The sequence below is a fragment of the Sphingomonas glacialis genome, from assembly GCF_006439055.1.
GTDB classification, from domain to species: domain Bacteria; phylum Pseudomonadota; class Alphaproteobacteria; order Sphingomonadales; family Sphingomonadaceae; genus Sphingomonas; species Sphingomonas glacialis_A.
The window spans coordinates 1-57,671 of record NZ_RCZC01000005.1; the positions used below are offsets into that span (position 1 = coordinate 1).

General features: G+C 66.2%; 40 protein-coding genes, 1 rRNA gene and 1 pseudogene (1 of these 42 running past the window's edge). 18 read left to right on the forward strand and 24 right to left on the reverse strand.

All coding sequences use genetic code 11. From position 1 onward, the window contains the following. The 3 genes from EAH76_RS16305 to EAH76_RS16315 all read right to left on the reverse strand — a co-directional run. A 16S ribosomal RNA gene (locus EAH76_RS16305) occupies positions 1 to 376 on the reverse strand; the annotation flags it as partial. 512 nt (positions 377 to 888) lie between these two features. Beyond that, positions 889 to 2,181 carry a sigma-54-dependent transcriptional regulator gene (locus tag EAH76_RS16310; protein WP_140851349.1) on the reverse strand — a complete coding sequence of 431 codons (1,293 nt, stop codon included), beginning with the start codon at positions 2,179 to 2,181 and terminating at the stop codon, positions 889 to 891. Continuing rightward, positions 2,178 to 3,917, reverse strand: coding sequence for a sensor histidine kinase (locus EAH76_RS16315; protein WP_140851350.1), 1,740 nt, complete (start codon positions 3,915 to 3,917; stop codon positions 2,178 to 2,180). Before EAH76_RS16315 ends, EAH76_RS16310 begins: the two co-directional genes overlap by 4 nt. A gap of 363 nt (positions 3,918 to 4,280) precedes the next feature. On the opposite strand from EAH76_RS16315, the gene EAH76_RS16320 reads away from it, so the two are divergent. From EAH76_RS16320 to mqo, 3 genes are read left to right on the forward strand one after another with little or no spacing between them, the layout of a single operon-like run. Then, complete coding sequence (locus EAH76_RS16320; protein WP_140851521.1) at positions 4,281 to 5,621, forward strand: dicarboxylate/amino acid:cation symporter; 1,341 nt, start codon at positions 4,281 to 4,283, stop codon at positions 5,619 to 5,621. A 1-nt stretch (position 5,622) separates the two neighbouring features. Then, entirely contained in the window at positions 5,623 to 7,101 is a 1,479-nt protein-coding gene (locus EAH76_RS16325) for an alginate export family protein (RefSeq protein ID WP_140851351.1), read from the forward strand. A gap of 40 nt (positions 7,102 to 7,141) precedes the next feature. After that, positions 7,142 to 8,848 carry a malate dehydrogenase (quinone) gene (gene mqo, locus EAH76_RS16330; RefSeq protein WP_140851352.1) on the forward strand — a complete coding sequence of 569 codons (1,707 nt, stop codon included), beginning with the start codon at positions 7,142 to 7,144 and terminating at the stop codon, positions 8,846 to 8,848. 12 nt (positions 8,849 to 8,860) lie between these two features. Here mqo and EAH76_RS16335 read toward each other — a convergent pair whose 3' ends face one another. The 3 genes from EAH76_RS16335 to EAH76_RS16345 are packed head-to-tail and all read right to left on the reverse strand — an operon-like array spanning position 8,861 to position 12,509. Continuing rightward, the gene (locus EAH76_RS16335; protein WP_140851353.1) at positions 8,861 to 10,111 is read right to left on the reverse strand and encodes an arsenic transporter; all 1,251 of its coding nucleotides are present in this window, start codon (positions 10,109 to 10,111) and stop codon (positions 8,861 to 8,863) included. After that, on the reverse strand, positions 10,108 to 11,229 hold the full coding sequence (locus EAH76_RS16340) for a metallophosphoesterase family protein (RefSeq protein ID WP_140851354.1): 1,122 nt from the start codon (positions 11,227 to 11,229) through the stop codon (positions 10,108 to 10,110). The genes EAH76_RS16335 and EAH76_RS16340 overlap by 4 nt, the downstream gene beginning before the upstream one ends. Beyond that, a complete protein-coding gene (locus tag EAH76_RS16345) occupies positions 11,226 to 12,509 on the reverse strand; it encodes an MFS transporter (protein WP_140851355.1) in 1,284 nt (427 codons plus the stop codon). Before EAH76_RS16345 ends, EAH76_RS16340 begins: the two co-directional genes overlap by 4 nt. Before the next feature lie 297 nt (positions 12,510 to 12,806). On the opposite strand from EAH76_RS16345, the gene EAH76_RS16350 reads away from it, so the two are divergent. From EAH76_RS16350 to EAH76_RS16370, 5 genes are all read left to right on the forward strand, one after another. Beyond that, the gene (locus EAH76_RS16350) at positions 12,807 to 14,459 is read left to right on the forward strand and encodes a carboxylesterase/lipase family protein (protein WP_140851356.1); all 1,653 of its coding nucleotides are present in this window, start codon (positions 12,807 to 12,809) and stop codon (positions 14,457 to 14,459) included. A 30-nt stretch (positions 14,460 to 14,489) separates the two neighbouring features. After that, a complete protein-coding gene (locus EAH76_RS16355) occupies positions 14,490 to 15,440 on the forward strand; it encodes an alpha/beta hydrolase (protein WP_140851357.1) in 951 nt (316 codons plus the stop codon). After that, complete coding sequence (locus tag EAH76_RS16360; RefSeq protein WP_140851358.1) at positions 15,437 to 16,132, forward strand: acetylxylan esterase; 696 nt, start codon at positions 15,437 to 15,439, stop codon at positions 16,130 to 16,132. The genes EAH76_RS16355 and EAH76_RS16360 overlap by 4 nt, the downstream gene beginning before the upstream one ends. A gap of 23 nt (positions 16,133 to 16,155) precedes the next feature. Then, positions 16,156 to 17,589 carry a family 43 glycosylhydrolase gene (locus tag EAH76_RS16365; RefSeq protein WP_140851359.1) on the forward strand — a complete coding sequence of 478 codons (1,434 nt, stop codon included), beginning with the start codon at positions 16,156 to 16,158 and terminating at the stop codon, positions 17,587 to 17,589. A gap of 97 nt (positions 17,590 to 17,686) precedes the next feature. After that, positions 17,687 to 18,454: a FadR/GntR family transcriptional regulator gene (locus tag EAH76_RS16370; protein WP_140851522.1), complete on the forward strand. Its 768-nt coding sequence runs from the start codon at positions 17,687 to 17,689 to the stop codon at positions 18,452 to 18,454. A gap of 53 nt (positions 18,455 to 18,507) precedes the next feature. Here the strand turns inward: EAH76_RS16370 and EAH76_RS16375 are convergent, their stop codons facing one another. From EAH76_RS16375 to EAH76_RS16390, 4 genes are all read right to left on the reverse strand, one after another. After that, a complete protein-coding gene (locus tag EAH76_RS16375) occupies positions 18,508 to 20,406 on the reverse strand; it encodes an NPCBM/NEW2 domain-containing protein (RefSeq protein ID WP_140851360.1) in 1,899 nt (632 codons plus the stop codon). Then, positions 20,406 to 21,464, reverse strand: coding sequence for an alpha/beta hydrolase (locus tag EAH76_RS16380; RefSeq protein WP_140851361.1), 1,059 nt, complete (start codon positions 21,462 to 21,464; stop codon positions 20,406 to 20,408). Before EAH76_RS16380 ends, EAH76_RS16375 begins: the two co-directional genes overlap by 1 nt. 150 nt (positions 21,465 to 21,614) lie before the next feature. Beyond that, complete coding sequence (locus EAH76_RS16385; protein ID WP_140851362.1) at positions 21,615 to 22,637, reverse strand: cupin-like domain-containing protein; 1,023 nt, start codon at positions 22,635 to 22,637, stop codon at positions 21,615 to 21,617. Further along, positions 22,637 to 23,317, reverse strand: coding sequence for a SapC family protein (locus EAH76_RS16390; protein ID WP_194151024.1), 681 nt, complete (start codon positions 23,315 to 23,317; stop codon positions 22,637 to 22,639). The genes EAH76_RS16385 and EAH76_RS16390 overlap by 1 nt, the downstream gene beginning before the upstream one ends. 257 nt (positions 23,318 to 23,574) lie before the next feature. Between EAH76_RS16390 and EAH76_RS16395 the strand changes: the two genes are divergently transcribed. The 3 genes from EAH76_RS16395 to EAH76_RS16405 are packed head-to-tail and all read left to right on the forward strand — an operon-like array spanning position 23,575 to position 30,884. Next, positions 23,575 to 26,559: a TonB-dependent receptor gene (locus EAH76_RS16395; protein WP_194151030.1), complete on the forward strand. Its 2,985-nt coding sequence runs from the start codon at positions 23,575 to 23,577 to the stop codon at positions 26,557 to 26,559. Between the two features lie 58 nt (positions 26,560 to 26,617). Further along, positions 26,618 to 28,159, forward strand: a complete 1,542-nt coding sequence (locus EAH76_RS16400; protein WP_140851364.1) for a tryptophan halogenase family protein — start codon at positions 26,618 to 26,620, stop codon at positions 28,157 to 28,159. 43 nt (positions 28,160 to 28,202) lie between these two features. Further along, positions 28,203 to 30,884, forward strand: coding sequence for a glycoside hydrolase family 3 C-terminal domain-containing protein (locus tag EAH76_RS16405; RefSeq protein ID WP_140851365.1), 2,682 nt, complete (start codon positions 28,203 to 28,205; stop codon positions 30,882 to 30,884). Between the two features lie 121 nt (positions 30,885 to 31,005). Here EAH76_RS16405 and EAH76_RS16410 read toward each other — a convergent pair whose 3' ends face one another. Together EAH76_RS16410 and EAH76_RS16415 are read right to left on the reverse strand one after the other, a co-directional pair. Then, entirely contained in the window at positions 31,006 to 32,664 is a 1,659-nt protein-coding gene (locus EAH76_RS16410) for a GH39 family glycosyl hydrolase (RefSeq protein ID WP_170208036.1), read from the reverse strand. Between the two features lie 61 nt (positions 32,665 to 32,725). Then, positions 32,726 to 34,294 (reverse strand): alpha-N-arabinofuranosidase, encoded by a 1,569-nt coding sequence (locus EAH76_RS16415; protein ID WP_140851366.1) that lies wholly within the window; start codon positions 34,292 to 34,294, stop codon positions 32,726 to 32,728. Positions 34,295 to 34,612: 318 nt separating this feature from the next. Between EAH76_RS16415 and EAH76_RS16420 the strand changes: the two genes are divergently transcribed. Beyond that, positions 34,613 to 36,544 carry a sialate O-acetylesterase gene (locus EAH76_RS16420; protein ID WP_140851367.1) on the forward strand — a complete coding sequence of 644 codons (1,932 nt, stop codon included), beginning with the start codon at positions 34,613 to 34,615 and terminating at the stop codon, positions 36,542 to 36,544. A 124-nt stretch (positions 36,545 to 36,668) separates the two neighbouring features. On the opposite strand, the gene EAH76_RS16425 is transcribed toward EAH76_RS16420, so the two are convergent. After that, on the reverse strand, positions 36,669 to 38,213 hold the full coding sequence (locus EAH76_RS16425; RefSeq protein WP_140851368.1) for a glycosyl hydrolase family 8: 1,545 nt from the start codon (positions 38,211 to 38,213) through the stop codon (positions 36,669 to 36,671). Positions 38,214 to 38,436: 223 nt separating this feature from the next. Between EAH76_RS16425 and htpG the strand changes: the two genes are divergently transcribed. Beyond that, a complete protein-coding gene (gene htpG / locus EAH76_RS16430) occupies positions 38,437 to 40,311 on the forward strand; it encodes a molecular chaperone HtpG (protein ID WP_140851369.1) in 1,875 nt (624 codons plus the stop codon). Positions 40,312 to 40,323: 12 nt separating this feature from the next. Here the strand turns inward: htpG and EAH76_RS16435 are convergent, their stop codons facing one another. The 6 genes from EAH76_RS16435 to EAH76_RS16460 are packed head-to-tail and all read right to left on the reverse strand — an operon-like array spanning position 40,324 to position 46,674. Then, entirely contained in the window at positions 40,324 to 41,292 is a 969-nt protein-coding gene (locus EAH76_RS16435) for an NADP-dependent oxidoreductase (RefSeq protein WP_140851370.1), read from the reverse strand. A gap of 53 nt (positions 41,293 to 41,345) precedes the next feature. After that, positions 41,346 to 42,548, reverse strand: a complete 1,203-nt coding sequence (locus EAH76_RS16440) for a glycosyltransferase family 4 protein (protein ID WP_140851371.1) — start codon at positions 42,546 to 42,548, stop codon at positions 41,346 to 41,348. After that, positions 42,545 to 44,203, reverse strand: a complete 1,659-nt coding sequence (locus tag EAH76_RS16445) for a beta-3-deoxy-D-manno-oct-2-ulosonic acid transferase (RefSeq protein ID WP_140851372.1) — start codon at positions 44,201 to 44,203, stop codon at positions 42,545 to 42,547. The genes EAH76_RS16440 and EAH76_RS16445 overlap by 4 nt, the downstream gene beginning before the upstream one ends. 59 nt (positions 44,204 to 44,262) lie before the next feature. Then, positions 44,263 to 44,871, reverse strand: coding sequence for a histidine phosphatase family protein (locus EAH76_RS16450; RefSeq protein WP_140851373.1), 609 nt, complete (start codon positions 44,869 to 44,871; stop codon positions 44,263 to 44,265). Next, a complete protein-coding gene (locus tag EAH76_RS16455) occupies positions 44,862 to 45,671 on the reverse strand; it encodes a 3-deoxy-manno-octulosonate cytidylyltransferase family protein (protein WP_140851374.1) in 810 nt (269 codons plus the stop codon). The genes EAH76_RS16450 and EAH76_RS16455 overlap by 10 nt, the downstream gene beginning before the upstream one ends. Positions 45,672 to 45,678: 7 nt before the next feature. Next, positions 45,679 to 46,674 (reverse strand): KpsF/GutQ family sugar-phosphate isomerase, encoded by a 996-nt coding sequence (locus tag EAH76_RS16460; RefSeq protein WP_140851375.1) that lies wholly within the window; start codon positions 46,672 to 46,674, stop codon positions 45,679 to 45,681. A 149-nt stretch (positions 46,675 to 46,823) separates the two neighbouring features. On the opposite strand from EAH76_RS16460, the gene kdsA reads away from it, so the two are divergent. From kdsA to EAH76_RS16485, 5 genes and pseudogenes are all read left to right on the forward strand, one after another. Then, the gene (kdsA, locus tag EAH76_RS16465; RefSeq protein WP_140851376.1) at positions 46,824 to 47,666 is read left to right on the forward strand and encodes a 3-deoxy-8-phosphooctulonate synthase; all 843 of its coding nucleotides are present in this window, start codon (positions 46,824 to 46,826) and stop codon (positions 47,664 to 47,666) included. A gap of 306 nt (positions 47,667 to 47,972) precedes the next feature. Beyond that, positions 47,973 to 48,344, forward strand: a complete 372-nt coding sequence (gene tnpA / locus EAH76_RS16470) for an IS66-like element accessory protein TnpA (protein WP_140851377.1) — start codon at positions 47,973 to 47,975, stop codon at positions 48,342 to 48,344. Next, positions 48,341 to 48,661: an IS66 family insertion sequence element accessory protein TnpB gene (tnpB, locus tag EAH76_RS16475; protein ID WP_140851378.1), complete on the forward strand. Its 321-nt coding sequence runs from the start codon at positions 48,341 to 48,343 to the stop codon at positions 48,659 to 48,661. The genes tnpA and tnpB overlap by 4 nt, the downstream gene beginning before the upstream one ends. 89 nt (positions 48,662 to 48,750) lie before the next feature. Then, positions 48,751 to 50,377 (forward strand): annotated as a pseudogene (gene tnpC / locus EAH76_RS16480) (IS66 family transposase). Beyond that, a complete protein-coding gene (locus EAH76_RS16485) occupies positions 50,377 to 50,673 on the forward strand; it encodes a hypothetical protein (protein ID WP_140851379.1) in 297 nt (98 codons plus the stop codon). Before tnpC ends, EAH76_RS16485 begins: the two are co-directional and overlap by 1 nt. A 188-nt stretch (positions 50,674 to 50,861) precedes the next feature. Here the strand turns inward: EAH76_RS16485 and EAH76_RS16490 are convergent, their stop codons facing one another. The 5 genes from EAH76_RS16490 to EAH76_RS16510 form a co-directional block, all read right to left on the reverse strand. Continuing rightward, the gene (locus EAH76_RS16490; RefSeq protein WP_140851380.1) at positions 50,862 to 52,427 is read right to left on the reverse strand and encodes a glycosyltransferase family 2 protein; all 1,566 of its coding nucleotides are present in this window, start codon (positions 52,425 to 52,427) and stop codon (positions 50,862 to 50,864) included. 43 nt (positions 52,428 to 52,470) lie between these two features. After that, positions 52,471 to 53,454, reverse strand: coding sequence for a glycosyltransferase (locus EAH76_RS16495; protein WP_161989071.1), 984 nt, complete (start codon positions 53,452 to 53,454; stop codon positions 52,471 to 52,473). A 77-nt stretch (positions 53,455 to 53,531) separates the two neighbouring features. Further along, entirely contained in the window at positions 53,532 to 55,226 is a 1,695-nt protein-coding gene (locus tag EAH76_RS16500) for a glycosyltransferase (protein WP_140851382.1), read from the reverse strand. A 943-nt stretch (positions 55,227 to 56,169) separates the two neighbouring features. Then, positions 56,170 to 56,727: an NUDIX domain-containing protein gene (locus EAH76_RS16505; protein WP_140851383.1), complete on the reverse strand. Its 558-nt coding sequence runs from the start codon at positions 56,725 to 56,727 to the stop codon at positions 56,170 to 56,172. 170 nt (positions 56,728 to 56,897) lie between these two features. Then, positions 56,898 to 57,671: the 3' portion of a GDP-L-fucose synthase family protein gene (locus EAH76_RS16510; protein WP_140851384.1), read on the reverse strand. The gene runs 162 nt beyond the window's last position; 774 of the gene's 936 nt are visible here — the last part of the coding sequence; the start codon falls outside the window, past its right edge; the stop codon is at positions 56,898 to 56,900.

Genomic DNA, 57,671 nt, shown 5'->3' on the forward strand with positions numbered 1-57,671 from the left:
CTCACGCGGCATTGCTGGATCAGGCTTTCGCCCATTGTCCAATATTCCCCACTGCTGCCTCCCGTAGGAGTCTGGGCCGTGTCTCAGTCCCAGTGTGGCTGATCATCCTCTCAGACCAGCTAAGGATCGTCGCCTTGGTGCGCCTTTACCACACCAACTAGCTAATCCTACGCGGGCTCATCCCTAGGCGATAAATCTTTGGACTTACGTCATCATCCGGTATTAGCAGTCGTTTCCAACTGTTATTCCGAACCTAAGGGTAGATTCCCACGCGTTACGCACCCGTGCGCCACTAAGGCCGAAGCCTTCGTTCGACTTGCATGTGTTAGGCATGCCGCCAGCGTTCATTCTGAGCCATGATCAAACTCTCAAGTTTATGTCACAAAACCATCGCAGTGGAATTCCACGATAATCTCGTCCATCTCAAGGAGCCGCTCTGCACAATATCTTTCAGACGCCCCACCCAGCAAAAGCCGAATGAAACGTCCATTACGTATGGATACGTGAAGGACATATGAGAACGACTTAGCTTTAACCGAGCTACCAACGCCTTGAAAACGTTGGACCCGGAGCCGCCGCCCACATGTCCCTTCATCTAAACCGACAATGTCAAAGAGCGCAAAATACCGACGCCTAGACTTGCCCTCTTTTTGGGAGGACACCTTGGCGCCGACAAATTGGTGACTGCAGAAGCGAACCGTCCGGTCCGTCGCTGCGGTGACACCCCTCTAGGCGGGGTCGCAGATTCGGTCAAACCCTTTTTTGCACTTTTCTTTCAATCCCGCGTCAGTCCCGCAGAAATCCTCGGGTTTCGACCTGCTCTCATAGCCTTCCACCGCATGCCGATCGGCGTCCCGCCGATTCGGGATGCCCTGATCCGGCTTCGAATCAGCTGCCGGCTTGCCGCCGCAGCGCACGGAGATCGATACCGAGACGCTTCACCCGGTAGTAGAAGGTCTTGCGGGGCAGCTGCAGACGCTCGATCGCGACCGCGATCTCGCCATCCGCGGCGGTGACGGCGTCGATGATTGCCGCGCGCTCGAAGGCGTCGAGCCGTGCGGGCAAGGGTGCCAGCCCCATGTCGGATACCGCCCCCCCCTCGTCGAGACCGAGGCAGATCCGCTCGGCGGTCTTTTCCAGTTCGAGCACGTTGCCCGCCCAGGACTGTTCGCCGAGGCGATACGCATGATCCGCCATCGGCGGTACGGCGCGGCCATGCTCGCGCGCCGCCCGCGTCAGGAAATGCGCGAAGAGCAGCGGGATGTCGGCGCCGCGCTCGGCCAGCGGCGGCATGCGCAGTGGAACACCAGCGAGCAGATGGAACAGCGCCGGCAGGACCCGCTCGCGCTCACCCTCCTGCACCGCCGCGATGATGCGAATGTCCACCGGATCGGGATCGCGCGCATCGAGCGCGACGGCGCGCGTCTCGGCGAGCCGCACGAGACGGTTCTGGAAATCGTCGCTCGCCCATTCGAGATTGTGCAGGAACAGCGTACCGCGATCAGCGCGCGCGACGACGCCGTTGCGGACGAACAGTTCGCGCTCGATCAGCGCGGGCGTTACCGTCGCACAATCGATCTTGAGGAAGCGATGCCGCGCACGCCGCCCCGCGCGGTGGACGAGCCGTGCGAAATGCTCCTTGCCGGTGCCGAGCTCCCCCTCGATCACGATATCGAGCGCAGCGTCGGCAAGGACAGGGATCAGCCCGCGCAGCCGGACGATAGCAGGGGTCGCTCCGATCAGCGCATCGCCCGACTCGGCATCGGCCGCGGCGCGCAACTGGCGGTTCTCGAGGATCAAGCCGCGCGCCTTCGCCGCCCGCGTCGTCGCCGCGAGCAAGGCTTCGGGGTCGAACGGCTTGGTCAGGAAATCCCAGGCACCCGCCTTGATCGCCTCGACCGCCATCTGGACGTCGCCATGCCCGGTGATCAGCATGACGGGCAATTCGGGATCGCGCGCGTGCAACACGCCGAACAGTTCGATTCCCGACATGCCCGGCATCCGCACGTCGGTGATGACGACGCCGGGATAGTCCGCACCGATGACCGCAAGCGCGCTCGCCGCATCGGCAAAGGCGCGCACGCTGAACCCCTCTAGGCTGAGCAGCTGGGTCGTCGCGGCGCGCAGATCGTCATCGTCGTCGATCAGCGCGACCTCGCGCGGTGGGTGGGTCTCGGTCATGCGCGCCGCATCCCGATCTCGAAGCGTGCCCCGCCCTCGCCCGGGAGCAATCGCAGCGTTCCGCCGAGTTCGACCATGATGTCGTGCGCGATCACCAGCCCGAGCCCCAGCCCTTGCGGTCGCGACGTCACGAACGGGGTGAACAGCCGCGCCGCGATCTCGGGCGAAACCCCCGGCCCGGTATCGGCGACGACGAGCCGGACGTGCGACGCATCGCTCGTCAGGCTGAGGCCGATCCGCCGCGTGTCGGACGCGGCGATCGCCTCCACCGCATTCTGCATCAGGATGACGAGCACCTGCTCGAGCCGCACCTTGCCACCGATCACCGCCAGACGCGGATCGAGCATCGGCAGGTCGAGCGCGACGCCGCGCAGCTGTTGCCTGAGGATGAGCAGCGCGCCGTCGATCACCTCGGCAATGTCGACCGGCCGCACCTCCCCGGTCTGGCGGCGCGCGAAGCCGCGCAGCTGCGCGGTGACCGCGCCGATCCGTTCCGCCAGCCCGCCGATCTTGACGAAATTCTCGCGCGCCTCGGCCAGCGCGCCGCGATCGAGCAAGGTCGCGCCCGAGGCGGCATAGGTGCGGATCGCGGCGACGGGCTGCGCGGTCTCATGCGCGACGCTCGCGGTGATCTGGCCCAGCGCGGCGAGCCGATTGGCCTGGCGCAGCGCCTCGCGCAATTCGGCGGCGCGAGCTTCGCTTTCGGCACGCTCGTCCATTTCGCGCCGCAGATCGGCGGTCTGCCGCGCGACCGCGCGCTCGAGCTCCTCGGTCCGGCGGCGTGACAGCGTGACGCGCTGGCGCCACGCCCAGGCGAGCGCGGCAAGCGCGATCGTCGCGAGCGCGGCACTGACCGAGGCGGCGCGCCGGGCCGAGGTCACCGCCGCGTCGATCGGCTCGAGCAGGAGCAATTGCCAGCCCGGCTGCGCGGTGACTGCGGCGCGCGCGAGGAAGGTCGCGCCGAGGCCGACAAAGCGCTCCTCGCCATCGCGCGGCACGACCGGCAAGGGGGCGAGCGCGGTGGCGCGGACGCGCGCTTCGCCGCGAAACTGCGCCTCATCGCGCGCCGCGAGCGGGCGCGTCGCGGCGAAGCGCCAGTCCGGGCGGCTCGTCACCAGCACGATGCCGAGCGGGTTGCGCACCAGCGTGATCCCGCCGGCGCCGGCCCAGACGCGTTCGATCCGGTCGAAGTCGAGCTTGACGACGATCACGCCGCGGTTGGCGATCCGCCGCGAGAGGTAGAGTCCGGGGTGGCCCGAGACCGTCCCCAGCGCATATTGGCTCGCCTCGCCGTGCGCGAGCGCGTCGCGGAAATAGGCGCGGAAGCGGTAATCGGCGCCGACGAAGCTTTGCGGCGATCGCCAGTTGCTCGCCGACAGCGTGACGCCGTCGGGTCCGATCACATAGATGACGGGGGCGCCGGTGACGCGCGACAGCGCTTCGAGCTTGATGTCGAGCGCGCGCCGCGCCGCCATGTCGCCACCGATCGCGGCGATCACGTCACGATCGTCGGCGAGCGTCAGCGGGAGCAGGCGGAAGCGGGCGAGCTCGCCGTTGAGCAAGGCCGCGCGCAGCCGCGCATCGCTTTCGACCTGGAGGTGCAGCGCCGCGACGACGCGTTGCTCGGCGACGCGCCCGGCGATCCACGCCGCCGCGATCGCGAGGATCGCCACGACGATAACCCAGCGCAGCCCGAGCGACCGCCGCGCCGCGCTCAACGTTTCGCGCGCCGTCATCCGCACGCCCGGCGGCAGACGCGCCAGGCGGGAGGCGGCAGGGCTCGAAACGCGGTGCAGGTCATGGTCGATCGATCTGCCATAGCAACCGGACGATGGGACAAGAGCATCGACACGCCTCGGTTGGGTGCGGGTTCGGCCGCAATGTGCAACTTTCGGCACAACGGCGCCAGCCTCTGTCCCGAATATTGCATATCGATCGGGGACCGACGACCGCGGCTCCATCGGAAAATGCCGTATTCCTAGGCCTTTGCGCGAAAATGGCGATTTGTGCGCGGCCCGCATTCGCCGCTGCGGCACACTCTTTCCCTGTTCAAACGCCCGTCAGAGGCGCTCCACCTGGATGAGGACGAGAAGGCCGTGATCCCGATTTCGCAAAACCCCGCCGCCGAGATACCGGCCGCTCCCCGCCGCCCCTGGTATCGCCACACCTATGCGCAGGTGCTGATCGCGATCGTCGCGGGCGTGCTGCTCGGCCATTTCTATCCGAAGACAGGTGAATCGCTGCAGCCCTTGGCCGATGCCTTCATCAAGCTGGTCAAGATGATCATCGCGCCGGTGATCTTCCTGACGATCGTCACCGGGATCGCCGGGATGCGCGATCTCGGCTCGGTCGGGCGCGTCGTCGGCAAGGCGTTCGCCTATTTCTTCTTCTTCTCGACGCTCGCTTTGATCATCGGGTTGATCGTCGCCAATGTCGTCCGGCCCGGCGCCGGGCTCAACATCGATCCGACCACGCTCGATACGACCAAGGTCGCCGAATATGCCAGCAAGGCGCATGCGACGACCCTGGTCGGCTTCCTCACCGGGATCATTCCCAACACCTTCCTGTCGGCGCTGACCGAGGGCAACATCCTGCAGACGCTGTTCGTCGCGGTGCTGTTCGGCATCGGCCTGGCGATGATCGGCGATCGCGGAACCAAGCTGCTCGGCGCGCTCGAGGATATTTCGGTCGCGGTGTTCAAGGTCGTCGCGATCGTGATGAAGGCCGCGCCGATCGGCGCGTTCGGCGCGATGGCGTTCACCATCGGCAAATATGGCGCGGGGACGCTCGCCAATCTGGCGATGCTCGTCGGCACCTTTTACGCGACCTCTTTGCTGTTCGTCATCGTCGTGCTCGGGCTCGTCGCGCGCTGGGCGGGGTTCTCGATCTTCAAGCTGATCGGCTATCTCAAGGACGAGCTGCTGCTCGTGCTCGGCACGTCGAGTTCGGAAAGCGCGCTGCCGAGCCTGATCGAGAAGATGGAACGCGCCGGCTGCCCCAAATCGGTGGTCGGGCTGGTCGTGCCGACCGGCTATTCGTTCAACCTCGACGGCACGAACATCTATATGACGCTGGCGGCTTTGTTCATCGCGCAAGCGTGCAACGTCGATCTGTCGCTCGGCCAGCAATTGCTGCTGCTCGGCGTGGCGATGCTGTCGTCGAAGGGCGCGGCGGGGGTGACCGGCGCTGGCTTCATCACGCTCGCCGCGACGCTGTCGATCGTGCCGAGCGTGCCGATCGCCGGGATGGCGCTGATCCTCGGGGTCGATCGCTTCATGAGCGAATGCCGCAGCCTCACCAACTTCATCGGCAATGCGGTGGCGACGGTGGTCGTGTCGCGCTGGGAGGGCAAGCTCGACATGGAGCAGTTCCGCAGCGCGATCGCGGGGCGCAGCGTGCGCGTCGATCAAATGGCGGCCGACGCCGTGCCGGCCGAATAACATGGGCAAGCTGAACCCGAAGCGCGCGCGGCGCGCCACCACCCCGCTTGCCCTGCTGCTCGCCACCCCCGCACTGGCGCAGGAGACCGCAGCGCCTGCCGCCAGCCCCGCCGCGACCGAATATCCCGCGGCGGCGGCGGGCGATGGCGCCACCACCAACGGCTACAATCTGTCGCGCTGGGCCGAGGATTGGCGCGTGCTGCGCAACCCCGCCAAGCGCGACGATCCGATCGACCGGCTCAAATTCATCCCGCTCGACAGCGATGGCGACGTTTATCTGACGCTCTCGGGCGAGGCGCGGTTGCGGATGAACCTCACCACCAATCCCAATTTGCGCAACACGCCGCACCAGCGGCAGGACATTCGCCGGCTGACCGCAGGCGCCGATCTGCATGTCGGGCCGCATCTGCGCTTCTATGGCGAGGTCGCGCATGGCGGGATCAGCGGGCGCGAGCTCGGCGCACCCGCGGCGACGCTGCGCAACGCGCTCACGCTGCAGCAATATTTCGCCGAGGCTACCGTGGATGTCGGCTGCGTCGCGCTCGGTGCGCGCTATGGCCGTCAGGAATTCACCGACGGCCCCAATCTGCTCGTCTCACAGCGCGACAACAACACGATCCGCTACACGCTCAACGGCATCCGCGCCTGGGCGCGCACCGGCCGTTTCCGCGTCGACGTGTTCGATCTCAAGCCGACAGCATACGGCGATCTCGGCATCGACGACGATGTCAGCGACCCGGCGCGGCGCTTCTCGGGCGTGACGCTCGGCATGGTCGTCCCGACGCACTGGTTCGGCGGCTCGAAACTCTATGTCGATCCGTTCCTGTGGCGACGCCGCAATTCGGTCGGCACGTGGGGCGGACGGATCGGCCCGGGGCGGCGCTTCTATGGCGGCGCGCACGTCTGGGGCGATGCCGGACCGGTGACGATCGATTGGACGCTCAACCATCAATGGGGCAATTTCATCGATCAGCGGATCGACGCCTGGCACGGTTTCTTCGCGCAGACCTATCGCCTCGGCAAGACCGGCGCCGCACCGCGGATCGGCTTCCATGCCGATTATGCCAGCGGCGGCGGCGGCTATGGCGGGCGGACGCTGCGCAACGCCTACGCGCCGTTCGGCAACAACATCTATTACAGCTACCAATTGTCGCTGACGCCGTCGAACCTCGTCGCGGTCGCGCCGACGGTGGCCTTTACGCCGATCAAGAAGGTCCGCGTCAGCGCCGAATATCAGCTGACCTGGCGCGATGACGCGCGCGACGCGGTGTACCGCGCCAACGGTCAGCCCTTTGCGGGAACGCAGAATGTCGCCGACCGCAAGATCGGCGATGTCACCCGCGTGCAAGCGGTCTGGGCGATCGCGTCGCGGCTGTCCTTCACCGGGCGCTACGAACATCTCGCCGCCGGCCCGTCGCTGACCCAGGCCGGCTATAGCAGCTCGGACTTCATCGCCGGCTGGCTGAGTTTCCGCTTCTGACGCGCCGCTCCCCCGGCGGCGCGCCGACCAACCCGAAGGAATGACCGTGTCGATTGCACCCAAGCCCCCAGAGACTGTCGAAGCCGGCAAGGGCGTCACGCGCCGCGCGGTGCTCGGCTCGGCGATCGCCGGCGGCAGCGTCGCGATGCTGCCGCTGGCGCAGGCCGAGGCAGCACCGCCCGAGCGCTCGGTCGACGTGCTGGTGATCGGCGGCGGGATCATGAGCGCGACGCTCGCGGTGCTGCTGCGCGAGCTCGAGCCGAACTGGACGATCGAAATGGTCGAACGGCTCGACACCGTTGCCGATGAAAGCTCGAACGGCTGGAACAACGCCGGCACCGGCCATTCCGCCTTGTGCGAACTCAACTACACCCCGGTCAACACCGCCGACGGCCGCGTCGAGATCGCCAAGGCGATCGAGATCAACGAGCAGTTCCAGGTGACGCGCCAGTTCCTCAGCGATCAGGTCAAGACCGGCATCCTCTCCAAACCGCGCGCCTTCATCAATTCGACGCCGCACATGAATCTGGTGTGGGGCGATGCCAACGTCGCCTTCCTGCGCAAGCGTCACGCGGCGCTCGCGGCCAGCCCGCTCTTCTCGGGGATGGAATTCAGCACCGATTTCGCCGAGATCTCGCGCTGGGTGCCGCTGATGATGCAGGGCCGCGATCGTACGACCAAGCTCGCCGCGACGCGCTCGCCGCTCGGCACCGATTGCGATTGGGGCGAAGTGACGCGGCAATATATCGGATCGCTCGTCCAGAAACCCGGCTTCGCGCTGCACGCCGGGCAGGAAGTGCGCGAGCTCGAGCGCAATCCCGACGGAACGTGGCGCGTCACCTATCGCGCGATGCAGGGCGGCGCGAAGAGTGTCGTGAACGCACGCTTCGTCTTCGCGGGCGCGGGCGGCGGCGCGCTGCCGATCCTCCAGAAATCGGGAATCCCCGAAGCCGACGACTATGCCGGCTTCCCGGTCGGCGGATCGTTCCTCGTCACCGAGAATCCGGCGATCGCCAAGCGCCACGGCGCCAAGGTCTACGGCAAGGCCGCGGTCGGCTCGCCGCCGATGTCGGTGCCGCATCTCGACACGCGCTATCTCGGCGGCAAGCAGGCGCTGCTGTTCGGCCCGTTCGCGACCTTCTCGACCAAGTTCCTCAAGCAGGGGTCGTATTTCGATCTCCCCGCCGCTGTCACGCTCGACAATTTCCGGCCGATGATCGCGGTCGGCTGGGACGATTTCGCGCTGGTCGAATATCTCGCGGGGCAGCTGATCATGACCGACGCCGATCGCCTGAAGGCGCTGCGCGAATATTTCCCCGACGCGGTCGAGGGCGATTGGAAGCTGTGGCAGGCGGGGCAGCGCGTCCAGATCATCAAGCGCGATCCCAAGAAGGGCGGCGTGCTCAAGCTCGGGACCGAGATCGTCGCGTCGAAGGACGGGTCGATCGCGGCATTGCTCGGCGCGTCGCCCGGCGCATCGACCGCGCCGTCGATCATGCTCGATCTGCTCAAGAAGGTGTTCGGCGCGCGGCTCGCGACGCCCGCCTGGCAGGCCAAGATCCGCGCGATCGTGCCGACCTATGGCATCGCGCTCAACGCCAATCCCGATCTGCTCGCGGCGCATTGGGCAGCGACTGCCGAGACGCTCGAGCTCGCGACGCCGTCACCCGCAGTGCAGGTCGCGACCACTCCGCGCCCCGCGGCAACGCGCGTCAAGGTCGATCGCCACCCAGACCTGGCGCTGTAACGCGCCAGCGGGTCAGCCGATCAGCAGCCGCGCGCCGAGTGCCGCGGCGAGCGCGGGGGTCATCGTCACCGCGCCGACCTTGAGGAAGCGCCAGAAGCCGACATCCTCGCCCTCGCGACGGATCGCCTGGAGCCACAGGATCGTCGCGAGCGACCCGGTGATCGACAGATTGGGGCCGAGATCGACCCCGATCAGCAAGGCATCGACGATCAGGCGCGGCGGGTGGACCTGCGCCACCGCGGTGCTCGCCACCAGCCCGGCGGGGAGGTTGTTCATAAGGTTCGACGCGAACGCGAGGATCGTGCCCGACAGCGCTGCGCCCTGTACCGGGTTCGCCGCCGCGGCCTTGAGCGCTGCGGCAACCTGCGCGATCACGCCGGTGCGATCGAGCGCTTCGACCAGCACGAACAGACCGGCGACGAGCGCGAGCACGCTCCACGACACTTGCCCCGCCAGCGCGAGCGGCGAGCGCTTCGCCAGGGCGCACACGCCGAGTGTCGTCGCGAGCCCGGCAAGGCAGGTCGGCAGGCCGAGCGAAAGGTTGAACGCCGACATGCCGATCAGCACGCCCGCGGTCGCGACGATCCCGGCGAGCGCCGCCTTGCCGCCGGTCGAGAGCGGGGTGCGCTCGACATCCGATTCGCACGATCCTGCTAGGCTCTTGCGCTCGAGCCAGCGGAGCGCCGCGTAGGTCACGACGATCGCCGCGAGCGAGGGCAGCGCGAACGAGCCGAACCACTGGCCGAGCGGCGGCATCTTCCCGCCATAGAGCACGAGGTTGGCGGGGTTGGAGATCGGCAGCACGAAGCTCGCGGCGTTGGCGATCAGCGCGCAGGCGAAGAGCAAAGGCAACGGTTCGGCCTTGGCCTTGCGCGCCGCGGCATAGACCGCGGGGGTGAGGACGACTGCGGTCGCATCGTTCGACAGAAAGGTCGTGGTGACGATCCCGGTCGCATAGACGAGCAGGAACAGCCGCGCCGACGATCCCTTGGCGTTGATCGCCGCGGTCGCCGCGACCCAATCGAACAGACCTTGCTCGCGTGCGGTTTCGCTGAGCAGCATCATGCCGATCAGGAACAGATAGACGTCGAGCCCCTTGCCGATCGCCGCGACCGCCGCCGGAACGGGCATCAGCCCGAACACGACGAGCAGCACCGCGCCGGCCACCGCCCAGATCGCCTCGGGCAAGCGGAACGGCCGCGTGATCACTGCGCCGGTGGCGGCAGCGCAAATGCCCCAGGTCGCGCCGTTCGCGAGGATCACCAATGCCGTCCGTTCTTGTTGGGGCCGAGCTGCGTTCCGGCAAGGCCGTGCTCGGGCCATGCGCCGATGCTGTGGATAGCATGGCCCGGCGCGATGGGCACGCCGCGGCGCGGGACATCATCGCTTGCACGCACGAGGATCTCGATCGTGTCGCGATCCGCGCCGCACGCGACGGTAACGCGGTGGAGCCCGGCGACAAGCGTGACGCTGGCTCGCCAGAGCGCGGGCTCGGGCAGCGCGGTCATCGTCATGTCGGGCTGGCCATCGATCGAGAGGATCACCGGTTCCGCCACGCGGCCGAACAGTTTCGCGACGATCTCGACGTCGCCGGGGCGCGGCACGTGCTGCGGATCGGCGGGGCGCGTCACCATGCGGATGTCGGCGGGGGCGACGATCTGGACGAAGGGCCAGTCGCCACCGCTTTCCTTGAAGCGCCAGCTCGGGACGCGATCGTGCACCGTGACGATCGAGAAGCCGGGCCGGCCCCCGCCCTCCTCGATCTCGCCGGTCGAGCGCGTCGCGCCATAGACGACGCGGCCATCGTTGAGCAGTTCGTTATAATGCGTGTGCCCGGTGTCGACGAAGGCGACACGCGCATCGGCGAAGATCCGCGCGATCGTCTCGCCATCTGCGGCGAGATCGCCGGGATAGGCGTGCATGAAGACCAGCGGCGTCTGCCCCTCGGCCTCGGCCCGCGCGAGTTCCTCGAGCAGGCGATTGTGATGATGCCGCGTCAGCCGAAAGTCGGGCCCGCCGGACCCGGTCGAAATGATGTCGAGGAAGATGCAGCGATGGCCGGCGATCACCTCGACCTCGGGCCGGTTGCCCTCCGGAAACGCCGCCTCGTACGCGTCGAGATCACCGCCCTCGAAATCATGGTCGCCCGGGATCGCGCGCCACGGCAGGTGCAGCCGCTCGAGCGTGTCGGTGATGACGCGGTATTGCTCGGGCGTGGCATGGTTCGCGTTGTCGCCGGGGAGGAAGACGAAGTCCGCCGCGTCGCCGACCGGTCCGTTGATCTCGGCAACGATCGCGGCGAGCCGATCGCGGCTTTGCCAGCCATTGGCCTCGTCCATGTGCAGGTCGCCGATATGGACCCAGCTGATCGTCCCGCTCATTGCGCGTCCGCCTCGTCCTCGTTGCGCGTCCCCGCGCAGGCCGGGCGTAGCGTCCCCGCAAACCCCATCCACAGCGCGAGGCTGATAAAGGCGAAGCTGCCGAGAATGAAGAAGGCGATGTGGTAGCCCAAGGCCTGGGCGAGCCACCCGCCGATCGCCGGGCTGAGCGACGCGCCGACCCCCTGCACCGTCATCACCGCGCCCTGCCCGACATTGACGCGTCCGGTGCCGTTGAGGAGGCACGCGACGAGCCCGGGGACCGCGACGCTTTGCAGCCCCGCGCCGATTCCGTCGAGGGCCTGGACCGGCCACACGCCCCATTGCTCGATAAAGCTGCCCGCCAGCACGCCGCGCAGCGGCAGCGCGGCGAACGAGATCAGTAGCACCAGCCAATAGCCCTTGCCCGACGCCATCCGCATCGCGGCGAGCGACGCGACGATCATCACCGCCTGTGCGACGACGACGGTCTGCGCGACGAACAGCGCGGCGTTACCCTTGCCCGCACCGACGACGGCGAGGCCATAGAGCGGCAACATCGCGCCATTGCCGAGATGGAAGCAGGCAAGCGATGCCGCCAGGATCAGCATCGGCTTGTTCTGCAACAGCGTCTTGAAGCCCTCGGCCTTTCCGCTGTCCTCGTCGTCGCTCGCTTTGCCTTCGAGTCCGCGCGCGGCGCGGTGGTCGATCGCCTTTTCGGGGATCATCAGCACCGAGAGGATCGCGAGCACGCCGAACACCGCCGCGAGATAGAAGATCGCCGGCATGCCGAATTTGTACCCGAGCCAGCCCGACAGCCCCGCACCGATCATGTTGCCGGCATGGTTCCACGCCTGGTTGCGCCCGTTCTGCGCGTTGAAGCCCTTCTGCCGCACGATGCCGAGCGTCATTCCCGCCACGGCGGGACCGATCGCCGCGCCGGCGATCGCGGTTGCGACCTGGCTGACGGTGACGACCCACGCCGATTGCGACAGCAGGATGAGGAACGACGCCAGCACGGTCGAAATACCGGTGACGATGACGACCAGCCGCTTCTTCTCGGTATGATCGATGAACGCACCGGCGGGCGCGGTCATCAACATGCCTGCGACGCCGCCCGCGGTCATCACCGTGCCGATCGGCCCCGACGTCCAGCCGCGCTGCTGCAGGAACACGCCGAGGAACGGGCCGATCCCCGCCTGCATGTCCGCCATGAAGAAATTGAGCGCCTGCAACGCGGTCTTGCCGCGTGCGCGATCTCCCGAGGTCGCTGCCTCGAGGTCCGCCTGTGCCTTCGCCGTCATCGTACGCTCCTAGTTACACGAATCGAACACCGGCTGGCGTCGGACCTGAATTGTCGGAGCGTAGCGCCGCCGCCAATATGGCGCCTAAACGGCCCTATTCATTTTCGGTTCACATAGATTAAGAAAATCGCCGTCAAACGGTCTGAATGGTGAATTCTGTTTGTCAGACTATTGACGCTAAGCCCAACCTGCGCTTACCTTTTCTTCCAGCGAGTCCCCGCCGCGGTGCCCCGCGCCCGGGTGCTCGATTGCACAAGACGAGCCGCCAGGACGAGCGGCCGTGTCAGGAGAGATGAGATGACCGGGCCAGGTGTCGATCGCCGTTCCGCGCTGTTCGCTTCGGTCGCCGCCGGGGCAGGCCTCGCCTTTCCGCTGGCGGCCATGCCCGCCAGGGCCGCCGGGACAGCGGCACGCGGCGCAGGCAGCTGCACCACCCCACCAAGCGCGGTCGCACGAACCCAATATGGGCCGGTGCGCGGCTATGTCGCCGACCATGTCTTCACCTTCAAGGGCGTGCCCTATGGCGACGATACCGGCGGCGAGAATCGCTGGCTGCCCGCCAAGCCGCCTAAGCGCTGGACCGAACCGCGCAACACGCTCGCTTATGGCGCGAACTGCCCGCAGACGCTCCACCCGTTCCGCGCCGCCGAGCATACCTTCCTCCAGCAATGGACCGACGGTTTCCTCGGCGAGGACATGCTCAAGCTCAACATCTGGACGCCGTCGCTAAGCGGCAAGCGGCCGGTGATGGTCTATTTCCACGGCGGCGGGTTCAGCTTCGGCTCGTCCTACGAACTCGCCTCGCACGACGGCGCGCAGATGGCGCGCAACCATGATGTCGTGCAGGTCTCGATCAACCACCGGCTCAACGTGCTCGGCTTCCTCGATCTGGCCGAGCTCGGCGGCGCGCCCTACGCCGAGTCGGTCAATGTCAGCATGACCGATTGCGTCGCGGCGCTGCGCTGGGTGCAGGAGAATATCGCGAATTTCGGCGGGGATCCCGCGACGATCATGATCTACGGCCAGTCGGGCGGCGGGTCGAAGGTGACGACCTTGCTCGGTATGCCCGGCGCCAAGGGCATGATCCAGCGCGCCGCAGTGCAATCGGGCGGCGGCGGCGCGCTCCCGACCGCCGAACAGTCGCGCGACTTCTCGCGGCGGCTGCGGCGCGAACTCGGCGTCACCGACATCGCCGCGTTGCAGAAGGCCGACTGGAACACGCTGTTCACCACCGGCAGCAAGGTGGCGGCAGAGATCAACGGCCCCGGCAGCCCGATGGGCGGTCCGTCGACCACGCCGCGCGTCGGCTGGGGGCCGACGCTCGACGGCAAAGTGATCGACGTGCGCTCCTTTTCCGAGGTGGCGCCCGCCATCTCGCGCGACGTGCCGGTGCTGATCGGCAATGTCAGCGAGGAAGGCATGGGCTTCGGCTCGAATCCGAGCGAGGCCGAATGGCGCGCCGATCTCACCAAGAAGATGGGGGCTGCCAAGGCCGATGCGCTGATCGCGGCGATGAAACAGGCGCATCCCGAAAAGGCGATCCGCACCTTGTCCTATGGCGTGCAGGGGCTGGCCGGGCGCAACCGCGTCCAGCAGATGGTCAAGCTCAAGCACGACCAGGGCGGCGCGCCGGTCTATCAATATCTCTTCCAGTGGCAGTCGCCGCAGCTCGATGGCGTCGCGGGCGCATGGCACACCGCCGACCTCGCTTTCTGCTTCGACAATGCCGCGCGCTGCGACCAGGCGACGGGCAACACGCCCGATGCGCAGCGGCTCGCCAAGACGATGAGCACCGCCTGGGCGAATTTCGCGCGGACCGGCAATCCGAGCCAGCCGGGGCTCGCCTGGACACCGACCGATCCGGTGCGCTGCCAGACGATGGTGTTCGATTCGACCTGCCGCATGGTCGATGATCCCGAGGGCGCGGCGCGGCGGATCCTGCTCGCCTGAGCGCGGCATCGACACACAGGGGGACAGGCGATGACTAAACGGCGATTTTGGGGAAGCGGCTTGGCTGGGCTCGCGCTGGCGCTGGCGATGCCCGCGCTCGCGCAGGACGCGCGGATGGTGCCGACCGCGGCGCCGGCCGAGCCGAATGCGATTGCGCTCGGCACCGGCGGCGTCGCGGGGTCGAGCGCGCCCGAGGCGTGGTTCCGCCAATATGGCGTCGCGATGACGCGCAACGTCAGCGTAGCGACGCTGACGCCGTTCCTGCCAGATCCCGCCAAGGCGACCGGCGCTGCGGTGATCGTCGCGCCGGGTGGCGGTTTCCTGATGCTGTCGATGGAGAATGAGGGTTGGCGCGTCGCGCGCGCGCTCGCCGACCACGGCATCGCGGCGTTCGTCCTCAAATACCGGCTCAAGCCGACGCCTGCCGGCATGCCGCAGTTCGAACAGGCGGTCACGGCGATGTTCGCGGGTGCGGGCCGGGCCGACTCGCGCATGCGCCCCGGCGATGCGGCGGCCGGGCTCGCCGAGCCGATCGCCGACGAACGCGCCGCCTTTGCGCTGATCCGGTCGCGCGCGGGCGAATGGCATGTCGATCCCGCGCGGATCGGCATGATGGGCTTTTCGGCGGGCGCGATGACGACGATGGCGACCGCGCTGAAAGCCCCCGAGCTGCGCCCCGCCTTCCTCGCGCCGATCTATGGGTCGATGGAGGCGGTCCAGGTCGCCGCCGATGCGCCACCGCTGTTCGCGGTGCTCGCGGCAAACGACCCGCTGTTCGCGCGCAAGGGGCTCGGGCTGATCGATTCGTGGCAGCAGGCCGGGCGGCCGGTCGAATTCCATCTCTATGGTGAGGGCGGCCATGGCTTCGGGCTCGGCAAGGCGGGGACGACGAGCACCGGCTGGTTCGACGCCTTTGTCCGCTGGCTCGAGATGACCGGCATCACGCACAGCAAATCCGCAAGTGGAGACGCCGCAAAATGACGATCTCGATACGGCACGCCGCTCTGGCGGCACTCTGCCTGACGCTTCCAGCGTACGCGGGCGCGCAAGGCGCACCGCCCGCCCCGCCCCCGCTGGCGGACTATTTCGTTCCGGCGACAGCGGCGCCCAAGGCGCCCGACGCCGACGGCTTCCTCCAGCGCTGGTTGTTGCTCGAGCCGATCGTCAAGCCGAACCGCAGCAATACCGGCTTCACCGAAGCGTACGTCCGCGCGGCCTTCGCCGCCTCGCTCCCGCAAGGTCCGCCGATGGCGGTGCCGCGCGACGGCGAGGCCGCAAAGATCGCTGCGGCGCCGCGCTGGCACGCGCTCGATGCGACGCGCTTCGACGCCAAGCTGTTCAACCTCGCGCAGAGCCTCGGCAAGCCGGTCTACGGCGTGATTTTCTGGGCGGTGACGGTGGTCGAGGCCCCGCGCGAGATGCGCGGCGTCAGGCTTGCGGTCGGCTCGAACTCGGCATCGATGTGGTGGGTCAACGGCGCGGAGGCAGCGGGACTCTACGGCGATCGCCGGATGGTGATGGACGATGTCCTTTCGCGCCCGCTGACGCTGCGCAAGGGTCGCAACGTCATCCGCGGCGCGGTGATCAACGGCCCGGGCCTCAGCGATTTCTGCGTCCGCCTGCTCGATGCGAATGGGCAACCGATCCGCGACATCGTCACCACCACCAAATAGCGCCGCGGCGCGTCGGAGAACGTATGAAACACACCGTCCTCGCCGCCCTCGGCCTGTGCTTCGCGGCGGCACCTGCTGCCGCGCAGCTCGCAGGCGAGCCCTTCATCCACGATCCCTCGACGATCACGCTGTCCGACGGGAAATATTATACCTTCGGCACGCGTGGCGGCGGGCTCGTCTCCGACGACTGCTGGACCTGGCATTCGGGCGGCGAACGCCCCGGCGGCGGCGTCGCGCCCGACGTGATCCGGATCGGCGACCGCTTCTATGTCGCCTATGCGGTCGGCGGCGGCGGGATGAACGGCGGCCATGCCAGCCTGGTCAAGGTGATGTGGACCAGGACGCTCGATCCCAAATCCCCGGCATTCGGCTATCACGATGTCGGCGTCGTCGCGTCGAGCGACGGGGTCGAGGGGGCCGATGCGATCGACCCGGCGTTTCTGCTGGCCGATGGCCGGCTGTGGCTGAGCTATGGCACCTATTTCGGCGCGATCCGGATGGTCGAGCTCGACCCCAAGACCGGCGGGCGGCTGGCCGGCAACCAGCCGGTCGATGTCGCGATCGACATGGAAGCGACGGCTTTGCTGTTCCGCGACGGATGGTATTATCTGCTCGGCACGCACGGCACATGCTGCGACGGTCCCAATTCCTCGTACAACATCCGCGTCGGCCGATCGCGCACCCCCACCGGGCCGTTCGTCGACCATCTCGGCGTGCCGCTGTTGAAGGGTGGCGGGAAGCTCGTCGTCGCGGGGCACGGGCGGCACTATGGCGCGGGGCATTTCGGGCTGCTCGATCTTGGCGACGGGGTCGAGAAGATGTCGATGCATTATGAGGCCGACATGGACCGCAGCGGGCGCAGCGTGCTTGCGATCGAACCCTTGCTGTGGCGCGACGGCTGGCCGGTCGGCGGGGAGAACCTCGTCGCCGGAACCTACGAGGTCCAGTCCGAACGCGGCGGCGCGTTGCAGCTGGCGGTCGACGACACGCGGATCGCCTTCGACGCGCGGGCAAGCTTCAGGGCCAAGCCCGACGCCCCCGTCGGCCCGATCGCGAACCAGACGCTTGCACAGGACATGGCGAGCTGGCCCAAGGGGCCGACCGCGGTCGATCTCGGCGACTATATGATCCGCCCGCACCAGCAATGGACGATCGCGCCAGCGCCCGGCGGCGGCGGCGCGTTCGGTGCGCCGTATTACAGCATCGTGATCGCGGGCACGTCGCGCGCGCTGGCGGTGGCGGGCGACGATGTCGTCACCGTCCCCGCCTTCACCGGCGCGCCCGAGCAATTGTGGCGGATCGACCAGCTGATCGACGGGACCTATCGCATCGCCCCCAAGGGCGCTGGCGGGGCGAGCCCGGCACGCGCGCTCGTCGCGATCGGCAGGAGCACCGCTGCGCTGGTCCGCTTCGATCCCGCCAGCCCGACCGGGCGCTGGAGCTTCCAGCGCCCGTGACCGCACCGAGACACGCGATGCCTGCTACAATGGTCGCAGTTTCCGAAGCGCTTCGTCGCTGCTAGAGTGAAAGGCTGTGACAATCAAAGACACCAAAATCGCGGCCGACGTTGCCGAAGCCGAAGCCGGAGACGGCTCCGCCCCACCCCCACGCACGCCGCGCGGCAAGGGACGCCGCCTGCGCGGCGCGATCGCGCACAAGCTCGGCGTCGCGATCCTGTCGGGCGAATATGCGCCGGGCGAAACGCTGTCGAGCGAGACGGTCTTTGCCGAGACGCTCGACGTGTCGCGCAGCGCGTATCGCGAGGGGATCCAGGGGCTGATCGCCAAGGGCCTGGTCGAGAGCCGCCCCAAGACCGGCACCCGCGTCCTGCCGCGCGACCGCTGGAATTTGCTCGACCCCGACGTGCTCGCCTGGGCGTTTGCGGGCGAGCCCGATCCGCAACTGGTTCGCAGCCTGTTCGAGCTGCGGCTGATCATCGAGCCCGCCGCCGCGGGGATCGCCGCTGCCAAGCGCGACCGCGACGACATCAAGCGGATGAAGGACGCGCTCACCGCGATGCGCCGCCACTCGCTCGCGACCGAGCCGGGTCGCGCCGCCGACCGCCAGTTTCACGACGCGATCCTGCGCGCGACGCGCAACGATGCGCTGGTGGTGATGAGCGCCTCGATCGGCGCCGCGGTCGCCTGGACGACGCAGTTCAAGCAGCGGATGCGCGCGCTGCCGCGTAACCCGATCCCCGATCACGTGCTCGTCTATGACGCGATCGTCGCCGCCGATGTCGAGGCGGCGACCGCGGCGATGCGGCGGCTGGTCGAGCTGGCGCTCGAGGATACGCAGAGCGTGATGGCGGTCAAAGTATAACGCGCTGCGAGCGCCACCCCCCGAGTTTCGAGTCAGCGTAAACCCTCAGCCGCTCAGCGCAGCAGCGCCGCCTCGGACCAGCTGACCGGATCGGAAAAGCGCATCGGCTGCGGCGTGCGCGCCACCAGTTCGATGATCTTGGCGCCCCGCACATCGACTTTCAGCGGCGCCGGCGCCTCGCCGAAGCGCATCGGCGCCGACTGGCCGAGCAGCTTCCCATCGCCATAAACCATGAACCGCACCGGCTGGCTGCGATCGCGCGCCGAATCATCGACCCCGACCAGCGCCGAGAAGGTCGCGAAACCGGCATTGCGCACCTCGAGCCGCGAATTGGCGAGCGCGCCGATCCCGGTGGTGAAGCGCCGCCCGGCGACCTGCAGCGTCTCGCCATAAGGCGAGCTGTCGGCCTGCGCGCCGCCCCAGCCGCCGTAGCGCGGATGGTCGCCATCGCCGCGCGTGCTCCGCCACGGCAGGATGCCGCGATGGATCAGCGGATCGTGTTCGGGAACGGTCACGCCGTCGACCGCGGGGTTCACCCGGCCCGGTTGCTCGGACAGATACAGGCCGTTCGCGAGCGTGCGCGTGCCGTGCGCGGTGAACACCAGCGTCTGGTGCGGCGCGAGCGTGAGCTTGGTCTCCTTGCGGAAGCGCGTCTGGCCGCCGTCCCACAGATCGTCGAGCGTCACCTCGCCATCGGCGGTGAATTTGAGCTGGTCGGCGGTCAGCACGGCATCGACCGGCGTCGCGTTGCGGTTGAACACCGCAACCGCCTTGTCGCCGCTCGCGAGTGTCTTGACGAGGATCTGCACGTCGTCGGTATCGAACGCCAGCACCGCCTGGTTGCCCGCCGGATCCTGGTCGAGCGCGATGATCCGCGCATTGCCGAGCACGTCCATCATCGTCTTGGGGGCCTTGCGCAGGTCATAGCCGATGAACAGCGGCGCGTTGACCATCGCCCAGAGCGAGAAATGCGAGCGCGCTTCGTTCATATGGTCCGCGTCGAATTCCTTCGTGCCGACGAACAGCATGTCCGGATCGTTCCACGAGCCGGGATGCGCATAGAGCGCGCGCCGCACGGTGGTGTCAAAATTGTGCAGCATCCGCGACCAATTGGGCGAAATGTCCTCGCTCGTGCGCGAGATACCGGCGACATCCTTGCCCCAGGCGCGCACGTCGGCCGCGCCCCACAGGCAGAGCGAGAAGAGATAATCATTGTCGGGATTGGCGCGCTGCAACGCCTGACCGACCGCTTCGTACAGGCGGCGCACCCCGGCGATATCGCTATGACCGACCGCCTCGACATCGACCAGCGGCGGAAAGGCGCGATATTGCCCGGAGATCACGCGCGGCTCGGTGGCCGACAGGCCCCGCACGCCGCAGCCGTCGACCTTGATCAGGTCGAACCCCCATTCGCGGAAATAGAGCGCGATGTCCTGCTCGACATGGCCGTACAGCCCGACTTCGCGCTCGGCGACGGTGCCTTCGGGCAGGTTGAGCGGATCGGTGCTGAACACCTGCCCACAGGTGTTGCGGCCGATGTCGGAATAAATTCCGGCCTTGAAGCCCATCGCGTGCAGCCGATCGGTGAACGGCTTGAAGCTGGTGTCGCCGCCCGGCCCTGCCCCCTTTGCCGACGGAAAGGTCGTGGTGCGGATGATCAGGCGCCCGTCGGGCTGGCGGCGCTTGAGCCACCAGCCATCGTCGACGTCGATATAGCGATAGCCTTTCGCCGCGAGCCCCGAATCCTTGATGATCTGCGCGGAGGCCATCACCTTTTCCTCGCTCACATCCTCATAGAAGGCGTTCCAGCTGCTCCAGCCCATCGGCGGCAGCTTGGCGGCGCCGGCATTGTAGGCGCTCCACTGGCCGGTGGGGGCGAGCGGGTCGGCCGCAGCGAGCGGGGCGTAGAGCGCGGCCGCACCGGCCAACAGGGCAAAAACGATCCGGCGCATCAGCGGGTACCCTTCGTCTCGAGCATCTTGCCGAAGAACGGCATCACGAATTCCTGGAAGCGGACCGCGACATCGCTGGTATGCGTGCCCGGATAGACCGTGAAGTTGTTGGCGATCCCGTAGCGGTCGAGCGCCTCGTGCAGCTTGATGGCGTCGCCCTTCAGCCCGTCCTGATCACCGACATCGATCGCGATCGCGCGATATTGGCGGAGATTGCCGACATATTGATCGACGAACGCCAGCGGCGCGTTGGCCGCCCATTTCGCGACCACGTCGGTCTGCACGACGCCGTCCTTGGTCGGCAGATCGAGATAGAAAGGCGGGTTCTTCGGGTTGGGCGACCAGGCGGCGGCGCTAGCGAACTGCGCGCGCGAGAAGAAGGGCAGCGCTACCACCGCCTCGCGCGTGCGCACCGCCTCGAGCGCGGCGCCGGCCTTGGGATCGAACTGCGACGGATCGCGCGCCGACAGGCAGCACGGGCTCATCATGTAGATCGCGCCGAACATGTCGGGGTGGCGCATGCCGATCCGCGCGGTGCCGTATCCCCCCATCGAATGCCCGGCGAGCCCGCGGCTGCGTCGGTCGGCGATCGTGCGGTAATGCGCATCGACATAGCCGATCAGGTCGCGCGCGATGAAAGTCTCGAAATCGCCGGTGGTGACCGAACTCGAATACATCGAGCCGTTATGCAGCGTCTTCGAATCGGGCAGCACGACGATCATCTCGGGCGTGCCGGTGGCAAAGGCGCCCTCGATCGTCTGCGGAACGTGGATCTCGCCGGTCCATTGCTCGGCGCCGATCGAATAGCCGTGGAGCGCATAGAGCACCGGGTAGCGGCGCTTGGGGGTAGCGGCATAGCTCGGCGGGAGGATGACGAGCACGTCGCGCTCGGCCGATTCGCCTTCGAGATTGCCGACGATGCTCGGCGCGTGGACCTTGATCCGCTCGACGCTCACCGGCCGCGCGCCCGCGACGGGCGGCGGGACGTGGGTCGCGACCTGCGCCAGCGCCGGCGTCGCAGCCGCCGGAAGCGCCAACGCGACCGCGCAGGCCAGCATAGACCGACGGTGGCGCCTCGCCCACTCGCTATACCCTGTCGGCACGTCACTCTCCCCGGATCGCCTGTCGGCATCGTGGCCGATCGCGCTTCTTGTCTGTCTAAAGCGCGATCGGGTCAATTCCCCGCGCAGCCTAATCGCGACAGCGCGTCAACCGCCGCGCAACAGCCTCATCACCAGCGCGCGGATCCGCCCGTAATTGCCCTGGCGGAGCGGTCCGAGGATGCCATGCTGCGTCTCGGGCAGATGCGCGAGCGGGTGCCCGTCGGGCCGGAAGACGTAATGATCGAAGAACGCCCGCCACGCCGCGCGCTCGGCCGGCGGGCGCTCGGCGATCGCGATCATCGCGAGCAGCATCGTCGTATAGGGCGCGTCGGGACCGCTCGCGAAACCGTCCCACCAGTAATTGACGAGCACGTTGAACGGCGCGGTCGCCTCGACCGAATGCCACCATAATTTGGGCAGATACAGCGCGTCGCCCGGTGCCAGATCGACCGTGATCGCCAGGTGGCGGATGGCGTCGAAATCGGGATAGCGCGGGTCGCCCGGCGCGGCGCTGGCGGCAAGGCTCACCGGCTGCCCCGCCAGCGTATGATCGATCGGCCCGACATAGAGATTGGCGATCGCGGATGGCGGATAGAGCGTGAAGCGCCGCTGCCCCGCGACGACGCAGGCGATGTTGTCGAACGTGTCGTAATGGCAACCGATCGCCGACGCCGTGCCCAGCCAGATGCGCGGGAGCACGCCGTCGGGCACGACGCTGAGCTGGTTCTCCGCGGCGAAACCCGGGAGATGGCTGTCGGTCGGCAGCGAGCCCATATAGACCGACGCGCGTCCTGCCGTATCGGCGGCATCCGCAATCCGGCGCAGCGCTTCGCCGAAGCCCAGCGTCTCGCGCGAAAAGGTGAAATCGGCGAGGTTGTCGGCATAATCGTAACGCCCGCCGATCGCGGGGTCGCCGATGAACGCCTCGGCGCTCCGCCCGGCATCGAAGCGCGCGAGATAGGCGAGCAACGCCGCGCGCGACTCGGCCTGCGCCGCGACAACGGGCCAGTCACGGCAGAGCCCGCGCAGCACGACCGGTTCGCACCTGCTGGCGACCTCGGCGACGAAAGGCTCGCGCTCGAGCGTCGCGCCATCGAGCGTCCGCACCGGCGAAGCCGCCTGTGCCATCACCCGGCGACGAGCTGATCGTTGCGCAGATGCGCGAGCCGCGCGACGTGCTGCAACGATCCGATCACGGCGTGCGCGAGCGCGAGATCGCCAGCGCGGAACAGCGCGAGCACCGCGGTATCGTCGAGGTCGGCGAGCGCATCGCGGCTGATCGTATAGAGCCCTTCGAGCACGAGGCGTTCGCCGTCGTCGAAGCTGAACGACAGGTCGATCGGCTCGACCAGCTTCACGGCGAGCATCCGTTCGAGGAACGACGCCGTCCGCGGCACGCCGGCATGGAGTTGCGCCAGCGCGCGCTGGATGCGCTTCAACGCAGGCGCGGGCTCGCCGTCCTCGAACAGCGGCGCTGCGGCAGCGGTTGCGAAGCGGGCGTGTTCACGATCGAGCACGATCACGTCTTCGGTCACGAAAAAGCCCTCGCGGACGAATTCGCTCAGTCGGTCGGCAGCACCGGCGTCGGGCGTACCGTGGACGACATTCTCGCCCGGCTTGAACCCGAGCATCGCGCCGGCATAGAAATCGCCGGTCTCGGCATTCTTGGAAAACAGGATCGGGAAGCGCGAAGCCGCGGCCTCGAACTCGCTCGTGACGAGCGGCACGAAGTGGCGCTGGCCGGCGATCGGCGGGGCTACGCGCAGCGCGGCATGGTCGTGCACATTGAGTATTTCCAGCTTCGCCACCGCCGCCGTCTCCCGAAATCGATCCGCCATATGCCATGGCTTTGTGCTCGGCATAGGCGGTCGAACCGGCTCCGGCCAAGGGCGCGATACGATTTTTTGTTTACACCGACAAATCGGCTTGCACTGCGCATCTGGTAGCGATACCAAAGTGCGTATCCACGGGGAACCGACGAGAGTCGTTCGACCAAGGAAGACCGATCCCTGCGCCAACGATGCGGAGGGTAGAATATTAGAAAACACTTCAGGAGGGGATTATGATGCACCGATCCGAACACGCCGATCGTCGAACCGCAGCCGCCCGGCAGCGCAAGCTGCTTCTCGTTGGCGCTTCCAGCCTGTTCGCCCTTGCGCTCGCCGATCCGGCTGCAGCGCAGGACAGCCAGACCGCCCAAGCCGCCCCGGCCACCGCTCCTGCGATCACGGCGAGCCAGACCACGACGCCGCAGGACGCCGCTGCTTCGAATACGATCGACGACACGTCGCAGGACATCATCGTCACCGGCCTGCGCGGCTCGCTCCAGCGCAACCTCGACATCAAGCGCAACGCGACCGGCGTGGTCGATGCGATCTCGTCCGAGGATATCGGCAAATTCCCTGATTCCAACGTCGCGGCATCGCTGCAGCGCCTCCCCGGCGTCTCGATCCAGCGCTCGGGCGCACGCGGCGAAGCGACCGGCATCACGGTTCGCGGCTTCGGCGGCGATTTCAACACGACGCTGTACGACGGCCGCCGCATCTCGACCGCTACCGGCGGACGCCAGATCGACTTCTCGACCGTCGGCTCGGATTTCATCGGTCGGCTGAGCGTGCTCAAGACCCCCGACGTCGCGCTCACCGCGAGCTCGATCGGTGCGACGGTCAATGTCGAATTCCCGAAACCCTTCGATCATCCCGGCTTCCGTCTGGCGACGAGCATCGCGGGTTCGATCCAGGATCGCTCGGGCAAGGTCGTCCCGACCGGCGGCGTGCTGCTCAGCGACACCTTCGCCAACGGCACGCTCGGCGTGCTCGCCGACTTCATTTACACGCGCCGCGACACCGACAGCAACCGCGTCGGCGTCAATGGCTGGTCGGGCGGCTATTATGCGCCGTGCCAGCTGAAGGGCAGCACCGCCACGACCTGCGCGCCGACCTCGACTGCGGGTGCGCCGGCGTCGCAACGCCAGACCGTCGTCGGCTGGTTCCCGCAGCAGTTCGTCTACGAGCAGGATCGCACCAAGGACGAGCGCTATGACGGGCGCATCGCGCTGCAATGGCACCCGTCGGAAGACGTGATGGTCACGATCGACGACAATTTCTCGCGGCAGAAGGTCGTCACCGACATTTACGGCTTCGGCGTGTGGTTCAATCAGGGCTCGCTGCGCAATGTCGAGCTCGACAAGAACGGCCAGGCGACCAACTTCACGCAGACCGGCTCGCCGACCGATTTCACCTCGGCGATCAACACCGAAGTGCTGCAGACCAACGCGCTCGGCGGCAATATCAAATGGGATGCGAACGAGCATCTGACGCTCGAGGGCGATCTCAACTACGCGCAGAGCTGGCGTAACCCCGACGGCAATATCGGCAGCCAGAATGGCGATATCGGCTATGGCGGCGCGCTCGGCACGACGACCGGACTGCAGATCCTCGGCAACAGCAGCAATGCCATTCCGGTGCTCACCGCTTACGGTCCCAATGGAAGTGCTGCGAACTTCACCAACCCGGCGCTGATCGGCTCGCACGTCACGGTCAACCAGACCCAGCGCAACACCGATACGCTCAAGCAGGCGCGCTTCAACGCGACCTGGCATCAGGACAATCTGACGATCAAGGCCGGCGGCCAATATATCGAAGACCGCTTCCAGTTGAGCAACCAGAGCACCTTCACCAACAATTACTGGCAGGCCTATGCCGGCTACGGCACCCCATCGGCGCAGGGTGGTGGCATCGCGCCGCTGCCGAGCAGCCTGTATCAGGGCTCGATCTCGACCAACAACTTCATCCCCGGCTTCAAGGGATCGTTGCCGCCGTCGCTCGTCATGTTCAGCCCGATCGCGTATCAGAACTATCTGACCAGCCTCGGCAACCCGCAGACCAAGAACATCCCGGGCTATAACTATTCGGGCGTGACTGGCTTCACCGGCGCCTTCGACGAGCAGGTCGATCCCGGCAGCATCCAGGACGTTCGCGAGAAGACCTGGTCGCTCTATATGAGCGTCAACTTCACTGCCAATATCGGCAGCATGCCGTTCCACTTCAACGCGGGCGTGCGCAACGAGAACACCCATCTGACCTCGGTCGGCCAGGGGCGTCAGCCGTTGGTGCTCAGCACGAGCAGCGCCGATCCGACGCTGCTGACGGTGTCGAGCTACACCCCGGTCCAGGCGGTGACGAGCAAGAGCAACTATTCCTATCTGCTCCCGACGCTCGATGCGCGGCTTGAAGTCACCGATCGGCTGCAGCTGCGCTTCGACGCGTCGCGCACGCTGACGCGCCCGGCGCTGAACCTGCTGTCGCCGGTGCTCAACGTCGGCAGCGGCCAGCGCGTCAACGCGCTGACGGCGAGCGGCGGCAACCCCAACCTCAAGCCGTATCTGTCGGACAATTTCGACATCGCAGCCGAATGGTATTACAAGCGCAACTCGTATCTGTCGGTCGACTTCTTCGTGAAGAACGTCAGCAACTTCATCGTCGGCGGCGTGACGCGCCAGGCGATCAACGGCGTGGTCGATCCGACCACGGGGCAGCTCGCCAGCTTTGCGGTGACGCAGCAGGTCAACGGACCCGATGCGACGGTACGCGGCGTCGAAGTGGCGTGGCAGCAGGTGTTCGGCGAAAGCGGCTTCGGCTTCACCGCCAACGCCACCTTCGTCGATACCAACAAGCCGTACGATCCGACCAACATCTCGCAGACCGGCTTTGCGGTAACGGGTCTGGCGAATTCGGCGAACTTCGTTGGTTTCTATGACAAGCACGGGTTCCAGTTCCGCGCCGCGCTGAACTGGCGCGACAAGTATCTGCTCCAGTTCGGGCAGAACCAGAACACCGGCCAGTTCGGTGCCGAGCCGACCTTCGTCAATTCGAGCCTCCAGCTCGATCTGTCCTCGAGCTATGACATCAACAAGCATTTCAGCGTGTTTGGCGAAGTCCAGAACGTCAACAACAACCAGCAAAGCACGCACGGCCGCTTCGACAACCAGCTGCTCGACGTGTTCGACTATGGCCGGCGCTATCTCGCCGGTGCCCGCTACCGCTTCTGACCCCCTCCCCCTCGGGGGCGCCATATCGGCGCCCCCGTTTTTTTGGTAATCGGGCGCGATGCAGAGCATCCAGAATATCGTGATCGTCGGTGGCGGCACCGCCGGCTGGCTGACCGCCGGAATCATCGCCGCGCGCCATCAGGGCCGGATGCCGGCCGGCTTCACCGTCACCTTGGTCGAATCCCCCAACACGCCGATCATCGGCGTCGGCGAGGGCACCTGGCCAACGCTGCGCGCAACGCTGTCCAAGATCGGCGTCTCCGAGAGCGATTTCTTCCGCGAATGCAACGCGTCGTTCAAGCAGGGTGCACGCTTCGCACGCTGGACGACGGGTGAGCCCGATGAGGGCTATTATCACCCCTTGATGCTGCCGCAGGGCTTTGCCCGCGTGAACCTCGCCGAACATTGGCTCGCCGGCGGCGACGGCCAGAGCTTTTGCGACACCGTTTCCCCGCAAGGGCGGCTGTGCGACGACGGGCTCGCCCCGAAGACGATCGCGACCCCCGAGTTCGAGGCGGTCGCCAATTACGCCTATCACCTCGATGCGGGCAAATTCGCCGGCTTCCTGCAGCGGCATTGCTGCGAGAAGCTCGGCGTCCACCACGTCCTCGCCGACGTCCAGCATGCGACGCAGGCCGAGAATGGCGATATCCTGAGCGTCGTCACCGAACAGGCGGGCGAAATCCCCGGCGACCTGTTCGTCGACTGCACCGGCTTTGCCGCGCTACTGATCGGCAAGACGCTCGGCGTGCCGTTCAAGAGCTGCAGCGACACGCTGTTCTGCGACACTGCACTCGCGGTGCAGATTCCCTATGCCGACCCCGAAGACCCGATCGCGTCGCACACCATCTCGACCGCACAATCGTCGGGCTGGATCTGGGACATCGGTTTGCCGACGCGGCGCGGCGTGGGCCACGTCTTTTCGAGCAGCCATATCTCCGACGACGCGGCCGAGCAGGAATTGCGCGCCTATCTCGGCCCAGCGGGGCGCGACCTGCCGGTGCGCAAGCTGGCGATCCGCGCCGGGCACCGCGAAACCTTCTGGAAGAACAATTGCGTCGCGGTCGGTCTCGCCGCGGGCTTTCTCGAACCGCTCGAGGCGTCGGCGATCGTGCTGATCGAGCTGTCGGCCAAGCTGATCGCCGAGCAGATGCCGGTATGCCGCGAAGTGATGGACATCCTCGCCGCGCGCTTCAACGCGACGACGCACTATCGCTGGGGGCGGATCATCGATTTCCTCAAGCTGCACTACGTGCTGACCAAGCGCACCGACAGCGACTTCTGGCGCGACAATGTGCGGGCGGAAAGCATCCCCGACCGGCTGCGCGATCTGCTGACGCTGTGGAAATACCAACCGCCGTGGTTCCACGACGAGTTCGACCGGGTGGAAGAGGTCTTCCCCGCGGCGAGCTATCAATACGTGCTCTACGGCATGGGCTTCCAGACCGAGGTCGCGCGCGACGCGATCGCCGGCGATACCCGGCTTGCCGAGCAGGCGCGGCGCGAGGCGGCGAGCCAGACCGAACGCCTGCGCGCTGGCCTGCCGCGCCACCGCGATCTCATCCGCAAGATCGTCGAACGCGGCCTCCCCGCGATTTGATCTGTCCCCGCGCGCGCTCCTTTCCTTCGACCCGAGGTATGCCATGACATCGCCCTTCTCCTTTGCCGCACGGACCTTGCTCGTCGGCGTGAGCCTCGCCGCGGTGGCGGCCCAGGCGCAGGTTGCGCCCGCCCCGCCGAGCGCGGTGCGCGCGGAGGCCGATCGTCTGGCGAGCGCGATCGTCGCGCGGATGACCACCGCGGAGAAGCTGCCGCAATTGCTCAACGTCGCGCCGGCGATCCCGCGGCTCAACATCCCGGCTTACAATTGGTGGACCGAGTCGCTCCACGGCGCGATCGGCGCGGTGCCGACGACCAACTTCCCCGAGCCGATCGGCCTTGCCGCAAGCTTCGACGCGCCGCTGGTGCATCAGGTCGCCGGCGCGATCAGCAGCGAGGTACGCGCGCTCCATACGATCGGGCGGCAGACGGGCAAGCTCGGCCGGATCGGCACCGGGCTCGATACCTGGTCGCCCAACATCAACATCTTCCGCGATCCGCGCTGGGGCCGCGGGCAGGAAACCTATGGCGAGGATCCCTATCTGAGCGCGCGCACCGGGGTCGCTTTCGTGACGGGCATGCAGGGGCCGAACCCCGATCTGCCCGAGGTGATCTCCACGCCGAAGCATTTCGCGGTTCACAGCGGCCCCGAATCGACGCGGCATGAAGCCAACGTCTATGTCTCGCCGCACGATCTCGAGGACACCTACCTCCCCGCCTTCCGCGCCGCGATCGTCGAGGGCCGCGCAGGCTCGATCATGTGCGCCTACAACCGGATCGGCGGCCAGCCGGCCTGCGCCAACGACCTGCTGCTCAAGGATCATTTGCGCGGGGCGTGGGGCTTCACCGGCTATGTCGTGTCGGATTGCGACGCGGTGAAGGACATTGCCGACAACCACAAATACGCCCCCGACCAGGCGACCGCAGTCGCCGCGGCGATGAAGGCGGGGGTCGACAATGAATGCCACACGCAGACGATCGGCGATATCGGCGGCCTGCCCGATCGCTTCGGCGAGGCGCTCAAGCGCAATCTGATCTCGCAGGGCGATATCGACCGCACGCTGGTACGGCTGTTCTCGGCGCGGATCCGCAATGGCGATCTGCCCGGCGCGGCGGGTGCGCCCGCGGTCGTACCCGCGCGCGCGATCCTGACGCCCGACCATATGGCGCTCGCGCTGCAGGCGGCCGAGAAGAGCCTGGTGCTGCTCAAGAATGACGGCGTGCTGCCGCTGCGCGCCGGCGCCAAGATCGCCGTGATCGGGCCGCTCGGCGATGCGACGCGCGTGCTGCGCGGCAATTATTCCTCGACCCAGTCGGCGCCACCGGTCTCGGTGGTCGAGGGGCTGCGCCTTGCAGCGGGCGCGGGCGCGGTAACGCTGGTGCCGTTCGGCGAGTCGATCACCGATGGCGACCGCGTGCCGGGCAGCGCCTTGCTCACGCCCGATGGCAAGCCGGGTCTGCTCGCGCGCTATTTCAACCCGGTCACGCCGCCGAAGCTGCCCTTCGCGCCGGGCACCGACCGCGCGATCCAGGCTGCGCTGACCTATCAGGCGCGGCCCGTCGTGACGCGGACCGAGATCGACGTCGCGTCGCGCGCGTTCGATCTGCCGAACGTCAACGACTATCACCGCACCGAATGGACCGGCTTCCTCGTGCCGCCGGTCACCGGCAGCTACCGGCTCGGGCTTGGCGGCAGCGGTCTGCTCGAGATCGACGGCAAGACTTTCCTCGATGTCGGCGGCGACCATCGCGGGCCGCTGCCCTCGCTCCAGACCGTCACGCTCGAACAGGGCCATCGCTATCGCCTGCGGGTGGTGTCGACCGCGCGCGGCTTCGGCAATACTGATCTGGTGTGGAAGCTGATCTCGGCGCAGCCCGAAGCGGATCTTACGGCAGCGGCGGCCAAGGCCGACGTGCTCGTCGCGGTGGTCGGCCTGACCTCCGACATGGAGGCCGAGGAGACCGGCACCGACATCCCCGGCTTCAAGGGCGGCGACAAGACCTCGCTCGACCTGCCCGCCGAACAGCAGGCGATGCTCGAGCGCGCCGAGGCGACGGGCAAGCCGCTGATCGTGATCGCGATGAACGGCAGCCCGATCAATCTGGCCTGGGCGAAGGACAATGCCGCGGCGATCGTCGAGGCCTGGTATCCCGGCCAGTCGGGCGGGCAAGCGGTGGCGAACGTGCTGACCGGCAAGTCCGATCCAGGTGGGCGTCTCCCCCTCACCTTCTATCGCAGCGTCGCCGAGCTGCCGCCGTTCAACGATTATGCGATGACCGGGCGCACCTATCGCTACTTCACCGGCAAGCCGGTCTATCCGTTCGGCTACGGGCTGAGCTTCACGAGCTTCGCCTATGCGCCGCTGACCGTCACGCCCGCTGCGGGTGGCGTCGAGACGGGGCTGCGCGTGACGACCGAGGTCAGCAACACCGGCCAGCGTTCGGGCGACGAGGTGGTGCAGCTCTATCTCAACTTCCCCGACCAGCCCGGCGTGCCGCGCGTTGCGCTGCGCGGCTATCAGCGCGTGACGCTCAAGCCGGGCGAGCATCGCGCGGTCACCTTCGACCTGTCACCGCGCGATCTCAGCGCGGTGGCGATCGATGGGACGCGCCAAGTGATGGCGGGGCAGTATCGGGTGACCGTCGGTTCGGGGCAGCCGGATAGCGGCGTGCCGGTGCAATCGGCGAAGTTCACGACGACGCGCACGGCGTCGGTACCGCTCTAAGGCCCCTAACCCCGTCATGCCGGACTTGATCCGGCATCCATGCGAGGCGCTTGCGAATAGCGGGCGTCTCGCACGGACCCCGGATCAAGTCCGGCGTGACGCCGCTCGCACCTCGTCGGGGTTAGCGCTCGAGCTCAATCAGCGCGACACCCTGGCGCGGGATGGTGACGTCGATGCCGTCCGCGCCCACCGCCAGCGGCTCGGCCACTAGTCGCGAGGCCATCTGCAACCGCGCGACCTGATCGGCGGTCGGCCGCGCCGGGCTGCCCATCGCCTGCCACGCGCCGAAGGCATTGGCGTGGCGCGCATCGACGCGCCACAGCCGTGCGACGGCACCATGCTTGCCGGCAAGCGTCAGATGCACCGCCGCCGCGGGGCCGGGCACGTCGTCGTCATGATAGTTCCACAGCAATACCGCGAGCTTGCCGCCCGCCGTCCGCGTCGCGAGCACACCAACATCCGGGCTCCCGCGCACCCCGTCGCGCACGATCCGGTCGAGCGCGATCTCGCCGTCGCTGCTTGCGGCGACCTGCGTCTCGCCCAGCCGCGCGAAGAGCCGCAGCACGTTGAGCACCGCCAGATCGACGCCGTTGCTCGCCAGCTGGCGATAGCCGGCGAACCATGGCTGCCCGACAAAGGTGAACGACCAGGACAGCGCCCCCTCGAGCCGCACGTCGCGCCGCCGCGCGAGCGCCCATAACCGCGCATAGCTCGCGGCGGTGTAGCTCGCGTAGAGCGTGCCGTTGCGATAGGCGTTGGCCGGTCCAGGGCATGCCGCGCAGCCCTCGGGATCATTCTCGCCGATTACGATCGGCGTATGCGCCAGCGCGGGTACAGCGGCGATCTTGGCGAAGCCCGCGTCGGCGGTCTGCAGCTGGTTGGCGATCCCCATGCGAACATGCCCATCGACCACGCTCGGCTGGCCCTTGGCGTGGAACGAGACGAAATCGGTCGGCGTGCCGGTCTTGCCCGTCGCGTAATTGGTGCCGCCGGTCACATGGTTGAGGAAACCGTCCATGAACGCGTCGCCCGCCCCCGCCACATCGGGTCCGCCGACGCGCGCGCTCGGCAGCGCGCGGCGCACCGCGTCGATCGCCACGTCGTGCATTCGATAGAATTCCTGCGGATCGCCCGACCAGTAGAAATCCAAATTGGGCTCGTTCCACACCTCGAAATACCAGCGCTCGACCTCGGCGCGGCCGTAGCGTTCGACATTGTGCCGGGTCCATTGATAGACCAGTTCGGCCCACTTCGTGTAATCACGCGGCGGATAGTTCCAGCCGCCGGTGCCGTTGCCCTTGGGGCCGTCGGCGCTCCACGGCCGGCGATACGGCACACCTGCGGGCGCCGACGACAGCGCCCGCGGCATGAAGCCGATCTCGAGATAGGGGTGCAGCCCGCGTGCGCGATAGGCGTCGAGGATACCGTCGACCACGTGCCAGTCATAGACCGGCTTGCCGTCGCGCTCGGTATAGACGTTGGTGCTGCCCCATTTGAAATCAGCGGTGCCATCGCCGCTCGTCAGCAGATTGTGCGCGCGGAAATAGACCGCGTCGGGGCGCAACTGCCCAAGTTCGAGCAGCAGTTTGGCGCCATCGGGCTGGGTCGCGTAATTGGGTTCGTCGGCGCCAAAGAAGCGCCAGATCGGCGGCAGCGGCGCGACCACGCGGTCGGCATCGACCTGCACCGCGACCGGCAACGGCGCGAGCGCGTCGGGCACGGGCGCGGCGGAGACCAGCACCGCCGCGCTCGCCAGCAGGGCATGGACCTTCGCGCGCATACCCGTCTCCTCCAGAACATGCGTCACCGGCGACCCAGCGCCGGTGACGCCCGTATTTCGATCAGCGCAGGTCGAGCACCACCACCGACTTGGCAGGGATCGTCGCGGTCAGCGTGCCCCCCGCGACCTGTGCCGCAGTGAACGCGACGGGCTTGACCACATCGGGCTGCTCGAAGGTGTTGTGCGCGTCCATCGTCGCGCCGGTGACGATCCGGCCCGTAACGCTGGTCGCGCTGACCCCGGCGAGCGCCACCGACAGCGGGATCGACCGATTGGGATCGAGATTGACCAAAGCGACATGCACCTGCCCCGCGGTATCGCGCACCGCCGATGCGCTGATCGCCGGCACCGCGACCGCATCCTTGTGATACCAGGGCGACTTGACCTCGATCGGCAAGGTCGTCGCGTCCATCCACGGCAGATAGAGGTCGAATACCCAATAGGTCGGCGTCTTGATCATCTTGGCGCCGTCGGTGAGCAGCATCGCCTGGAGCACGTTCACCATCTGCGCGATCGCCGCCATCTTCACGCGGTCGGCATGGTGTGCGAAGATGTTGAGGTTGAGCCCGGCGACCACCGCGTCGCGGACGCTGTTCTGCTGCACGAGGAAGCCGGGGTTGCTGCCCGGCGCGGGATCGTACCACGTGCCCCATTCGTCGACGACCAGCCACACCTTCTTGGCGGGATCGTATTTGTCCATGATCGCCGAATGCTTGGTGACGAACTCCTCCATCTGGAGCGTGTGCGCCATGGTGCTCGCCCATTCGCTCTCGGGGAAGCCGAGCGCGGCGCCCTTGTCGTTCCACTGCACGTCGCGCGGGCGCGTGTAATAATGCAGCGACAGGCCATCGATATTCTTGCCCGACAGGCGCATCAGCGTGTCGGTCCATTCATAGTTCGAATCGCTCGGCCCGCTGGCGATCTTGAGCATCTTGCCCGAACCCGATTTGGCGAAGGTCGCATAGCGGTTGGTCAGGTCCGCAGCATATTCGGCGCGCATGTTGCCGCCGCAGCCCCACAGTTCGTTGCCGATGCCGAGATAGGGCACCTTGAACGGCCCGGGATGGCCGTCCGCGGCGCGCTCCTTCGCAAGCGTCGAGCCGTTGGGCGAGGTCATATATTCGACCCACTGCGCGGTCTCGCTCGGTGGTGCGCTGCCGACATTGGCCGAGACATAGGCCTCGGCGCCGAGCCGCTCGACAAAGCCCATGAATTCGGGCGTGCCGAAGGCGTTGTCCTCGTTGACCCCGCCCCAATTGGTGTTGATCTTGACCGGACGCTTGCTCCGCGGTCCGACGCCGTCACGCCAGTGATATTCGTCGGCGAAGCAGCCGCCGGGCCAGCGCACCGTCGGCACCTTGATCGCGCGCAACGCCGCGATCACGTCGCGGCGATAGCCATGGTCGTTGGGGATCTTCGACCCCTCGCCAACCCAGATGCCGCCATAGATGCCGTGGCCGAGATGCTCGGCGAACTGGCCAAAGACGTGGCGGCTCATCACCGGGCCGGGGCGGTCGGCATGGACCGTGGCGGACGCGGTCGCGTCGCTGGCGGCATCCTGGGCGACTGCCGCGCTCGAGGCGAGCAGCAGCGTGGCGAGAGAGATCGCAAATCCGGCGCGGCGGGTCATCGGGTTTTCCTTTGGAGCGAGGCGGGAACGGCTGTCGGCACGGTGCCGAACGACGGGCGGTCGAGAAGCGCAGCGGTATCAAAAAGCGGGTGCATCGGCCGATCGGGTCGGGTGGTCGTCGCCATGATTCGCATTCCCCCATCCCCTCGGCACGGCCCTCACGGGGCCTTGCGTTTTTGATTCTATTGTCTGACTATAATCGCGAAGCCGCGGCGTCAACGGACGTCGAACGCCTGAATGCGATCGGCTCTGGAGGGGATCGCGATGCGACGGACAAGGATTACGGCTGGGCGCGCCATGCGGGTACCGGGTCGCCGCATGGCACTGCGCGGCACGACCGCTGTGCTGCTCGCCGCCACCGCGAGTGCCGCGCTGTCGGCGCCCAAGGTCGGGGGGCTGCTCGGCGACCATGCCGTCGTGCAACGCGGCCAGCCGATCGTGGTAACGGGCGAGGCCGTGCCGGGCGAACCGGTGACCGTCGTCCTCGCGGGGAAATCGGCGCAGACGCGCGCGGAGCGTGACGGGCGCTTCCGTGTCACGCTGCCGCCGCTCGCTGCGGGCGGCCCCTATGATATGCTGGTGATGGCGCCGAGCGGCACCACCCCGCTCCACGATGTGCTGGTCGGCGACGTGTTCCTCTGCTCGGGCCAGAGCAATATGGAACTCGCAGTCGAGCGCGCGCAGGATGCCGGCGGCGCGATCATGCCGCCCGCCGACGACCAGTTGCGGCTGGTGACCATCGCGAAAGTGACCGCGCTGACCCCGCGCGACGGGTTCGCGCAGATGCCCGCCTGGGCCGCGGCCGGCCCCAAGACCGTCGGCGGTTTCTCGGCGGCGTGCTTCTACATGGTGCAGGAGCTGCGCAAGACCGCGAAGGTGCCGATCGGCGCGATCCATTCGAGCTGGGGCGGGTCGCAGATCGCCGCGTGGATGGGCGAAGATGCGCAGCGTGCCGCCGGGCGCGGGGCACAGGCCGATTTGCTCAAGCTGTACGCGCGGGATCCTGCCGCGGCTTCGCGCACCGCGAGCGCGACCTGGGAGCGCTGGTGGCGCGACAAGACCGGCGACGCGGCCGGGCGCGAGCCCTGGCAGCCGAACGCCGCGCTCGACTGGAAGCCCGTGCCGAAGATCGATTTCTACGAGAATTGGGGCGTCCCCGCGCTGCAATCCTATCTCGGGATGCTGTGGTATCAAACGAGCGTCACGCTCAGCGCGGAGCAGGCGCGCCAGATGGCGACGATCGCGATCGGCGCGATCGACGATGCCGACCAGACATGGATCAACGGCAAGCCCGTCGGCGGTCGCGGCGGCTGGGACGCGCGGCTCTATACCGTGCCGACCGGCACCTTCGTTGCCGGGCGCAACGTCATCACCGTCAATGTCGAGAATGCCTATTCGACCGGGGGGATGCCCGGCCCGGCCGAGGCGATGAAGCTGACGTTTGCGGACGGCAGCGTCGTCCCGATCGCCGAGGGCTGGCGCTATGCGGTCGCCAAGCGTGTCACGGGCACCTCGCCGCGCGTGCCGTGGGACGAGATTACCGGCGCGGGCACGATCTACAATGCGATGATCGCTCCGCTCGGCCAGACCAAGTTGGCGGGCGTCGCCTGGTATCAGGGTGAATCGGATACCGACATTCCAGGCTATGCCGATCGGATGAAAGCGATGATGGCCGAGTGGCGCGGCCAGTTCGGCGTGCCGAAATTGCCCTTCGCGCTCGTCTCGCTCGCCGGCTTCGGCACGCCCGCGACGACCCCGAGCGAAAGCGGCTGGGCGCGCGTGCGCGACGACCAGCGGCGCGTCGCGCAGGAAGACGGCCACACAGCGGTCGCGCTCGCGATCGACCTCGGCGACCCGCTCGACATCCATCCCGGCGAGAAGCACGAGGTCGGGCGGCGGCTTGCGCGCGCGATGGACGTGCTGGCGTATGGCGGTAGCGGATCCGCCTCCGGGCCGAGCGTGACCGGCGCGGCGCGCGATGCGGGCGGTGGCGTCACGGTGACCTTCGGAGGCGTTACCGGCGCGCTCCACATGCGCAGTGCGAACCAGGCGATCGGCTTCGAGCTGTGCGGGGCGGATGCGGGCTCGTGCCGCTATGCCGCGGCCAGCGTGGCGGGTGACCGCGTGACGCTGGCGGGCGACGGCCGCCCGGTGACGCGCGTGCGCTATGCCTGGGCTGATTTCCCGGTGGTCAATCTGATCGACGACGCCAAGCTCCCGGCCGGGCCGTTCGAGCTGGCGGTCCGGTAGTCGTTCACTCCCCCTCGTCACCCCGGCCTTGTGCCGGGGTCCACCGTGCCGCACGATCTTCGCAGGCAGGATCGGCATCCCGGTGGCCCCCGGGACGAGCCCGGGGTGACGGCTGGAGGCTGTGCTACCCCCGTACCGCTGCGTCAGGCCCGTCGATCACGCGGAAATTGCCGCTGCAATGCAACAGGCTGAACAACTGGAGCATCCCGTCGAAATAGCGCTGTTCGCCGGTCGGCACCGGCATATCCCACAGCGCCTGCAGGAACGCCTTCGAGTTCGGCCCCGGCGTCGCCGCGAACCCGGCGACCGCGGTCGCCGCGACCATCCCCGGCGAATGCCGCGTCGATAGCGCCTTGCCGTCGAGCGTGTAGCGATCGGCGAAGCGGTCGATCCCCTCCCCCGCCAGAAACCCCTGGATGCGGTCGCTCAGCGCGCGCTGACGCGCATCCTTGCCCCACCAGCTGTAATCGACCGACCAGTTGCTCGCGGTGCGCCAGCTGTCATAGCCGAACGGATCGGGCGTCCCCTCGCGCGTCAGCATCGTCGTGCCATCGAAATGGCTGCGATCGGGCGCGAGGCCGGTACGCGGGTTGGTGACGCGCACGAACAGATCGCGGCTGACATCGGCCGCCTTCGCCCAGAAGGCGCGATCCTCGACCGGCCCCCAGCGCGACCACAGCTCGTAGAAGGCGGGCAGATGATAGGACGCGTCGGTGCCGTCGACACTGGTCTCGGCGACGAAGCGCACCATCGCATGCGCCTCGTCGACCATCGGGCCAACGCTTGCGGTACGCGGCCGGTTGTTGGGGCGATAGGGCGGCCACGGCGTCCCGTCCTTCGCCGCCTGCGCCGCCATCGCGCGGTTGTTGATGCTCGGCCACGGCGCGTCGGGCATGACGAAGGGCGGATCCGCGGGATGGATGCGGAACGGCGAGGTGCCGGTCAGCACCGGATGATGCCGCATCCCGCGCAGGATCGTGTCGCCCTCGGCCTGATAGTTGTAGATCCCCTGCCCGTTGCCCCAGCGCCGCGCGGCGAAATACAGCGCCATCGCGTAGAATTCCTCGCCGTCGGGCGCGGCGCCGACCGAGCGCGGCGATCCGTCGGTGCCCATCGACCAGGCGAAATAGCCGACCGAGGGGTTCTTCGGATCGGTGATCAGCATGTGCGTCTTCGACCAGTTCCACAAAGCGTCGAACTCGCGCTTGTGGCCGAGCTGGACGGCGATCATCATGCCGTAGCTCATCCCCTCGCTGCGCGCGTCGTTGTTCGCCCAGTCGGTGACATAAGCGAGTGGGCCGTTGGCGTTCGCGCCGCTCTCGAAATAGATCCGCTGCTCCTGCCCGTCGCCATAGAACAGCTGGTGGAACACCGCGTCGATCTTCGCCTTGGTCTGCGCTTCGGAGACGCCGAGCTGCTCGGCGAAGAGGTTGCGATAGCGGCCGGTCTTGACCGCGCCGTTGCCGTCGCCGGGGAAGCGCGTGATCGCACCGAGCGGGGCGTCGCGGTGGCCAGTCTCGATCACGCCGGGTGGTGGCGTCGAGGCGGCCGGTGCCGGCGGGACGGATTGCGCCGGCGCCGCGACCGGCGTGACGGCGAGCAGCGCCGCCACTGCGAGCAGGCTACTCCCGCCAATTGGACGGGCGAACAAATCCGGGCGCGCGGTCATGGGTCTCTCCTGCATAGGCCGCTCTGACGTCGGCAAAAATGATGCGTCGACATCCTATGGTAGCGCTATCGGGAAATCCAGCGCGCGCTCCGCACATTCGCTGCTGGGGATTGCCGACGCCGCGGCGCGCTGCCCCACACGGCCGTCCGGGCGCGCGATCTTGAAACCCCTCCGCGCTGCGTCCATGTCCGGGGCATCATCAACCCGAGAGACCGTGGACCCCATGACGACGACCACCACCACCCCGCGTTCCTTCGAAGCCGATGTCGCCAAGCTGCTGCATATGATGGTGCACTCGGTCTATTCGGACAAAGACGTCTTCCTGCGCGAATTGATCTCGAACGCCGCCGATGCGTGCGAGAAATTGCGCTACGAAGGGCTCAGCAACGCGAGCCTGCTCGGCGACGACGGCCAGCCGCGCATCACCGTCACGCTCGACGCCGAGGCGCGTCGCCTGACGATCGAGGACAATGGCATCGGCATGAGCGAGGACGAGCTCGGCGAAGCGCTCGGCACGATCGCGCGTTCGGGCACCAAGGCGTTCATGGACCGAATTGCCGGCGCGAAGGATGCCGAGGGCAGCCAGTTGATCGGCCAGTTCGGCGTCGGCTTCTATTCGGCGTTCATGGTCGCCGATCAGGTCGAGGTGACCTCGCGCCGCGCCGGCGCCGATACCGCGGCCCTGTGGTTATCGGACGGCCAGGGCACCTATACGATCGAACCCGTCGACATCGCTGAAGCGCCTGCGCGCGGTACCCGCGTGCTGCTCCACCTCAAGGAAGACGCGACCGGCTATACCGACGCCTTCACGATCGAGCGGACGATCAAGGCGCAGTCGGGCCATGTCCCCGTGCCGATCTTCCTCGAGGACGCACCCGACGCCGAGCCTAAGCAGATCGCTGACGGCGCCGCTTTGTGGACCAAGCCCAAGGCCGAGATCAGCCCGGAAGACTATACCGATTTCTATCGCAGCGTGGCCGGCCAGTTCGATGCGCCCGCGCTGACGCTGCATTACCGCGCCGAAGGGATGCACGAATATACCGTGCTCGCCTTCATCCCCGAGACCAAGCCGTTCGACCTGTTCGACCCCGATCGCGCCGGGCGGATGAAGCTCTATGTCCGCCGGGTGTTCATCACCGACGAGGCCGAGATCCTGCCGCGCTATCTGCGCTTCGTGCGTGGCCTCGTCGATTCGAGCGACCTGCCGCTCAACGTGTCGCGCGAGATGATCCAGGACAGCCCGGTGCTCGCGGCGATCCAGAAGAGCGTATCGAACCGAGTGCTGAGCGAGCTCGACAAGCTCGCCGCGAACGACACCGAGCGCTATCTCACGCTGTGGGACACGTTCGGTGCGGTGCTCAAGGAAGGGTTGTACGAGGATTACAGCCGCCGCGACGCGCTGCTCGGCCTGGCGCGCTTCAAGACGACGACCTCGAACGGCGCGTGGCGCTCGCTCAAGGACTATGCCGCCGACCTCAAGGACAACCAGACCGCGGTCTATTACGCGCTCGGGCCCGATCTCGACCGGCTCGCCTCGTCGCCGCAGCTCGAAGGATTCCGCGCGCGCGGGATCGAAGTGCTGCTGCTGAGCGACCATGTCGACAGCTTCTGGGCAGCGGCTGGCATGGATTTCGACGGCAAGCCGTTCAAGTCGGTTACGCAGGGGCTCGCCGATCTCAGCCTGATCGCCTTGCCCGAAGGCACAGAGCCGACACCGGCCGCATCGGAGACGGTCAACGACTTCATCGCCTTCGTGAAGACGACGCTCGGTGATGCGGTGTCCGACGTGCGCGTGTCCGAGCGCCTGACCGAAAGCGCGGTCTGCTTGGTCGCACCCGAAAACGGGATGGACCGTCAGCTCGAGAAGCTGCTGGCAGGTGCCGGCCGGCTCGAGACGACCGCCAAGCCGGTGCTCGAGATCAACCCGCGCCACCCGCTTATCGAGAAGCTCGGCGCCGAGGGGGCCGATCCGGCGCTGCGCGAGGATGCCGCGCATCTGCTGTTCGACGAAGCGCGGATCGCAGATGGCGAACTGCCGGTCGATCCACGGGCGTTCTCGGCGCGGCTGACGCGGGTGCTCGGGCGCGGGCTCGGCTGAGCCCGCCCCGCGTCAGGCGAGGCGCAGCACGACCTTGCCGCGCGGATGCTCGTCTTGTGCAAAGGCGTGCGCCGCGCGGACCTGGTCGAGCGGGAAGGTCTTCGCGACCGTGACCTGGAGCTCGTCCGAGGCGAGCAGATCGGCGACTTGGCCGAGCGTGGCGGCATCTGGCTCGGCATGCCAGCGTGGCTCGATGCGCACCTTGTGCTCCGCCGCCTTGGCCGCGTCGGGCTCGAGCGTCGAGACCAGGATTCCGCCTTCGCGGATGACGCCGAACGAGCGCGCCTGCGTCTCGCCGCCCTGCGTATCGAACACCATGTCGAGATCGGTCGCGATGTCCTCGAACCGCTGATTCTTGTAATCGATCACCGTATCGGCGCCGAGGCCGCGAACGAAATCGAGGTCACGCTCGGATGCGGTCGCGAACACCGTCGCGCCCTTCCAGCGCGCGAGCTGGACCGCCATATGGCCGACACCGCCCGCGCCGCCATGGATCAGCACGCGCTGCCCGGCGGTGAGCCCGCCATGATCGAACAGGCCCTGCCACGCGGTCATCACCGCAAGCGCCGATCCGGCGGCGGCATCGAAATCGATCCCGTCGGGCATCGCGACGAGTTCGCTCGTTTTGACGCAGACGAAGTCGCTCTGCGCGCCGCGATCCTGCCCGATGAACGCAAAGACGCGGTCGCCGACGCTCCAGTCCGCGCCCTCGACCTGCGCGATCGTACCCGCCAGATCGCGCCCGAGCACGATCGGCAGCTTGTCGGCGCCGACCGGTGGATATTTGCCCTCGGCAGTCTTCCAATCGACCGGATTGACGCTTGCGGCATGAACACGGACGAGCACTTCGTCGGGCGCAGGGTACGGCGTGTCGATCTCGGCGACCGCGATCACCTTGGGGCCACCGAAGCGCGTGATCCGCACCGCGCGGTTGGCGGTGGCGGGCGTATTGCTGTCGTGCGGGCTATCGAGATCGGGCATGCGCGGACTCCTTCGCGCCGACCAACGCTCCGCCGCCCGGTGCGATCCCGCCGCTAGCTTTGCAGCGCCTCGATCGCGTCGCACAGAATCGAGATATGGTCGTGCCAGGTCGGCGGATGCCAGCCGCGCATCCGCTCGAGTTGCGCGTGATATATCGGCCCGGCGCGCGCATGGTCGAGGATCGCCGCCTCCCAGCCAAGCCCGTCGAGCGGATCGAGAAAATCGGGCGCCGCGCCGCCGGCTTCGTGCAGCGCGGGCAGATCGCTGCAGATCACCGGCGTGCCGACCGACAGCGCTTCCGCCACGGGCATGCCATAGCCTTCGGCAAACGACGGCAGCACCAGCGCGCGCGCGCCGCGCAGCAACGCATGCATCCGCTCGTCCGAACAGCCGTTGAGTTCCTCGACATGGCCCTCGAGCCCGGGGCAGCGCTCGAGCATGTCGACGACCTGCTCATTCTCCCACCCGCGGCGCCCGACGATCACCAGCCGCGGGATCGCCGCCGGGTCGATCTGGTGCGCCATCGCGCGCCACAGATTGAGCAGCAGAAGATGGTTCTTGCGCGGCTCGATCGTGCCGAGGCAGAGGAAATAGGGCCGTTCCGCGGTCGCCGGCGGCGCGGACGGCGCCACGCGCGCGATATCCTCGGTGCCGAGCAGCGCGACGCGGACATCGACCGACCGGCCCGCCGCGACCAGCCACGGCTTGAGCGACTTGGCGGTCGACACCGAATTGACGATGACGCCGTCCGCGAAGCGCGTGATCGTCTCGACCCGCTTCTGGTGGAGCCGCGCACCGTCGGGGCGGGCATATTCAGGATATTCGATCGGAATCAGATCATGCACGAAACACAGGAAGCGCGCCTGTTCGTGCGCGAGGATCCGCTTCACCAGCTCGGGCTTCGTCAAATGATGCGGCGACGATTGGACATAGACGCTGTTGGGGCCGGGCCGCGGCCGCGTCGGCAGCAGGTTGAGCAGCGTCGGCATCACTTCGGAGATCGGCCGCGGCCCGCCCTTGCCACGCGCGCTCGCCCAGCGCGCCTCGGTCACGTCGAGAAAGGCGAGCGTTCGCGCGCGCGACAGTCGCCCGTAATTGCCGAACGGATGCACCGCGGCAAAGCCGAGCCGCTCGCCCAGCCGCGCCTGCAGCCCGCGCGCATACGCCATCTCGACGCGATCGACGCCCGATGGGGTCTGATGCCGCGCGCGCGACAGCAGCCGCGAGACGTCGAGAATGACCTCGCCCGTCGTCATGACCACCCCATCGTCAACCGTCCTTGCACTTGCTTCAACCTTGTCACCCAGGCCAATCGGTTCGTTGCGTTGCCGCTCGCCATGCGCGCGATCAGCACCTCGGGCGGGCAGGGCAGTCCCGTCACCGGATCGAGATAGCGCGGATACACAATCAAGACCGCGGCCACGAGTTCCGCCAACGTCAGCAGCCGCCGCCGCCGATCGGGGATCGGCGCGAGATCGCGCGTCAGGCCCCAGCCGGCGTAGAACGGCACGCCGTGGCACGTCACCGCCCGCCCGCGCAGCAACGCCTCGAACCCGGTGAGCGAGGTCAGGATATGGACCGCATCGACCAGGTCGAGCAGCCGCGCCATCGTCCCGCCGCGGACGATCCGGTCGGCATGGCGCAACGCATCGTCATCGCGGACCGCGCCCTTGCGGTGCCCGGCATCGACATCGGGGTGCGGGCGAAACCAGATTTCGGCATCGGGCTCGAGCGCGCGCGCGCGGCGCAGCACTTCGAGATTGCTCGTCAGCCCTGCCCCGCCGAGCAGCACCGACTGGTCGTCCTCGACCTGCCCCGCGACCAGCACCAGCCGCTTGCCCGCGGCGCGTTCGGGAAAGGCGTGCGCTGCGTCGCCACCATATTTGCTGATCCCGGCAGCGAGGATCGTCGCGCGCAGCCGTTCGGCACGCTCGAGCAAGCCGGGCGGGAACGCGCCTTCGGCGAGCAGTAGCTCGAGATCGCTCGCCCGCGTCGGATCGTAATGGATACCGAGCCGATCGACCGCGACCGACGAGGGGGGGACGAGATTGCTCCCCAGCCCGACCGAGCGCACGAACCCGTCCTCGACCCGGACGAGCGCGACCCCGCGCGCGGCCGCCGCCGCTGCCAACCCCGCCGATACCCGCGACGGCCAGACCGCGATCGCGCCGCTATGCCGTGCGGCATAGGCGATCGCGCGCCGTTCGGACCAGAAGAAGCGCAAAGGGTGCGCGGGAGTCCATAGGAAACGCGCGATCTCATGGCGTTTCCACCAGCTGAAGCCGCATGCCGCGACGAGTCCGCGGTTCGCCGCGAAGCTCGCCCGCAGATCGCCGAGCCAGGCGATCATCGCGCCGCTGTCCGCGCTTTGGCCGGTGAACGGGTCGAGATAGGCGGTGTGTGCAAGCTCCTCTGCCGCGCGCGCTTCGAGCGTCGCGGCATCGTCGCCGGGGGCCCCGAAGCGCCCCGCCGAGAGCAGCTCGACCGGGTTGCCCGCAATCGCCGCCAGCGCGACCCATTCGTCATCGCCATGCGCGACCAGCAGCGCGCTGCCGTCGAGCACCGACCACGGATCGATCTCGCCCTCGACGATCCGCGCCGCATCGATCCGCGACCGCACATCGGCGCTGCGGGCCAAGCGCGCCGACATCGGCCACAGGGCGTCCTGCGCGTGCGTCGCCGGCACGCTATCGATATCGGCGCTCGTCCCAATCCGGACGATCGTCCGGGCGTCGCGGATCGTGCTCGGCGGCGCCCAGAATGTCCCGCCGACACGCGCCGCGCGGATCGCGGCAAACAATGCTGCGGTGGTTTCCGGCGCGATTGCGGGTGCGCGCGCAGCGCCCGTCGGATCGATGACGAGAGCCGCTGCGCCCGGAAATGCCGGAAAACGAAGCAAGGGAAGGCGCATCGCGTCGCTGTCCAGCAATCCCTTGCGCGATGCAAGTGCCCGTGCGGCCGGGCGAAAGCTCACGAGCGACGGTTCCAGTCGTGCAATCGCAATCGGCCCTGTTCGCGGACGATCGTGCCGAACGCGCCGGTCCGCAGCTTCAACGTCGGCAGCGCGGCGGCCTGTGCGCGCAGCGTCGGATCCGACAGCAGCGCAAAGCGCGCCGCGCCGTTGCTCGTGACGAGCAGGACATTTCCCGAGCCCGACGCCCAGAGCGCATTCCATCCAGCGACCCGCTGCGCGGCATCGACGGTCCAGCCATCGGGGGCTTGCGCCTGCTGATCCCACGCCGCGATCGCCGCCGCGCCGATCCGCGCGACCACCGCATCTTCGGGCATGTCCTCGTCGGGACCATGGTCGATCTCGTTCAACCAGTCGGCGGTCTCGACCGGCGGCGGGGCGGATTGCGCGGCGAGGATCAGAGCGAGCGTCTCACGGCTGCGCGCCAGCGGCGCGGTCAGCGCGCGATCGAAGGCCTGCCCTGCCGCGGCGAAGGCCGCACCCAGCGTCTGCGCCTGCGCGCGCCCGCTCGCGACGAGCGGGAGATCGGTCCGCGCGCCGATCCGGCGCGGCGCGACGCCGGCATCGAACGTGTCGCCGTGTCGGACGATCGTGACGCTCAGCGCCATGCGCGCTCGGGCTCGCCGAATTGCGCGATCAGCCGCTCGGCCATCGCCACATCGGCCGGGGTGTCGATTCCCGACATGGCATGGCGCGGCGGATCGACCGCGACGGTGCGAATCTCGACCCCCGATTCGAGGAAGCGCAACTGTTCGAGCCCCTCGAGCTGCTCGTACGGCGTCGGCGGCGTCGCCTCGAAGGCGCGCAATGCGTCGAAGCGATAGGCATACAGCCCGATATGGCGGAACACCGGCGACAGGGCGTCGGTCTCGCGGAGCCGCGCCTCGTTGCGCATCGCGGGAAGGACCGTCTTGGAGAACCACAGCGCGCGCCCAGCCGCATCGCGCACGCAGGTCGTGCCGCTGAACGGCGAGCTTTGCTTGTGCGCGCGCATCGCATCGAGCGCGGCCCAGTCGAGCTGCACCACCGGCGTCGCGACCGCGCCGGTCGAGTCGCGCAACGCGGCGATCAGCGCGGCGATCAGCGCGGGGTCGACGAACGGCGCGTCGCCCTGCAAATTGACGACGATCTCGGGCGCACGGTCGCACGCCGCGGCCCAGGCCCGGCCCGACCCCGAACTGATCGCGCTGTCGGTCAGCACCGCATCGCAGCCGAGCGACCGCGCATGATCGAGAATGCGGGAATCGTCGGTCGCGACGACCACTGCAGCATTCCCGGCCCGCCGTGCTCCCTCGCGCGCGACGGTGACGACGCGCGACAAGAGTGTCTGGCCCGCGATCGGGATCAGCGGCTTGCCCGGCAGGCGTTGCGAGCCGTACCGCGCAGGGATCACAATGAGATCGGGCATCGCCGCGTCAGGCAACGCCCGCACGCAGGATCTCGTGCAGGTGGAGCAACCCGACGAGCTTCTCGCCACTGACGACGAACAGCACCGACACCGCCTTTTCGTTAAGGAGGCGCAGCGCCTCCGAAGCGAGCAACTCGGGACCAACAGTGATCGGCTCGAGCGTCATATGGTCGCGAATGTCGGCCTTCATATGATCGCCACTGACCGCGCGCCGCAAATCGCCGTCGGTAAACACGCCGAGCAATCGCCCGTCTTCGTCGACCACCGCGGTGCAGCCGCAGCGCTTCCGGCTCATTTCGATCGTCGCCTCGATCAAGCTCGCCCCGACCTTGACGACGGGTATGTCCTCGCCCTTGGCCATCAACTGCGCGGTCGTCGCAAGCCGCGCGCCGAGTCGGCCGCCTGGATGGAACGCCAGGAAGTCCGAACTCGTGAAGCCACGCCGCTCGATCAACGCGACCGCCAGCGCGTCGCCGAGCACGACCTGCACCGTGGTCGACGAGGTCGGCGCGAGCTCGTTGGGGCAGGCCTCGCGCACATGCGGCAAGGTGAGGCAAATATCGGCCACGCGCCCGGCGGTGCTGTCGGGATGGGCAGTCGCAACGATCAGGCGGACGCCGAATCGGCGGCAATAGGCGATGATGTCGCCAAGCTCGGTGGTCTCGCCCGACCAGCTGATCGCGAAGACGATATCCTCACGGCTGATCATGCCGAGGTCGCCATGACTTGCTTCGCTCGGATGCAGGAACAGTGACGGCGTCCCCGTCGATCGCATCGTCGCGGCGATCTTGCGCGCGACGATCCCGCTTTTGCCCATGCCCGTCACGACGAGCCGCCCCGTATTCGCGGCGATCGTATCGACCGCCTGGAGGAACCGGTCACGAAGCGGCGCTTCGTTGAGCGCCTGCGCGAGCGCCTGGAGCGCCACCATCTGGATTCTGGTGGTCCGTAGGGCCGAGAGCAAACCAGGATGTTGTGAGCTCGTGGCTGCGATCGCCTTCATAAAAACCCCTTCGGCCGGGCCTTTACGGCCGGCATGGAAACCATGATCGGTATCCAATTGACTTCGGTCGCTGCTCGAGCGCAGGTCGCTTATAGGCACCCCCTTACGCAAAAGGCCATAGGGGCAAAACTACCAGAGAGAACGTAAGCATGCAGTTGTGCGGTCAAAAAGTCGGCCCGAACGAGCGGATATTCTTCATCGCGGGCCCGTGTGTGATCGAGAGCGAGACGCACGCACTGACGGTCGCGACGCAGCTGCGCGCCGTCGCCGATCGGCTCGGCGTGCTGCTGATCTACAAGAGCTCATTCGACAAGGCGAACCGCAGCTCGGGCACCTCGTTCCGCGGTCCCGGGATCGAGGAAGGCCTGCGCATCCTTGAAAAGGTCCGTGCCGAAACCGGGCTTCCGGTGCTGACCGACGTGCATACCGAGGATCAGGTCAAGATGGTAGCCGAGGTGGTCGATGTGCTGCAGACGCCGGCCTTCCTTGCGCGCCAGACCGATTTCATCGCGACGGTCGCGGCGTGCGGCAAGCCGGTCAACATCAAGAAGGGTCAGTTCATGGCGCCAGGCGACATGACCCACGTCGTCGCCAAGGCGCGCGCCGCCGCTACGCGCGCGGGCGTGTCGGACGGCGCCATCATGGTGTGCGAACGCGGTGTGAGCTTTGGCTACAACAACCTCGTCTCGGACATGCGCAGCCTGCCGATCCTGGCGCAGACTGGCTGTCCGGTGGTGTTCGACGCGACGCACTCCGTGCAACTCCCCGGCGGGCAAGGCGATCGCTCAGGCGGCCAGCGCGAGTTCGTGCCCGTGCTCGCGCGCGCCGCGGTCGCGGCGGGGGTGGCGGGGCTGTTTCTTGAGACGCATCCCGATCCCGACCAGGCGCTGTCGGATGGTCCGAACAGCTGGCCGCTCGACCAGCTCGAGCCGCTGCTCGCGCGGCTGGTGGCGATCGATGCTGTGGTAAAGAACGACACGCGGCAAGGGTAGAAACCGGCCGCCCCGGGCAGGTGGGAGACGAAGTCTATCCAGCCGAGCCAATCGGGATTGCTGCGTCGAAACGGTGAAATGCGGGGGTGTCGGCGCTTTTTGCGACCGCGCGACGCGGTTGTTATTGCCACGGTCCGCCAAATGGCGGGTTCGCGCGACGGGCGATCACCCTGACCGCAGGGGGTGCGGCCTTCCTCAGAGCGTAACCGACCGATTGAGGCCGCCTGCCTGGAGGTGGTTTGAGCGCGTAAGGGACGTCCATAAGGACGTCGTTATGGACGTCCTGAGCCAGAGCGAGGGACGGCGGTGGAGATATTGGGCCGGGAACGGCGTCGCCGGTGGAGCAACGGGGAGAGGCTTGAGATCGTCGCCGCCGTGGGGGTGAACGGCGAGACGTTGGGGCGTGTTGCGCGGCGCTACGATGTGTCCCGGAGCCAGATCTATCAATGGCGTCACCAGTTCAGGAAGCGAGGGCTGTTGCCTGCGCCGGCCGAACCGACCTTTCTGCCGGTCGACATCGGGGCGCCCATGCTGAGCGCGGAACCAGTGCCCGAGGACCGGGTGGTCTCGCCTTTGATGGTCGAGCTGTGTCTCGCGCAGGGCCGGCGCCTTCGTTTCGATTGCGGCATCGATGCTGCTGCTCTGACCCGGCTCATCCGGTCTGTGGAAGCTGCATGATCGGACCCAGGAACGGCGTCAGGGTGTATCTCGCCTGCGGCGTCACTGACATGCGCAAAGGGATTTCGGGGCTCGCGATGCTTGCCCAGACCGTGCTGCGACAGAAGCCGGCCAGTGGTGCCGTATTCGCCTTTCGAGGACGGCGCGGTGACAGGCTGAAGCTGCTTTACTGGGATGGCCAGGGATTTTGCCTCTATTACAAGATCCTCGAGCGAGGCCGTTTTGTCTGGCCCTCTGCGGCTGACGGGACGGCGCGACTGACATCGGCCCAACTCGCGATGCTGTGGGAAGGCATCGACTGGAGGCGCCCGAACTAGGGTGCGGCGCCGGTAAGCGCGGGGTAACTTTTCTTCCTTGAAGCGCCTGCTTTTCTGGACTTTTTGGACGTTTTCCCTTAAGAAAGGCCATGCTGAACGCGGCATCCGATCTTCCCGAGGACCCGGCGCTCCTCAAGGCGATGATAGCCCAGTTGCATGCCGAGAACGCGAAGCTGACGACGACGCTGCGCGCTCATGACCTGGTCGTCCAGGCACTCCGTTTGCAGATCGCCAAGCTCAGGAAGCAGGCCTTCGGCAAATCCTCCGAGAAGATCAGACGCGAGATCGAGCAACTCGAGCTCGCGCTCGAAGACGTGCTCGTCTCCGTCGCGCAACACGGCCTCGTGACAAGCGACCAGAACGATCCTGAACCGCAAGCCGTGGCCGCCTCTGCCGACACCAGTTCCACGCCGCGTCCGACCCGGCGCCCGCGCGTCTCGGCAGATACGCCGCGCGAACGCCACGAGCTCGACCCCGGTAGCACGTGTCCGGATTGCGGGGGCCGCCTGCGTCTCGTCGGCGAAGACGTGAGCGAGATCCTCGAGATGATCACGGCAAAGCTCAAGGTCATCGAGGTCGCCCGCCCGAAGAAGTCCTGCCGTTGCTGCGAGAAGATGGTCCAGGCGCCAGCCCCGAGCCGACCGATCCCTGGCAGCATGGCCGGAGGAAGTCTCCTGGCGTACGTGCTGGTCTCCAAGTTCGACGACCATTTGCCGCTGTACCGGCAAAACGAAATCCTCGCGCGCATGGGCGTCGACATCCCACGCAGCACGCTTGCCGATTGGTGTGGCCGCTCGATGCGGATCCTGGAGCCCGTAATCGACCGGATCGAGGCATCGGTCCTGGGCAGCGACATCCTGCACGCCGACGACACACCCATCCGCGTACTTGCTCCGGAACGACGCGCCAAACGTATCGGTAAGGGTGTGATACAAGGCCGGATCTGGGGCTATGTCTGTGATCAGTGCCCCTGGGCCGGCACCGCGCCGCCTGGGGTCGTCTACCGTTATGCTTCCAACTGGAAGGCGGAGCATCTGTTGGCGCATCTGGGCAATGCGAGCGGTATCCTTCAGGCCGACGCCTACAAAGGCTATGCGAAGCTCTACGAACCCGGCGCGGATGGAAAAGCGCGCTTCCGGGAAGCGGCCTGCTGCGCACTGGCGACGCGATTTTCATGACATCTGGACCTCGCAAAAGTCCGAGATCGCACACGAGGCGCTCGAGCGTATCGGGCAACTCTACGACATCGAGCGCAAGATCGCGGGTAAGCTTGCCGACGTCCGCCGCGCCGTGCGCCAGCAACTGAGCCGACCGAAGCTCGAGGCTTTGCATAGCTGGGCCGAGCAGCAGCTCACCCGTATCTCGACCAAGGGGGACCTGGCGAAGGCCTTTCGCTATGGCCTGGGCCGCTGGCACGCGTTCAGCCTGTTCCTCGATGATGGGCGTGTCGCCCTCGACAACAACGCCGCCGAGCGCGCTGTCAGGCCGATATGCCTGGGCAAGAAGAATTGGTTATTCGCCAGCTCCGAGGCCGGCGCCGAAACCCTCGCGCGCGCCATGACGCTCATCGAAAGCGGCAAGATGAATGGCCTCGATCCCCAAGCCTACATCGCCGACCTGCTCAATCGCATCCACGATCACAAGATCAACAGGATCGATGAATTGCTGCCCTGGAATTGGGCACCGCTGACCGTCCCGCAAGCACTGGCCGCCTGATGCCCACGGTCACGTCCATCAGCACGCTCGACTATGTAGCCAGGATACTCGGCGAGGACGTGGAGTTGCTGGAAGCCATCGTTTCGAATGACGACAACCTGACCTACGGCGCCATCATCAGCGTCTACACCGGTCCCGACGAGGCCATCACCGGGCTAACTGATCACGGCGTGGAAGAGCTGACGGACATGCTCAGAGACGCTCGTCTCACGACCCAGACCTGGCGCGACTTCCTTGACGCTTTCGTCGATGACCCTGAGCTCGCCGTACGCTTCAAGGATCGAACACCGCGGTAACAATCGGACGGTTACCTCAGAGCGGGCGCTGAGTCGCTAGAGGCCATGGCTCCCGCCAGCCCGCCTTTTCGCATAGACGCTCACAGCTTCGGCTCGGTCGAAAGGTGCCCCCGGCTTGAACCATTTCGACCGAGCATCGCAGTTAGCGGCGAAGCCCGGCTACAGGGCCCCGCAGTTCGACGCAGCGCTTACGTCAAGTCGATTGCGAAAAGGCAAACGCCAGGCTCGCGACTCTCGAGAGACAGCGTGTCCGTCAACAGCGGCTCGAGCCTGATAACGACCACACGATCGGTCGACGAAGATGCTGCGGGCGGTATCTTGAAACGTGTCGTCGTGGCGACAGCCTCGAGCATGACGCTATCGTGGCGCACGCCATTGATGCGCAAAATCACGCCGCGCATCTCCGAATTGAGATGGGGATCCCCGCTCAGCTGCAGGGAAATTTCGGAGACTTGCTTTTGCACGCGCAGCGCGATGATCGATGCCGACCCTAGCGAGCGGACATGATCTCCATTAACATCTCCCCATCCCGACGTGAGAAACATCGCTTCAAAATCAGGCCCCAATTCCTTAACGCGATAGCTACCCACACCCAAAGCGGCGTCATAGCTGTTTCCCAGTCCGGGATTCGGAAGCCTGTTAAAGGTCAACGGCCCAAGCGCCACCGAGACAAAACGATCATCCCCGGGCGAGAGCCGACCGCGTCGCGACGTGGAGACGAGGATGTGCGACGACGGCGGAACCGCAGTCAGAAATCCGACGTCAAAGCTCGCGTATCCCAACGGGATCGCGAATTCGGCCAAGTCTTGTTCGCCACACCTGATAATCACCGTTTGGTCTGGAAATACGTTGAAAAGACCAATAGAACAGCCGATGGACTCGGCGTCATTCGGCGAGACGAATTCAAAGCCCTTGCCGCTGCACCACGATATCTGCGTAGGAATGCCCAGATCGGGGTACGGCCCTTCGCTTGACCCAACACCAGTCAGCGGAAGCCCGGTCTTCGGTGTATGCCGGGCAAACGGAGAGAGCGATTCGCCGTAGAACAAGCGGTCGACGACGGCCGGCTTGCGCGAGAATTTGCGATAGGTCCGTGAAAACTCCTGCCGGAGCCGCTCGCTTCGCAGTGCCGAAAAGCCGCCTGCCATATAATGACAAACCGTTTCGTCGATATGTTGGAACGAGGCGCCCTGCGCAAAGGCGCGAAACATGAAGTCGTGATCCGCGCAGATCTCGAGACGCGTATCATAGCGCAGCCTGCGCAATAGCGAAATGCGGGTGAACGTTGCCTGATGGCCCGGTATCCGGCTATGCCAGCGATGGTCGACATCGCCGGCCTCCAAGGCGTGGAACGTGAGATCGAAGCGCGCCGCCTTATGAAGATGGTGGCGACGTCCGTTTACGTACACATGGTCGCCGAATACCACGTCCGCATCGTCGCGCATCGCCGCGGCGATCGTCGATAGCACCTCGGACGAGTAGAATCTGTCTTTGGCATTAAGGAACAGGACGTAGTCTCCGCTGCAGAACTCCAAAGCATCGTTCATAGCAGCGAAAATACCTGCATCCTCGATCCTGACGACGCGCGATATCGAGTCCTTGTAAGGAGCCAGAACCGCAGGCGTGTCGTCCCAGCTGCCGCCATCGATGACGATATATTCATAGTCCTTGAACGATTGCTGCAGCACGCTTTCAATAGTCAACGGGAGATCATCCGCTGCATTGAGAGCAACGGTTACAATACTAAACTTCATTAGCGCAGGACTCCGTGATCGTTCCGATCGCACAAGGCGGGGCTTAACCCCATCGTCTTGCGCTCGCGGCCCGACGCAACTTGTTCACGAAATGGCTCGAGAAGTCCGGCGTGCTCCACCGCCGACCGTCATTCGAGAGATAGCTCTCGAATCTGTCCTGATCGTGATCCCATTCCGCGCGCACCGACCGCGCTTTGCGAATTGCTCCGCGACTGATGCTTACGAGGTCGGCGTCCGAGAACTTCGTCTCGATCTTCGGGTCGCCTATGTCGTAAAGGATGCCGCTGACCCCATGGGACAGATATTCGTTCATGGTCGGCACGTCCGGGGCTACGACGATCTGCCCGCGCGACATCGCCTCCAAGGTGGCCATGCCGATACCTTCGCGCACGCGCGGCGCGAAGAAGAAAAGCGGAAGCCCCGAGATCGAAGCGTATTCCTTGTGATCCTTGAACCAAGTCGACGTCGAATACGTCATCGCTGCGCCGGAGCTGCCCGGCTCCGACGCAGGCGGCGTAATAATGTGCTTCTCGACAGGGTCGGGCGCTAAATGCACATGGAGCGCGCTAACGCCCAATTGCTGGCACAGCGATTCGACAAGCAAGAGGTTTAGCGGCGAGTCCGGCCGACGTTCCCAGAAGAACGCATCACGCCGATTTATCGTGGACCGTTCGGTTGCGCTGGGATCGATCGGGGGAATATATTGGAAATACGCCGAGTTGCATTCGAGCTCAGTCAATTGCTCATGCAACGTCCGAGAAAACGAAATAAACTGGGCGCCGAGGAACTGTTGCCAAAAAGCGTCAGATCGACCAACCGCGCCGTCGTACATAGGAATGATCGTAAACCTGCCCAGATCGAGATCAATTAGGCGGTTTGCAATGTCTTCCGTTTGGAAAAAAACGTAGTGATCGTAATCCGATTGCGCCAATTCCTCAACGAGCGCATCCTCGTCAGCCAGAGAAACGCCCGGAAAAATCGGAAATTCGTCTACTTTTTCGCTGATCTTTTTGAGAGCGTTGAACACGAACTGTGTTGACCGCGTCTTATTATGATAGCTGTGGTCTACAAAGCAAACCCGCATTAAGATCTCCTATGGTTATCCTATTGATCAGTAAAGGCGATGTCTTTGACCGAAAAATCGTCCGATCCTGCTACATCTCTTGCTTCGATCCGCATGACAGTACGCCCGGCGAAAAAAAATCCTTCGAAAGCAACGGTCAGAGCGGCCTCATTCCCCGCGTCGATCGCCTTGGTCCATCCTGACGTCATTCCAGAGATCGTAGCTCGAAAATCACGCGCCCCGGTAGAATTCCGCAATATCTGAAGTTGTATGGTCCGGGGACCTGTACGATCACTGAATATTTCGAGACCGCCCCCCCCTTCGTTGCCGGACTCGAAACGCGCGCCAGCCGAGACATTGGCCCGCCATTCGCCATCATTCGCACTGCGATTCGCGTTGGAATCTGCAGAAAACGCGGAGGCGGAAGCAGGCCCATCGACATGCCATGCGAGCACATCGATATACAAAAGCCGCAGGTCGGGACTTGCAAGCGGGTGCTCGGGAAGGATCGCAAGGTCGTTCCTACCACGCTCGAAGACGACAGGAAAGAGGAGCTCGTGGCTCTGGCTCTCCAAGCTCGCCGGTATTGTCGCCTCGTAAAGAAGCCTGCCGTGCGACCGAATGCGCACGTTCGTTTGATCATAGATCGACCGACACTGCAAACGCACGAGATACCTGCCGGGGTCGCTTACCTCGAAGGCGACCGTCGCCTCACCCGCCTGGACCCATCGCACGCCACTGGGAAGGTCGAATTCGGGAAAGGGCCCCTCAGGCGCCCCCATCCCGTCCACCACCCGCCCGCGCAAGGCCGTCGCCGCGCCGCCATCGCTGTACAGTCGCGGTGCCGGGCCCTGCCCGACGAGCGACATGATCTTCGTCCAGTTTCGCAAGTCCGGCCGATATTTGCCGACAGGCGCCATCACGGGCTGCGGACGGCTCTCCGCGGGCGCCGACTGACCGTCGCTTTCATAGCCCTCAGCTAGGGCTTCATAATCGGCGCGCCCGCTTCGATCGAGCACCGCATCGATTTCGACGTGATATTTGGTGATGTTTTCGGACAATTGGCCCGGCCGCCGCCGGTGGTACGCGATCAGGGCATCCAGAGCGATATACTCCGTCGTGCGCGCCATCTTCCGCCAGAGATCCCAATCCCCCGCAAGCCTGAGCGTCGGGTCGAGACCCCCGACCTCCTCCCACACGCGCCGCTTCCAAAACGTCCCTTCCTGCATAACAAAGGGTCGTTTGCGCCCATCGTGAAGCCCGGCCGCGAGAAACGCGCGCGCAAAGCCCATCACGGGCGCCACGCCCATGTTCTCGCCATCGCCATTGAGCCAGGCAGCCCGTCCCCCCACCAATTCCGCATCAGGCAAACCATTGAACGCCGATGCGACCGTTGCAAGGGCTCCGGGAGCCAGCATATCATCCGAATTGATCCAGGTCATCGCGTCGGGGGCGCTCACCGATAGGCGCTCGAATCCCTTGTTCAAGGCGTCGTACATCCCCGTGTCGGCACCGCTCTCGTACAGCAATTCCACGCTGCGGCAGTTCAATAGCCCGGGCGATCGCTTTACGAAAGCTTGCCACTGCCGCACTATTCCGGCCGTCCCGTCCGACGACCCGCCGTCTCTCACGACATAGCTGATATCAAAATCACCGGACTGGAAAATAACAGAACGAATTGTATCGCTCAGATACATCTCCGATTGAAGTGTCGGCGTTACAATCGCAAATCGCACACTATACCCCTTGCAAACCCCCGAAAAAGTATACCGACAACTTCGTCAATTAGACTAACGCCTGCAATACTGCTCTTATTTTACAGCTCTATTTTATCAATAATTAAAGTATCACGAGCATGTCGAATCAGCGCCAAACACGAGCCCCCTCGGTAGGCACATTAGCGATTATTTGATAGATTGATATGTAAAACTTATTTTTACTGCATTTAGGCAACAACAAAATACAAATGCGTCACGGTCTACGTTCGTGGCGCTCGGCTCGCACGCCATCGACTTGGGCCTATAAGGCCGCCCTGTCGATGCCCGGATGATCGGCATCCGGCGTTCCGACGGGCGACAATCGCCAACGACCAACCGACAAGAGTACGTCCGATTCACAAGTAACCCGCCCCCACCTGATCGACCGAACCTATACGCAGGCATATTGAAGAAGTGTCCGGAATCAACGCAAGACCTGGGCGAAGGAGCTGGACGGCCATCATTCGAGTCGACAAATCAGCATTTTTGACTTTCCCATCCCGAGATATCAAACCCGTACAAATACGGGTGCAACTTCACTTCGATCGTAAATCCGTAAGCAGATCGGCGCGACACCGTTGCAAACGGAATGCGACGCCCCCACCGACCGCACGCCGCCTATTTGGCGATACGTATAGCGCGATTTCCCATTCGGCTTCGTTCGATGCCCTACAATCGTCCGCGATTTTTTGATAGCCAAAACTCCAAAGCCGACACGCTTTGCGCTCACGCGCCAAGCTCGCACGGCAGGCGCCAGCGCGAGCAGCCCCCGTGAGCTCATCGCATACGGCCGCTTCGCAATTCTCGAACGCAAAACCCCGCCTCGCCGAAGCAGGCGGCGCTTCAACCACCTTACGACGTTCGCCCGCAGCCTGCCCTGTGGCTGAATGTGTCTGGCGCCGATGGGAGCGTCGGCTCGAGGCTAGAAAGCACCCGCGTGTCGCAGCTGTAGGGCCTGCACGAGGATCAGCGTTTTGGCGTCGGTCAGCCGACCGGCGGCGGCGTCGACCGCTAGCTGCGCGAGGGGAATCTCGTACGCCACAATATTTTCATGCTCTTCGGCACACCCCCCGCCCGGACCGACACGCATCGCAGTGTCGTAGGGAGCAAGAAAAAGATGCAGCCGTTCGGTGGAGATCGATGGCATAGACCAGAGATGGACGACGGACTCGAGTTCAAGCAAAGCCACGCCACCCTCTTCCAGCGCCTCGCGCCGCGCGCAGGTCTCTGGGTCCAAGCCGTCCAGTCGCCCGGCGATCGCCTCCAACGGCGGCTCGTCCCCACTGATGAGAACCGCCGCCCGGGGCTGCCTGATCAGCAATGCGACCTTCCGGATCGGGTCGTAGGGCAACACGACGGCACCCGCGCCGTGATCCTCGACATGACGTTCGACGATCGCGCCATCAGCCAGCAACATCTCGACGCGCGTTACGTTCACCCAGCCTTCGATCAGCGCATCGCGTTTCAGAATTACGGTCATGCCCCGGCCAAGCCTCGAATATCGGTCAGCAAAGCGGTATCATGCCGACAGGAAAAGTGCGCGAGCCAAGCTGCGCTATAGGGCAAGCCTTCCGGCTTTCTGCGGCGTCCAGGCGTTGTGAAGCCGCGCCGGCGGCGCTTCCGGACGAAGCGCGGCGCGGGCGCGACCCATCAGACCTGCTGAGCTGCGGGAGCGTTCTTCAGGAACCACTCGATCGTCGAGCGAATACCGTCGCGCAGCTCGATCTTGTGCGACCATCCCATGTCGCGCAGGCGATGCGAGTCCATGACCTTGCGCGGCGTGCCATCTGGCTTGCTCGCATCGAAAACCAGCCTGCCCGTAAACCCGACCTCCGAGGCGATCGTCTCCGCCAACTGCCGAATGGTGACTTCGGCCTCGCTGCCGCAGTTGATATGCTCATATTCAAAATAATTGTCGTGACAGAAAACAACACCAGCGGCCAAGTCATCGACATGCATGAATTCGCGCAGTGGAGCCCCCGAACCCCAGACTTCGAGGGTTTCCTCACCTCGCGTTTTTGCCAGGAGAACCTTGCGGATCAAAGCCGGCAAGACATGGCTGGTTTTCAAATCGAAGTTATCGCCAGGCCCATAGAGATTGCAGGGCATGACTGAGACGTATTTGCGACCATATTGGCGCATATAGGCTTGGCATAGCTTGATACCGGCGATTTTGGCGATCGCATACCATTCGTTGGTAGGTTCGAGCGCACCCGTCAGGAGGCTGGTTTCCTTGATCGGCTGCTCGGCGAACTTTGGATAGATGCACGACGATCCCAGAAAGACCAGACGATCGACGTCGGCTTTATGCGCGGCGTGGATGACATTGTTCTGAATGCACAAATTGTCATACAGAAAATCGACTGGCTGCGTGTCGTTCGCCATGATCCCGCCCACCTTGGCGGCGCAAAAGATGATCGATGT

What these genes read in the sequence shown, in the direction of transcription:
- EAH76_RS16365 (WP_140851359.1), top strand. Translation starts at nt 16,156, where the DNA reads ATGAAACACACCGTCCTCGCCGCCCTCGGCCTGTGCTTCGCGGCGGCA.
- EAH76_RS16315 (WP_140851350.1), bottom strand. Translation starts at nt 3,917, where the DNA reads ATGACGGCGCGCGAAACGTTGAGCGCGGCGCGGCGGTCGCTCGGGCTG.
- EAH76_RS16345 (WP_140851355.1), bottom strand. Translation starts at nt 12,509, where the DNA reads ATGACGGCGAAGGCACAGGCGGACCTCGAGGCAGCGACCTCGGGAGAT.
- EAH76_RS16445 (WP_140851372.1), bottom strand. Translation starts at nt 44,203, where the DNA reads ATGCGCCTTCCCTTGCTTCGTTTTCCGGCATTTCCGGGCGCAGCGGCT.
- EAH76_RS16325 (WP_140851351.1), top strand. Translation starts at nt 5,623, where the DNA reads ATGGGCAAGCTGAACCCGAAGCGCGCGCGGCGCGCCACCACCCCGCTT.
- EAH76_RS16360 (WP_140851358.1), top strand. Translation starts at nt 15,437, where the DNA reads ATGACGATCTCGATACGGCACGCCGCTCTGGCGGCACTCTGCCTGACG.
- EAH76_RS16385 (WP_140851362.1), bottom strand. Translation starts at nt 22,637, where the DNA reads ATGGCACAGGCGGCTTCGCCGGTGCGGACGCTCGATGGCGCGACGCTC.
- EAH76_RS16340 (WP_140851354.1), bottom strand. Translation starts at nt 11,229, where the DNA reads ATGAGCGGGACGATCAGCTGGGTCCATATCGGCGACCTGCACATGGAC.
- EAH76_RS16425 (WP_140851368.1), bottom strand. Translation starts at nt 38,213, where the DNA reads ATGACCGCGCGCCCGGATTTGTTCGCCCGTCCAATTGGCGGGAGTAGC.
- EAH76_RS16410 (WP_170208036.1), bottom strand. Translation starts at nt 32,664, where the DNA reads ATGCGCGCGAAGGTCCATGCCCTGCTGGCGAGCGCGGCGGTGCTGGTC.
- EAH76_RS16400 (WP_140851364.1), top strand. Translation starts at nt 26,618, where the DNA reads ATGCAGAGCATCCAGAATATCGTGATCGTCGGTGGCGGCACCGCCGGC.
- EAH76_RS16355 (WP_140851357.1), top strand. Translation starts at nt 14,490, where the DNA reads ATGACTAAACGGCGATTTTGGGGAAGCGGCTTGGCTGGGCTCGCGCTG.
- EAH76_RS16485 (WP_140851379.1), top strand. Translation starts at nt 50,377, where the DNA reads ATGCCCACGGTCACGTCCATCAGCACGCTCGACTATGTAGCCAGGATA.
- EAH76_RS16435 (WP_140851370.1), bottom strand. Translation starts at nt 41,292, where the DNA reads ATGCCCGATCTCGATAGCCCGCACGACAGCAATACGCCCGCCACCGCC.
- EAH76_RS16350 (WP_140851356.1), top strand. Translation starts at nt 12,807, where the DNA reads ATGACCGGGCCAGGTGTCGATCGCCGTTCCGCGCTGTTCGCTTCGGTC.
- EAH76_RS16420 (WP_140851367.1), top strand. Translation starts at nt 34,613, where the DNA reads ATGGCACTGCGCGGCACGACCGCTGTGCTGCTCGCCGCCACCGCGAGT.
- mqo (WP_140851352.1), top strand. Translation starts at nt 7,142, where the DNA reads ATGACCGTGTCGATTGCACCCAAGCCCCCAGAGACTGTCGAAGCCGGC.
- tnpB (WP_140851378.1), top strand. Translation starts at nt 48,341, where the DNA reads ATGATCGGACCCAGGAACGGCGTCAGGGTGTATCTCGCCTGCGGCGTC.
- EAH76_RS16490 (WP_140851380.1), bottom strand. Translation starts at nt 52,427, where the DNA reads ATGAAGTTTAGTATTGTAACCGTTGCTCTCAATGCAGCGGATGATCTC.
- EAH76_RS16450 (WP_140851373.1), bottom strand. Translation starts at nt 44,871, where the DNA reads ATGGCGCTGAGCGTCACGATCGTCCGACACGGCGACACGTTCGATGCC.
- EAH76_RS16505 (WP_140851383.1), bottom strand. Translation starts at nt 56,727, where the DNA reads ATGACCGTAATTCTGAAACGCGATGCGCTGATCGAAGGCTGGGTGAAC.
- EAH76_RS16310 (WP_140851349.1), bottom strand. Translation starts at nt 2,181, where the DNA reads ATGACCGAGACCCACCCACCGCGCGAGGTCGCGCTGATCGACGACGAT.
- EAH76_RS16455 (WP_140851374.1), bottom strand. Translation starts at nt 45,671, where the DNA reads ATGCCCGATCTCATTGTGATCCCTGCGCGGTACGGCTCGCAACGCCTG.
- EAH76_RS16375 (WP_140851360.1), bottom strand. Translation starts at nt 20,406, where the DNA reads ATGCGCCGGATCGTTTTTGCCCTGTTGGCCGGTGCGGCCGCGCTCTAC.
- EAH76_RS16395 (WP_194151030.1), top strand. Translation starts at nt 23,575, where the DNA reads ATGCACCGATCCGAACACGCCGATCGTCGAACCGCAGCCGCCCGGCAG.
- EAH76_RS16460 (WP_140851375.1), bottom strand. Translation starts at nt 46,674, where the DNA reads ATGAAGGCGATCGCAGCCACGAGCTCACAACATCCTGGTTTGCTCTCG.
- EAH76_RS16415 (WP_140851366.1), bottom strand. Translation starts at nt 34,294, where the DNA reads ATGACCCGCCGCGCCGGATTTGCGATCTCTCTCGCCACGCTGCTGCTC.
- EAH76_RS16440 (WP_140851371.1), bottom strand. Translation starts at nt 42,548, where the DNA reads ATGACGACGGGCGAGGTCATTCTCGACGTCTCGCGGCTGCTGTCGCGC.
- EAH76_RS16380 (WP_140851361.1), bottom strand. Translation starts at nt 21,464, where the DNA reads ATGCTGGCCTGCGCGGTCGCGTTGGCGCTTCCGGCGGCTGCGACGCCG.
- EAH76_RS16405 (WP_140851365.1), top strand. Translation starts at nt 28,203, where the DNA reads ATGACATCGCCCTTCTCCTTTGCCGCACGGACCTTGCTCGTCGGCGTG.
- kdsA (WP_140851376.1), top strand. Translation starts at nt 46,824, where the DNA reads ATGCAGTTGTGCGGTCAAAAAGTCGGCCCGAACGAGCGGATATTCTTC.
- htpG (WP_140851369.1), top strand. Translation starts at nt 38,437, where the DNA reads ATGACGACGACCACCACCACCCCGCGTTCCTTCGAAGCCGATGTCGCC.